The following is a 55,388-nucleotide window of genomic DNA, read 5'->3' as shown; positions in this document are numbered from 1 at the left end:
TTTGGGTTGGCAAACCAGGCCGCAAGTCACCATCAAAGCCATTGGTCACACCAATCAGGCCCACCACGTTATGGGGCAGCTTACTACCGGCCCCCAGTTTCTGGGTATCGACCCGCGAAAAGAAATATTCCAGGTTAATACCGCCACACACCGGCGTAGCCGCCTGCACGACACGGGCTAATAGTTGCCCTGTTGGGTCAAGCCGATAATCGTAGGAATTGAGAAAGGATCGGCGGTCTAAAAATAAATTCCGGGACAGGCTGCGCTGCCCAATCAGACAGACGGCGTTGGTGGCATGATTGAGTTCGGGACGAGGCTCGAATAACGATACGGATCGTCGGCGAATTTTGGCATGAATCGCGGTGGCACTCAGGTGGCTATCGATGGACTCGAAACGCCGGGATCGTTCTTTCGCATTCTGATCCAGTACCTGCCTGAATAAAGCTATATGTTGCTGATGGCGTTGCTGATTAGCGGGCGATAACAACACTTCGTCGTAAAAGCAGATATCATCGCGGGTGGTGTCATGAAGACCACTCAAAAACTGCGTTTCAGCAGGGATGACGATGCCTTTGCGCCGTAGTCGGTCGCGCACGCCCGGATGATTCGCCATCTGGCAGATGACCCGCGCATTAACCGATCCGGGTCGCCCCGAACAGGCTCCACAATCATAGGCAGCATAATACGGATTATTCACGCTGCTGGCTCCGTGGCCAATCACGTACACAATCGGGGCAAACTCGCCGACCAGGCCAATGCTGGTTAGTAAACCTTCTACCCGTTCGGCCATTTCGTCGAGGTTAAAGCCAACCTGCAAGCCATTCTCCTGGCACAGGTAGGTTTGCTCCACCGTCAGACAGGACCCCGGTTGCATATGCTGATAGGAGGAGGCCATTCCTGGGCCCATTGCCGGCCGAACTACCGTCAATAAAAGTCGGAGGGCCGACCAAAATCCTACGGTCTGGCTGATGACAATCCCTCGTAGTAAGGTTAGGGACGATTTGTTGAAATGAATGCTTTTTAGCCAGCTCCCGGCCTCTTCCAGTTCTTTAATCAAGTGACGGGGCGTAACCGAAGCGGGGCAAAGTTTCGTGTAGGCCTTGGCTCCCTGGGGTTGAAAGAAAAAGTCAACGTTGAAGAACCCCGGCGTGCCAAAGGTTTCACAGGCGGAGTCCATCGTTTCCAGGTAGCGTCGCAGCGAACATTCCCGATCATCCAGGCAGAAAATCCCCTGGAAGCTTTTGGTCGGTAAAACCGGTTCGGCAGCCCCCACCTGAAGCCCGGCCAATACCTGATCGTAATAACTCCACTCATAGGCCTGCTGCCAAAGACAAAGCACTTCCCACTGCTCTGTCGGAACAGTGGGGGCAAACAGGTCAATGGATGGGCTTACGTTATAATGGCCTAATGGTTGCCAATGTTCGCCGAATCGGGTATCTAACGCATCTATTTCGAGCAACAGCTCCAGCGTAATAACTTCCTGTAGGGAAATACGTCTGGGGTCCAGCAACGACTGAGGCTGATCCTCAATCACCGCTACCATACCCGACCAGCCGGGGTGGGCCAGCTGCTGATCAAAGAGGTATTGTTTATAGAGCGATTCCTGACCAACCAGTAGGGTAAGCAAATCAGGGATGGCGTACGCCTTCGAGTGGAAAAGACGGCGAACTCGTTTTGACCGAAATAGACTGACCAGACTACTCTGCTCCATAGCCCGGACAGCCGACAGAAACTCCAGATGCCGATACGGGAAAGCCGACACCGCAATTCCCTGATCCAGAAAGCTGCCCAGTAATCGAAACAGAATTGGGTGAACCAACGCATCAAGATCCAGTTGGTAGTGCAATTCCCACCCCTCCCGTAACCGCCCAATTCGAGGGGAAGCCAGGACAGGATACGTTTTTCGGAGCAGGTTAAACTTCCAGACGGCCTGGTGATGAACCCCTTTTCGTTCAATTAATACGGCATCCAGTAAAGTTTCCGACACTCGCCCAGCGGCATATAGGGCGCGAAACTCTTCCAGGGAAAATAAAACGCGGTAGCCCACTAATTCAGCCGCCTGCTGAATAGCCCGTTCAAAGGGCTGGTGTTGAAAACCATGTAAGGGATTATGGTGAATAAAGTCTTTCAGAGGAGCCTGCGCAGGCAGGTAGTACTTTAACTCGTGCAGGACGGTCTGTTCGGAAAACACTGGATGAGATGTTCCTCCCGGAATAGGGGATTGATTTTTTGGGGAAACAGCTTGTCCATTCATGGGTTCAATGCGTTAAAAATTCTTTTGAATGGGTATGCACCGGAGAGTTAAGCCTGATTCAACTCGGTCAAAATGTCTTCTGAACGCTTTAATTGACGACCATAAATCTGGCGGGCCAGATCCAGAAATTGATAGATATCCTGATCATGCACCTGATAGAAGATGGTTGTTCCCTCCCGGCGGGCGGTAACAAAATTCATCGTTCGAAGCCGGGCTAAATGCTGGGAGAGCATGGATTGATCCGCACCAGTGACCGTTTGTAGTTCGGTAACCGATAAGGCCCCCGCGCGTAGGGCGTCCAATATGGCTAAACGGAGGGGGTGTCCGAGGGTCTTAAAAAACTCGGCTTTATAGCGATGCAGTGGACTATCCATAATTGAATTTATTATATTATAATATTCAAATATAGTAGAAAAAGTTAGATATACGTCATCATATGAGAGCGAATAAATGAGCAGGGCTTTCGGGCGATAAAAATGAGCAGGAGAAATTACCGGTACAATTGGTATAAATCTATCAATTGTAGGTCATCTTCAAGGGTATTTACCAGCAGCAGCTAACGTATCCCGACATATTTTCAGCCCCCCGTTCACCCTTTTCCAGACTAATAAATACCGCCCTTTAACGACCGCCTGGCCGCTGGTAAGTGAAAAAACCAATGTGCCCTCTTCAACCACCAGGCTGCCATAAACACCGGTAGTTTTATACGTAAAGCCAGTAGTACCGGCCTGGGTCTCTCACCTAAAAAATGGATAATTTATGCAGATTACCATTCTGTTGCCACCGGCAACGTAGGGAATTGCTTCACAGGTAAACCCGTTAGTTGACAAGCCAGATACATGAAGGCTTTATCGTCGTCGGCGCGGACCGCCCGCCGTTGCGGGCCCGATCAGAAATCAACGTCTAGTTTTCTGCGGTGTGTGTGAGTTTACGAGATTGATTTTTCTCTCAAATGACGGCAGCGGTCGACCGTGAATTTAGTGGTTGGCACAGGCCCCCTGCGTCACTGCGGTCCGTTTTTTTAGATTTACCCCTAATTGCCTCTTTTCACCGAATTACTAGTTGTTCGGATACTTTTCAGGCTATGGTTCCTATCGACTCAGCCGCTGGCAGTTCAACTTTATAACTCCTGTTTGACCCATTTTCGCTTGTTCCAAACCCGGGAAAAAGCGCCTTCAGAAGTAAATCGCCAAAACCGGGGCTCCCGTACCTTCGCTTCGGGAATCATTACCGTCCAGCACTCGCCAGCCGGCAAATGGATCAGTTCATGGATGCAATCCGCTTCGACAACGTGCGTGGTGCCAGGCGCGCGAAACACGTCGGTATAGTGCCAGTTTCCATTTTCCGTCAGCTGATAAACACGCTCCGTATAGCCCCCTGTCAGGATATGGGTTCGGAACCGGAAGGGATGACAGTGAGGTCCCCCCTTGTCTGTATCGGTAAAATGATGCACCACCATGTGAAAGGGGGTGTGCTTACCCTTAAAATCAAATAAGTGTTTGGTAAACTCCTTACTCATTTTTTCTTTTCTGTACTTCATGGGCAAAATCCCCGGAGAGAGCAGGTTGATCGAGTCCAGCGGGCTGGGATGAATAGAAGAATTTGACGAGTAAGGAGCACTGCTTAGTGCGGACTGGATGCCCCTGGTTACTGGCCGGTCTACTCCCTTGCCTGACGCGTCATGATGAATTTTCGATTGAGAAACTTAAAGCCCTTGTAAACCGTCACCGTGATCGCATTGGGCTGATCCATCTCGACCTCGACACGCAGCGCAATCCCCGTTTTAGGATGAGTTAAGCGGCCATCGGACCACAGCTGGCCATCGTAGCGAAGGTTACGGATGAGGAGACTATCTTTTACCAGCCCGAAGTTCTGCTTTCCTGCCTGGTCTACCTCGGCTACCCGGGCGAAGTAGAGGCCGGCCTGCCGGTAGATAACCACGCTGGAGCCCCCGGAGGGAAACTGCCAGTGGCCAATGAGCTGGTCAGCTGGCTGGTCAGCTCTGGCGCCTGCCAAAACCAGTATGATCAATAAAAATAAGGTTCGAAAACGATACATCACGGGGAATTTAGCTTGGAAAATTCCACTCAAAAACGAATGGGCTATAGATGATTTAAACCGGATTGAGTTGGGTACACGCAGAAATTTCAGCCTGGCCTGCCGCCTGGTCATTCAGGCTTTCTACACCCGGAACCTGCGCGCTATAGAGTTGCCCAACTTTAAGCGAACCAGGGAAGGTACTAGAAAGACTACTTATTTTTAGCCTTTAGTGTTTATACTGGAGCGAGTTTTATCTTTTTTGAGCAGGCCGGAAGGATCTTTCCCGGGCCAGCTTGATCGGCCTGCTGGCAGTTCATCCCGTTCGTTAAATTTGCCACTCCATGGCATAAAGTAAGAACATGCGTTCAGAAAAGATTGAAGCAAGTGTATAATGAACGTTATGATCCTCCTGTATCGTACTAATTCAAATGGGCGGCCGTATGCTCATTTTTTTGAACCCTGCTCGCTCAGCGCCAGCTTGACGGCTTCATACAGATTGACAATCGCCCCCGTTTTAGACAAACTGGCAAAATCCACTTTCTGCTTCGTACCGGGCATATAAACGGGTTTCTTCTTTCTGGTCATGAACGTAGTTATGTCCGTCGGGACTACCCATGAAGTTCCAGCCGTATACATCATCGGGATAGCCATTGCCATCGTCGTCTTTCCGGTTACCGGCAATTTCCCTGGGATTATGCCACAAGACGGCTTTCAGGTCTTCATGGGTGGTGTCGATACCGCCATCGATTACGGCCACAATAACGGGCTGCGTGGGCGGTTTGGGCAGGCTACTGAGGAGTTGATAAGCCTGCCAGGTGCAGATGCCGATCACGGTATCGGTGGTCGGATCGAGGTGATGCCATTGAGCAGGCCGACTTTGGGCATAGACCGTACTGGCGATTAAGACTGGATAACTTAAAGCAAAAGCAATGGAGCCGAATTTCATATGGATACGACAGCCAGAACCCTGGATGCGTCCTTATGAAAATAGCAGTTTGACCAGTCTACCAGTCAGATTACTTACTAAGCGGTGTGTCTGAACCGATATACCGGAAACCTTATGGCGACGTCTGTTATGAACCTGTTCACGACCGGGCAGCTATAGAACTGGCTCGTCGAGCAGTTGCAGATCTGGCTATTGAACGTGGCCGGCCATTCCGACGAATTAGGAAACCGATGTCTTGGCACTCTGCATTCGCGTCGATGTCTGCAATTCAAACCAAAAGCATGTCCCCTGCCCGAGTACACTGTGGACATGAATGACGGTCTGGTGTAATTCCAGAATTTTTCTGACAATGGCCAGGCCAATGCCCATGCCTTTTTTGGGGGATTGCTGCCCGTGAAACTGCTTGTACCGCTCGAAGATATAAGGCTGGTCGGCCGGCGCAATCCCAAAGCCCGTATCGGCTACTTTCACCAGTACGCCGGTCTTTACCTGTTCCAGCTCTACGGTGATCTGCCCCCCATCCGGCGTAAATTTAAACGCGTTATCCAGCAGATTTTGCAGTACGCGCTCGGTTAAGGCAATGTCGGCAAAGACGGGAGAAAGGGTTTCTTTCGTTTTCATGGCCAGATCGATCGAGCGTTCGGCGGCCTTGAGGTGATAGGCCATGAGAATGTCGGATGTTAGCTCGGTAATCAAAAACTGTTCTTTTTCCGGAACGATCTGGTTAGCCTCCAGCTTGGCGTACTGAAAAAACTGATCGACCAGTCCCGAAAGCCGTTTGGTGCTATCCAAAACAATACCCATGTAATTATCTTTTTCCAGTTCGGTCAGTTGCTGCTTTTTAAGGAGCAGGGTTTCGACGTATCCCTGCATGATGGACAAAGGCGTGCGTAGATCATGGGATACGTTGGCGATAAGTTCTTGCCTGAACTTATCGGTTGCCGTAATCTTATCGAAGTTAGCTACAATGACATCCGCCATATCGTTGAAGGTCAAGGTCAGTAAACCCAGGTTCCCCGTCACAGGGCCGGCAATGCGGGCGGTGTAATCGCCTTCTTTGAACCGCTTGACGACGGCCACAATCTGACTGATGGTATCGGTCAGCAGAAAGAACGTGACTACCCCGACGATGAAGGCAATCAGGAGCGTACCCAGGAAAACGTAAAGCCCAATGCGGTACGTAAGGTTACTGGTTAAGGCACTCAGAATTTGCCGTTGCCGCTCGCTCGAGAGAACGGCATACACATAGCCCGTCAGCTGATGCCGTTCGTAGACGGGTGCTGCGGAAAAAATACTGAGCTCTTCAGGCTGTTTCGGATTCGTACCCAGCGGCCGTTCGTCCTGTCCTGCTTTTAACCATTTTTTGACAACGGCGATGTCGACCTGCCGCTGATGTACCGATTTATCGGGAACAACAAAATCCGTAATCCTACCCGTCGTATCCAGCAGATAAACCTCAACGCTGGGGTTGGCAACCATGATCGAATGGATAATGTCGTGGGTGACGGTCGTATCGGGCTGGCCGTTCTTCAGCGGCTGGGTAAACGTAGCCAGGTGATTCGCGATATTTCCGTAAAGCTCCTGGTGAGCCGCCATATAATACGCGTTGGATAAACGGGAACCGATCAGCATAAACACCGTTCCGACTACGAGTAGAACGCCGGAAAATACAGCCGTAATTTTCCAGAATAACTTATTGCCGCGGAGGGTTTGTATAAACATTGGATGCGTGTGTTAAAGCTCTTCGTTGAATCGATAGCCGACTCCCCAGGAAGTCAGGATAAACTTTGGCGCCGACAGGTCTTCTTCGATCTTTCCCCGTAGCCGGTTGATGTGTGAATTCACCGTGTGCTCATACCCCTCAAAGTCATATCCCCACACCAGGCTTAGCAGTCGTTTGCGGCTGTAACTTTTCCCCGGATTGGACGCCAGCAGGGCAATCAAATCAAACTCTTTGGCTGTCAGGTCAATGCGTATATCATGCAAACTGACTTTTCGTTTGTCGATGTTTATTTCCAGACCACCCGCCCGGATGGGCACCGTAGCCAGGGTATGCTGACCGGCCTGGCTTACTTCATTTCTTCTAAATATGACCTTCACGCGGGCAATGAACTCCCTGACACTGAAAGGCTTGGTCAGGTAATCGTCGGCGCCCGTCTCCAGGCCAATAACCTTATCGATCTCTTCAGATTTGGCCGACAGCATCAGGATCGGCGTGTGCCGGTCGGTCTGGCGTAATCGACGGCACACCTCCATACCCGTCAGACCAGGCAGCATCAGGTCCAGAATAATCAGGTCGAATCCCTGACCCTGTGCCAGGGCCAACCCGGCCTGTCCGTTGCCCACCGCCGTAACATCACAAGCCAGATCACTGAGGTGTATTTTTAATAATTCGACGATGTTGCGGTCATCTTCGATAATCAGCGTTTTATACATAACCCATGCTCGGTTAACGGTGTAGTCTGTGATTGGTCAAAATTCTAAAAAAATAGGACCCAAATCGCGTTGTGATACTTTTGTTATACTTCTGCGATTTTTCAGCGACATCGTCGCCGTTGGTTTGCACGGTTATCACCCAGTCAAACCAAATCGCTATGCAGTATTTGTCATCAACCGGTCAATTGGCCGTCGTAATCAGTGGGTTCCTCGCAGGGCTTACCGGATGTACCGTGCAAGACCATACCCTCCCGACTCCAGTAACGACGAGCATCTCGATTGAAAATGTATTACAGTCTCAACCCCTGGTTGAGTCAGGAACGTTTCAGGGAACGGGTACCCCGCCGGTTATCCTGCCCGGCCAGTCGGTAAGTATTCATTTTTCGGCGGCTAAAGGCGAAGCGCTCACCTTCGCCACCATGTATGGCTGGTCGAACGATCTGTTTTTTGCTCCCGAAAATCCCGGTATTGCGGTGTATGACGGGAATGGGAAGCCCATCGAGGGCGATGTTTCATCCCAGATCAAATTATGGGATAATGGTACCCGGCTCAATCAGGCGCCGGGTGCGTCGGTCGTCCACCCAGGAACGGCTGACAATCAACCCATTGCCGAAGTAAAAGATATGGACGCCCAGGGGAATACGTACCTCCCTGCCTCCAGGCTCATCAAAGCCACCCTGGTGTACGGCGGCAATTCTTATTTCACCCTTACGTTGCAGAATATTTCGGGCGGAACGGCCAATGAAACTCCCCTGAGTCCGGGTGTCTGGGCCGTATCCTACATTGTCGGTGGTAATTTACTGAATCCGTCACCGCTTTACACGAAAGGAAAGCCCACGGCCAACGGGCTGACTTCTATTGCCGAGAAAGGCGATAACGGTCCTCTGAGTACGTATATCAACGGGATAACCGGCATCTTCACGCCCTTATCGCCTATCCTGGTGGTTGTCTATAACGGCATTCCCAATCCAATTTTCACCGTTGGTCAAAAGGACCGGGGCGAAGGGTTAAAGCCACTAGCGCAACGGGGAAACGCTGACACGCTGGCTGCTACTCTGCAGGCTACCCCTGGGGTGAAGGCCGTATACGTCTTACATGCGTCTGGTACAAACGTATTACTGCCCGTGATCAGCGGCCAGCCGGGTGGTAAAGTATCACAGGCCTTATCCGTTACGAAAGGGGATCGGGTAGCCATCGCGACGATGTACGGGTTTTCTAATGACTGGTTTTTTGCCTCCACAGACGGCGTAGATGCCACGCAGAAAGGCGATGTTTCGTCGACAATTGCGTTATATGACAACGGGACAGCCCTTGATCAGTTTCCCGGAGCGGGCATTACGCAGTTTAACCTGGCGGGGATGCCACTTGCCGAAAGCAAGCCGATTGCCCTGGTGCCAAACCCGAATCCGTTTGTCACCTTACCGGCAATCAATAAACTGATCAACGTCACGATCAACTAACTATATAGATGATTGCGGACTATAACGTACTAATAAGATTTGCCTTAACTTATTGACTACAAATTTTGAAGCCTTGCAAATCAGAGAATTGCAAGGCTTCAAAATTTTAGTTTCTGTGCACTCGTAGGGATTCGAACCCCAAACCTCCTGATCCGTAGTCAGGTGATTACTTTAAGTGCGCTTTCGTATCTTTTCGAAATACCTTGTCAGTTGCGTTTAATCGCACACAAAGGTATAAATCTTTTCGTCTTATTTCTGGATATTACGGTAATCTGTATGCAAATTTGTATGCAACAGATTCAAGCCCCTGACTATTTGTAAACCCTGTCAGGCCTCTGCCATGAGCGCTACCGTAAACTTTTATTTCGATACCCGTAAACAGAAAAAAGACGGCTCATTCCCCGTCAAGCTGCGCGTTACCTATCAGCGTCAGCAGCGCTACTACCCAACCGAAATAAGCCTGACGGAGGCCCAGTGGGAAAAGGTGGGCAAGCCCAAGCCCAGGGAGGATTTTATCCGCGATATCAAAGCGCTTCTGGATTCTTTTAACAACCGGGCCGAACGGGTGATCCGCAACCTGCCGGTCTTTAGCTTCGAAGAGTTCGAGAGTCGTTACGTGGGTGAGTCGACGGCTAAGTCAGATCACGTTATGGCTCTGTTCGATGCGCACATTAAGCAGTTGAAAGCAGAGGGCAGAGCCAGTACGGCCGACAGTTACCAGTGTGCTGTCAACGCCTTGAAAGCTTATCATGACCGAAGGTCTCCCCTCACCTACTTGGATATTACTCCGCAGTGGCTGAAAGGCTTCGAGCAGTGGATGCTTGCTAAGGGCCGATCCATCACCTCTGTAGGCATTTACCTACGTAGCCTGAGAACGATTTTTAACCAGGCCATTGAAGATGGCGTTGCCGATCGGGAAAATTATCCGTTCACCAAACGGCGCTACCAGATCCCGACCGGCAGAAATGTCAAGAAAGCGCTTTCCCTTTCGGACATTGAAAAGATATACCATTATCCTGCCGAGCCCATGAGCGCAGAGGACAAGGCCCGTGATCTATGGCTGTTTTCATATCTGTGTAATGGTATGAATCCAAAAGACATTGCCCGGCTTACCTATCAGCAGATCAGCCCCACACACATTCGCTTTGTCAGGGCCAAAACCGAACGGACCAAACGGGAAGTAAAACCGATTGCCGTAGCCGTAACCGACGATGTGCAGCGCATTATTGATAAATGGGGTCAGAAACCTGCCCTACCCGCCCGGCATGTGTTTGGCATTTTATCGCCCGGTCTAAGTGCAGAGCGTGAAATGGCGCTGATTAAGCAGTTTGTCAAAACCTTAAATAAGTATATCCGTCAAATAGCTGAAGCAGTGAACATCGACAAAGACGTAACGACTTACACCGCCCGTCATTCGTATAGCACAGTTCTCAAGCGATCTGGAGCGCCTATTGAGTTTATCAGTGAAAGCTTGGGACATCAGGACATCCGCACGACGGAGAGCTATTTAGATAGTTTTGAGGACGATGTGAAGCGGCAATACGCCAGTGCATTGACAGGATTTAAGAAAGCCAACTCGAATTAATGTTAAGCTTATGTTTGATATAAAGTCTGTAATGGCCGAGTGCCGAGCTTATATTGATACCATCGCTGACTATCAAATTGAAGTAACAGGTAAAAGGATAGCAACAGCGGATGCAATTACTGAGTACATATCAAAGGCATCTATCAAGGTTCTATTGATTGAATTCCTATTTGCTTGCAAAGATGAGATCTCGAAGGGGGAGCTTCATCTGCTGAGACACTTACGGTCAAGAAGGGAATATTTTCAAGCCATTCAGGGGCATAACATATCGCAGCTCAATGAAATGATTAGTCATAATAGTGGTGAGGAAAAAGCTCGGTTCGAAGATCAAAAACAACGTCTCTTCAATTTTTATCATCATAACTACACTCTTATAGATTTGATAACCGCTCGATTAACTGATATTCCACTAAATGAATATTTACAATTTAGATTGCGAAATGCGGGCCTTGAATGGATAATAAATGCTTATAATACTGCAGTCACGCCTAATCCCACTAACGGCTTGATAAGCAATGACTCTGAAATTGAAAAAATGCATAAAGTGGTTCGCGATGTATTAGCTCCGTTAAAAGAGAAGAATCAACAACGCAACAAAATCATGTCCGATTCTGACTTTGACCGGTTAATTATATATACCCAAAAATTAGTTATTGAGGATACGCTGCCACATGACATCAATCCTATTAATCAAGTAAATATATCTGCTGGTCATTTACGATACACTTTCTATATACTTCATAGAGAGCTTTTTGGCACCCGTTCTATTCGTAAGAGTTTCATAGACTTTCTCCACGCTGTATTTAGTAACAAATTTAAGGAAGGTGAAAAGTCTTCTACTAAAAGCCACTTCAGTGATAAACCAAAATCTTACGAAGCAGACTTGCCTGTGATTTCTGTGACGTGACATCACAACTATTTCACAATTGTTTCACTTCGTCTCTTTGCCATCGGCTTTCATAAACCAGCCGATGTATGACAGTAGACTTTCAAAAACTCCAAAGCGAGGTAAGCGAAACGCGCCAGTTAGTACAGGCGCTTCTTAACAGACTCGATCAGCCTTTTCCTTCTAATCCGCCAGCCGATGAGTTATTGACCGTTGGGCAAGCGGCTGAACTCCTGAATCTGACCACTGCCACGGTTTACGGCATGGTTTACGAAAAGCGGATTCCTTTCAGTAAGCCTGCGGGCAGTGGCCGCCTGTACTTTGTGCGCTCTGAGCTGATTGAATGGGTTAAAAACGGCCGTAAAGCAACGAGCCAAGAACTCGACAATCAGGTTCGTCAGCAGGTCGCGACTCGCGTCGATCGACGTAAACAATCAAAAGCGCGCAAGGGAGGGCCAATAGCATGACCCTCCACCAAATTACCTCCGCGGTTCGAGCTGCCCACGGCGAAATCCTCTCGATGGGCCCCTCTCCAATCGGCTACGTCATCTGGGCCAGCATCCATGGCCAGTCCTGCCGAATCGTTTCCCCGCTGGTCAACAAATCGGCAAAGCCTGTTCCGCCAGTACTGGGCTGTCAGACCCATGTCGTCACCGACGGGCCGGGTTTGCAGGCCTGGCTGACTTCACTTCACCCCGTCCCTACTCCGGCTCTAGCGCCTACTGTGTAACCTTTCGACTAAACTGCTATGGCCCGCCCCTCGCGCAACAACGCGGATTATTTTACCCATACGGCCGATCTGCGCAATGATCGGCGCATTAAAGCGATTCGCGCCCGCTTTGGAGCGGCTGGCTATGGGCTCACGCTGATGATCATGGAAGTGTTGACCAACGCAGACTTCATTCAGCTCAGTACCGAAGAGCTGGAGATGGAACTGCTGGCGGGTGATTTCGGGGTTTCTTTGACAGAAATCCACAGCTTGCTACAGCTTGCCGAAAAAATAGGGTTTTTCGCCCGCAATGAGCAGGGATTTCTGATTTGTCCCGATCTGAATAAGGCCCTGGAGCAGGTCTTCGAGAAGCGGAATCGCTCCCGGTTGGTGGCGCAACAGGCCCGCGAAGGCCAATCTGCCACAGAAATACCGGTATCTGTCACAGAAACACCCCAAAGTAAAGTAAAGAAAAGTAAAGTAAAAGATACTATCGTATCTATAAAGCCGGAGGCTGGTGAGTTCGATCGATTTTGGGACCACTATGGTAAAAAAACAGGTAGTAAACCGGTAGCTTTGAAAGAGTGGGGAAAGCTCACAAAGGACGAACGACAGGCAGCTCATGAAGGTATCGACCGCTACAAACTTTATCAGCCTGACCCGCAGTTTCGTAAGGATCCCGAGCGCTATCTGAAACACCGGCTCTGGGAAAGCGAATTTGGCGTTGAGCCCGCAGCCGCTAGCCACGCTGGTCCCTCCCTTCGCCCCGTCGCTGCTTTTGTTCCCCGTCCCACCCAACCCGCTGACATCCGATGAAAGCTGAACTGATTCCCAACCACCTGGTCAACGTCGACGAGGATCTGGAAGCGGCCGTGCTGGGAGCCGTGCTGGCCGAACCCCACCTGATTCACGACTTTCTGCGCATCCTGCCCAAAGCCAACGCGTTTTATCTGCCCAAGCACCAGCACCTGCACGCGGCTCTGCAAAGCATTTACGCGTCGCATCAGACGGTGGATATCTTCGCGGTGACCAACTACCTGCGTACCCACAAGCTGCTCGACACGCTGTCGATCTACGAGATGACCGACATCACCGGCCGGGGCGTGCCGGGCAATTTCGAGTACAAGTGCCGCATCCTCTTCGAGCTGGCCCTGCGGAGGTATCTGCACACCTACGGCGGCAAGCTGGCCCGCACTTGTCTGGACCCCTCGATCGATCCGCTGTTGATGCTGAGCCGGGTGCAGGAGGATCTCAGCCAGATCGTGGCTCAACTGGCCAACCAGCACGAGCCTGGTCCGGAACAGTTTCTGGTCGAGGTGCTTTCCGATCTGGAGGCCCGCCAGCAAGGCCGCGCGCCTGGGCTGACAACGGGCATACCGCTACTAGACGCGAGAACCGGCGGTTTTGAGAAAGGCAACTTTGTCATCTTGGCCGCCCGCCCGGCCACTGGTAAAAGCGCGTTTCTGCTGCACTGGCTACTGCATCATACCCTGGCACTGGGTCAATCGGCGGGCGTTTTCTCGCTGGAGATGAAGGGCGCCGAGATTATGCGCCGGGCGCTGGCTCATCAGACGGGTTATTCCAACTTCCAACTGCAACAGGGCAAAGGCCTGGACTTGGACCGAGTGCACGAACAAGCGGGCTGGCTCGCATCGATTCCGCTACACATTCGCGATTCATCGATTCAACTACCGGACCTGCTGGCCACGGCCCGCGAGTGGCACCGCCGGTTTGGCATTAGCCTGCTGGCGGTGGATTATATCCAGTTGGTGCAGGATAGTCGCTACCCCAAAGCCTACGACCGGGTGAGTGCCGTCTCGACGTCGCTAAAAGCGCTCGCTCAGGATACGGGCATGGTCGTGGCGGGGCTGTCGCAACTGAGCCGGGAGTGCGAGAAGCGGGTGGGCTGGGATCGTCGGCCGGTACTAGGAGACCTGCGGGAAAGCGGCAATCTGGAGCAGGATGCCAACAACGTGCTGATGCTGTTTAGCCCCCATCGTAACAACCTCAACTACGACGACGGTTCGGCGACCGAGAACACGCTGGAGATTCACGCTTTGAAGCTGCGCAATGGCAAACCCACCCAGGCAGGCGCGAATCCGGGGGATAATGGCCCGCTGATTGTCCACTACGATGCCCCTACCAATCGATTCTTTAAGCCGGAAGATCGTTTTTAGACATTCTGACCATGACCCATCCATCAATGACCCGTTCACCCATTCTTTCCCAAACGTTTCACCAGACCACCATCAACCCAGCCAGTGTACAGGCCTACTTGCTGAGCTATCCCCGCTATTACTCGGCGGGCTATGTCAAAGGAGCCAATGTCTATGCGCTGCAGCTGTTAAATAACACGGACTATTTTGAATGGCAACTGCGTCGGTATTTGGCTAGTCCGACCAAAACGCTGCGTGGCGTGTTTCGCGAAATCCGCGCCTTTCAGGGGTTCCACTACGAACACGCCTGCGAGATGATCACTTTTTCGCTGGCCGCCGTGGGCGAGACGATCCTGGTCAATGAGTGGTATGAGCTCATGCCGCGCTATCAACTGGCCCGCCAGCGCATTGAGAAGCGCTTTGGCATTGATCGATACTTGCGGTCTGTTAACTCGGACGTGATCACTTGCCTGCAACAACTTTAACGCTAAGAATCAATCAATTTATTTTTAACCCTATTGTCCAAATGGCTTACATCAATCTCCAGCAAATCGGCGAACTAGCCTCCGAAACCCTGTCGCTCCAGCTCATGGCCGAAAGCTACTGCTTTGGCACGGATTCGGAAAAGAAGGAAATCGACGATTCGACCTTTGTCGCCCTGATCAAAACGCACAAGCAAGCCGAGAATCTGTTTAACAAGCTTCGCCAGTTGCATCAGGTGTGCACCGACTTTGTCAATGGAAACCTGCAGCCCTACATCGATAAGCACGAGCAGTGGAAAGAGGATGATGACGATGTCTTCGAACCCTGGGATGAGCTGGACCGCTGTTTCAACACCTACTCCATTCATGATCTGCCCGAGCGCATTGAGCAGTATGCGGAGCTAATGACGTTTGTTCAAAGTTTCGCCGAACTCCAGAAACGGCAGCGCGAAGGCTTTGCCAAGTTCCTCGGCAAGATGCCGCGCTATTTTACGGCCACCGACGAAGCCGGGCAAACCGTTATGATTCCCGAAAGCGAAATGCCCGCTGACTTTCTCCACCAGCGGGCCGTGTCCGAAGAAATCGCCGAGGTCGAAATGGAGTACTGCTTAGACCGCTACAATGATTTCTACTTCACCGCGTCGGCTATCTATGGCTCGCGGGCCGGGGCCAGCGACGACGTGGCCAGCTGCGCGGAACTGATCCTGGGACTATTCGCTCCTTACCAAACTAAACGCTAACACCATGTTTTATTCCAAACTACGCAACGCGATCGCTGAGCTCTTTCCCGATCGCTACCAGCGTCACCGTTGGCGAAATCTCTTACCTGACTTTGTCGACGTGCACCTGAAAGGACTCACCATCCAGTGGGCCCGCCATCAGCACTCGTCCCAGGCACCACAACCAACCATGCCGCCCGAACTGCCCGCGGCCATCAGCCAGCTGGCTCGTCAGCAAAAGCTCAGCTACGATTTTTTGGCCCTGAGTCATTTTGTGCAGCTGCATCAAACCGGCTACCTGACGGCCCAGCACCAGCGCCTGTCGGAGCTAACCCAAACCTCGCTCACCGAGTTGTTTGCCAGCCAGACGCCCCGCCCCGATGCCGATCCGGTGTATAACCAGCTGCTGCGCACGATCCTGCTGCAGCTAGCGGGCCCCGACGGTCAGCAGATGGATAACCAGACGCTGTTGACCAGCTTCATTCAGCAGCAGTTCGAGAGTTATCAACAACAATTAAATGACTACGAAGAGGGCTGGGCCGATCATCAGAATCCGCAACGACCGCATGATCCACCCAAACCTGCTCAGGAACTGGTCGCGGCCGTCATTCTGCAGGCACTGGACAATCAGCAGACCTATAGCCAGCTGGCCTTCGAGCTGTTTGAGGCCCGCCAGATGATACGGCTCATGGAGCAGAGCAGCGAGTTTCAGTCCGAACTGACGGGCAAGATGCGAACAGCCGCTCAACTCAACTACCAGGCCGCCCGCATGTACGAACAGGGCATCGATCTGGATAACCGCCACAACTGATCGCTGGTTAACATCCAGTGCGGGTCAAAAGGTTAACTTTTGTTAGCCAGTCGCAAACCGCTTTTAAGGATCCGCGGACAACCCGCATACGAACAAATCGACCCGCAGAGTTTCTGTATCTACCATTTTCGTATCTTTAGCTTACCAACGGCCTCTCTTCGCCGTTGCTCTTGGCCCGTCCCGCCATAGCGGACACCCCGATTCTCTTGGCCCGGCTCTGCCATATGTAGCTTTTTGGTCCCTTCGGATAAATCAGTTCCCAATTCAGTACATCATTCTGCGCGCTGGTTGCCGCATCCGCGCGCTTTCTTTTCGCCCATGGACGATACGCAAGACAATACCACTCCGCCGGATGATTCGGCCAAGCCCGATCCGCTCAGCAGCCTAACCGAGAAACAGCGGCTGTTCGTGCTTTCCTATGTCGAGCACGGTAACGGTGCCCGGGCGGCACGTGAAGCGGGTTACGCCGAAAAGCATGCGCGTATCGAAGCGGCCAAACTGCTCAAAAAACCCGCCATTAAAGCCGCCATTGGCTCGTTCATGGAAGAGCACGGTATGTCGGCCGGCGAGTGCATCGGTCGGTTGACCCACTGGGCCCGGGGCAGCCTGGAGCCCTTTATCGCCTACGTCGAGGAGGTGCAGTACAACCCCCTGACGGGTACGCCGTTTCTGGACACGCACAGCCAGCCCGTCACCAAACTGACCGCCCGGCTGGATCTGACCAGTGAGGAGGCCCGGGCCAATTTGCACCTGCTGAAAAAGATCAAGCAGGGGCCGCATGGGTTGGAAATCGAACTGACCGATCCCAAGGATGCGGTGGATAAGCTCTTGCAGGTACACGGCCGCTACAAGACCAAGCTGGACCTGTCGCTCCTCTCCGAACAGCAGATCGATGAACTACTGGAAAAAGCCCTGGCTAAACTCGGATGAACATGATCTTACCACGGAAACAAAAGATGGCGGCCCTTCAGCAGGCCCTGACGGGGAATGCCGAGCCGCTCCAGCAATTGAAAGCCCAGCGGGGTCGGCTATATACCGAGGCCGAGCTGGCTGAGATTCATCGCCAGTGGCAAACGATCAACCCCTCGGCGAGCCCCGACGAATCGCTGCGGCTGTTTGGCCGCTACGCTCCGATTCCCGGTAAGGCCTACGCGATGATTGACTTTGGCGACGGACTGTTTCTGTACGCCGGTAAACCCTGATCCAATATGAAACCCATCGACCAAAAGGCACAGAAGCTGCTGGCCCTGCAGGCGGCCCTAAACGGCAATCCCGAATTGTTGCAGGCCTACAAGGCCCAGTGGGGTAAGCCCTACACCGAAGCCGAGCTGGAGGAGCGTCGGCAGTATCTGACCAGTGTGTACGGCTACGAGGCCAGCCTGGAAGAGGTCTTCACCTTGTTTGGCCGCTCGGTGCCGACCGGGCCGGGCGCCAGCTACCGGCTACCCAATGGGATGCCAATTTATTTCTAACGCTTAATCCGTTTTTATCATGGCGCAGACCATCGAAACCAAATACAGCCTTGATTTGAATGACTTCTTTGCCCAGATGGACAAGATGTCGGCCACACTCGGTCAGGTCGAAGACCGGCTCAAGGCCCAGTCCCGCCTTAACCCTCTGGGTGAAGCGGCCAGCAAACTGGTCGACTTCAATAAACACCTCAGCCAGCAGGTGCAGACCTACCAGCGGGTGCAGGCGGCCGTCGTATCGCTGGAGAAAGAGCAGGCCCGGCTGAAACAAACCACCGCCCAGATCAAAAAGAGTCAGGACGAGCTGGCCGCGGCCGATCAGTACGGCGAGCTCAAAAAGCAGATCAGCCTGATCGAAAGGGCGCTGGAGCGGCTCAGTGCGCCCCTGAAAGAAGTTGACTCGTGGTGGGATAAACTAAAGGCCAAATTCGCCAAGGGGCTGTCCGTTCCTACCATCAAACTCCCCTCGCTGGGCGGTAAGTCGTCGGGTGATCAGAAAGACGGTTTTCTGGGGCAGGCGGGTGAAGCGGCCCTGGATCAGCTGGGTGAAGCTGCAGGCCTGAACCTGAGCGGAGGCACGCTGGCTGCAGGAACCGCCGTGGCCGCGACGGCCGGTACGGTCATCAAGGGCACCAAGGAATGGGCCGCGTACGGAGCCGCCCTGTCTGAGGTCAGCGCGCTTACCGGCGCCACAGGCAAAAGTCTGGAGTATCTGGATACGCAGGCTCAGAAGATCGAGCGCGAAACAGGTCTGGCTGGCAAGGAAGTGCTCGAAGCGTTTAAGTCCATTGCCGGTATCAAGCCCGAACTGCTGGAAAACAACGAAGCACTCGCGCAGACGACGAAGGAGGTCATTACGCTCTCGCAGGCGTCGAAACTGAGTTTAGAGGAATCCGCGAAAGCCCTATTGGGTAGTCTGTCGCAGTTTGGCGAAGGGGCCGAAGAGGCTGCTCGGTTTTCCAACGTACTCGCAGCGGGTGCGAAACTGGGCAATAGTGAAATCAACGACACCGCTGAAGCGCTGAAGAATTCTGGAACGGCGATGAAAGCCGCGGGCCTCAGCTTCGAGCAGGGCAACGCCCTGCTTCAGATCCTGGCCGGTAAAATGATCAAAGGATCGGAGGCCGGAACCGCCCTTCGCAACGTGCTCTTGAAGCTGGAAACGGATACGGATAAAAACCTGCGGCCGTCGATTGTCGGGCTGAATGCCGCCCTTGATAATGCCGCCAAGAAGTACGACACGACGTCTGAGCAAGCCAAGATTTTTGGCACCGAGAATATCGTAGCCGCTAAGCAGGTGCTCGATGCGCGTAACGAAGTCGCCAAAATGACCGAGACGCTGACCGGTACTAACGTTGCCTACGAACAGGCCCGCACGAACACCGACAACCTGGCCAGTGACCTGAAGAAAGCGGGTACGTCGATTGATGCGTTCTTTCGAAACCTGGGCCAAAGCAACGACGGGTTCCTGCGGGGGATGGTGCAGCGCTTCACCAGCTTTGTCAATGAGATCGGCAGTAAGACGTCGGTGTTCAAAACATTTATCAGCAGTTACGTCAATAATGAACAGGATGGACTCATCGGCGCGCTGTTTACCGCCGGGCGGGCGGCTAATAAACAGCGTCAGGCTAACCTGGACGCTTCCCGTAATGAGGCTAAACAATCGGGCATTGTGACGGCTACCAAACAGTCGGTCGACGATGATCTGCGCATTATCACCGAGCTCAACAAAAAGCGCGGGGAGGTGCAGGCCAAAGCCGAACGCGACGCGGCCGATACGGTCAAGAAGCAGCGTGATGCGGTGTACGCCGAAGCCGTCGCCGATCACCAGCGGCTACGTAAGGAACTGGAGGCTGAGATTAAGCAGACGGGTAAAGATAGCGGTAAGCTAGCCGAATCGTTCAACAAGTCGCGCGAAGCACTGCTGTCGGCCAGTACGGGTAAGAAGCTGGCTGACAACCAGGTCGCGCGCTTGAAGAAACAGGCCGACGAGCAGGCCGCGAACCTGGCGAAGCTACTGAACGAAGGCCCCTCGAAAGAAGGCGAAAAAGCCCGCAAGAAAGCGCTGGACGATGAGAACGAAAGCAACCGGTTACTGCTGGCCGCCAAACAGGACTATCTGAAAGAAGTCCAGAAGCTGGAGTCGGACTACGGCAAGGAGCGGCTGGAGCAGTTGCAGAAGGATTCCGCGGGGTATATCGATGCGCGCGCGGATCTGGATCAGAAGGAGCTAAAGCTGCAGCGGGATCAGATTGAGAAAAAATTACAACTCGCTAAATCCGACAAAACGCTGGTCATCAATGGCAAACGGCAGGTCGTCGCGGATACTAATATCACGCTCGCCAATTCGGCTCCGCAGATCGCGGCTATTTTCGCGGATCGGGAAAAGCAAATCGAAGAAAAGCGCGCGCGGGATCTGCAACTCTCGCGGATTCGCCAGGAGTACCAACTGCTGGAGCTCGCCAAACGATCCAACGAAACCGAACTGCAACTTTTCGATAAGTTCTGGGAGGAGAAGCTGCTACTCGAAAAGAAGAATACCGAAACGTATGACTCGCTACTCAAACAACGCGATGATGCCCGCGCAATACTAGCGAAAACGGGGACCGTGCAGGAGATCGCCGAGTTTGAAAAAGCCTGGGAATTGATTCTGGCCAACGAGAAAACCAACACGGCCGTCTACGAGGCCATGGTAGCTAAACGCAACCGGGACCGCAACACGCTGGCCGTCGATCTGATCTTAAAGCAAACCAAAGATCAGGAAGGTATCGAACTGGCCTTTACCAGCACCGATCAGTTTTCCAAGAATCTGCGCGCAAACGATCCGTCGCTCAACGCGGATGACATTCTCGAAAAACGCCAGCAGGCGCAGCTAGCCATCCGGATCAAGTATGGCCAGGAAACCATCCGGTTGCTGCGCGAGCAGGGGGAGGCTCAGAACGCGCTATTGATCTCCCAGACTCAGGCGGCCGTCGACGAGCTCAAACAGCAGCAGGACGAGCTGAAGGCCAACACGCCCGCTTTCCGCGACATCTACGATCTGCTGGGCCTGACCGACGGTATGGATCAGACCCACCTGGATTATTTCCGCAAGGGCATGCAGCAGATCGGCGATGCCATCACGGAGGTGACGAGTCTGATCGTGCAGCAGAGCGAAGAGCGCATTCAGGCCATCGATCGGGAGATCGACGCCAAGCAACAGCAGGTCGACATCGAAACCGAGCGCAACCAGCAAGGCTACGCCAACAACCTGGCCCTTCGCCAGAAAGAGCTGGATGATCTGAAAGCCCAGAAAGCCCAGGAGGAACAGGTGCGCCGGAATGCGCTAAAGGTGCAGCAGGCGCTGGATACGGCCTCGACGATATCGAATGCGGCCATGACCGTCAGTAACGGCATTACGTTTCTGACCCGGCTGGCGGCTGAGGAAATCAAGCTGGGGCCGATTGCAGGGCCGATCGCTTTCTTTGGGACACTGGCGGCCATGACGGCGGCCATCTTCGCCAGTGTCGCCAAGATCAGGGCCCTGAGCTCGGCCAGTACCCAACTGCGCAAAGGAGGGCGGCTGCGGGGGCCTTCGCATGAGGCTGGCGGCATCCGCGGCACGGGGGCTTTTTCGGACATCGAAGTAGAAGGCAATGAGCACATCACCAACGCCCGTTCGTCGATCAAATACGATCGGACGCTGGAAGCGCTGAATGTAGATGATCCTCATAAAGCGATTGCGGCCATGATGCGCGAGGGAGGTCTCGGCCTGCCACCGGTAATCATTCAGCACATGCAGAGTCCGAGCTGGGGCGTTCAGAAACAGTCGATTGACCTAACTAGCTTAACGTCTGAACTGCGCGAGCATAAAGAGTTGACCCGGGCTATGTTCAGGCACATGCAGAACCAAGGCAAGAAAAAGCAAATCACCTCCATTGCACCCGGCTTTGTCGTTGAGCAGGAAGATGGCAAAACAACCTACAAGGACATGCGTAGCGAGATGAAACGATTGGGCTACAAAGTAGATTGATAGGCTCCTAAATGTGTACCAGAACCACATTTAACCAACTCGCCTTGAGTGTAACTTCCCCTAATAAGTTTCAAGCCTTATTAGGGGAAGCGCCGTGGAAGGGCACCGTCTCACAAACTCACATGTATCCCGAAAAATAGACATTGATTCCTGAGATGGCAATTTGAGACTAAGCGTAATTAGAACTGACGCGATTAATAGAAGATCAGCAACTATCGCATTTAACGGGCGTTTAAATCTATTGAAAACAGAGAATCAGGCCCTGCCTACAGGTGTATCCGCGGTGACAATCGATTCCAGCCAGCGACCCACTCCCTCAATTAAGAAAGAAATTGTCAACCAGACCCCATTCTCAGCGGTATAGAACTATACTTGAGCGATCTGCTAATGGCCTACCACCCCCCAAAGCAAGGCTACTCTGGTGAGAACAAGCTTAACGCCAGGGCCATGATTACTCGCAACAACTCCCCACTAAACCACCACTCAGAGACCAGCTTACACCACCATAACCTCCAGCGAGCCACCCTACTGGTCATCGAAGATCAGGATGACCTGTGGACAATTCTACGCTTTAGCCTGACTAAACAGTTTCCAGATGTGAGTCTGCATCGATGCGCCCGACCCGAAGAGGCCATGAGCTATCTGACCCAGGGAATCGATGGCCCACTGGTTTTGCCCAAACTTATTCTCCAGGATCTTTATCTGCCACAAAGGGAGACCGGCATTCGGCTGATCACCGACATCCGCAGCTTGCTGGAGGGTCACCAACAGATTCCGATCCTGGTGATGAGTTCATCGGTGGAGCAAGCCGATGTGCGCCAGGCCTATCAGCAGGGCGCCAGTTTTTACATTGTCAAACCCCAGACCCTCCCCGGTTGGCTCACTCTGGCTCAGCGCCTGCGCCATTTCTGGTGGGATCAGGGCGTGCTACCCCTCCACCCAGACACAGACGCCTAGTTCAGCCCGGGGGCATCAAGACTGCCCGTGGATGGCCAGCCGGATGCGAAACAGGGTGCCTTCGCCGGGCTTACTTTCGATCTCCAGACTGGCTCGCAGCAGCTCACACAATCCCTTCACAATCGATAGCCCAATGCCTTCCCCTGGATGGCTGAACACCGAGCGGGAGGCTTTTGTGCTGGCCGCTTCCTTTGCATCGGCAGTTGAATTGGCCAGGCCAAAGGCGGCCGAAGATTCGGGGGAGGGGTCTAAGACCTGAGCCAGAGAACCGGCCTGTATGGCGGAGGGTAAGCCCGGCCCTGAATCCTGAACACTCACCAGCCAGCGGGACTCACCCTCCTGACTCCAGCTTACTGACACCCAGCCTGTAGGCGTATGCTTAAGGGCGTTGAGTACCAGATTCTGCAGGATGCGTTGCAGCAGCAGGGGATCACAGTCCACCACCAGGTTGGCTGGGCCATCGGCCTTTAGCACTAAGCCTCGTTCAGCGGCCAGGGGCTGATAGCCCGCCACCAGGTCGGTTAACAGCTGAGCAGCATCCATCGACTGGATGGCCAGTGTCTCCTGGCCGGCTTCCAGGCGGGCTAAGTCCATCAGCTGGGTGATCAGCGATTGACTGTTGGTCAGGTTGCGTAGTAGCATTTCTAGGAACTGCTGACGCTCCTGCTCCGAGTCCATCACCTGGTTTAAGATCTGGGCCGCTCCCTGAATAGCCCCGAAACTGCCCCGTAAATCATGGGAGGATTGGCGCAGGAGCTCACTGCGCTGGTGGCCCAGTTGGTTTAACTCGGCCAGGGTTTTCTCCAGGGCTTCCACCCGGCTGCTGGCTGCCCGGCGTTGTAAGTGGGCAAACTGGCTCACACTGCCACTGGTGATCTGGCTATTGAAAAGAGCGATCTGCTCATAAGCGCTGCTCATGGTGGCTCCATCAATGGCGGGAGTGTCTTGCCAGTAAGCACGCAGCTCTGTCAGCAGGATCTGGCCTAAGTAGTGCATCTCGGTCAGGAGTTCGGTCAGGGTATAGCCCTTCTGCCAGCGGTGCAGGCCATGTTCGGCGGCTAACAGGTCTACCTGGCCTTCTTCGGGCTGCTGGCGCAGTCGTTGCTGGAGCACATTGAGCAGGAAGGGGACTTTGTTAGTAAACTCTTCCCGGCTTAAGCTTTTGACGCCTTTTAGGAATCCATCGGTTTCACAAGCGGTACGCCAGCTATTGAGCAGGGCTTCACGTCGGGCAGTTAGATAGCCAGCTACGGGGCCAAGGGAAGCGGAGTCAGCAGCAGAGGCAGGGTTCATGGTTGAACAGGGTTAGGCCTTCACAGTCTAGAGAAGCGGCCCCTTCAGCCGTGGTATGCCAAAGTAGGCAACCCAGGAAAGCTGAAGGGGCCACCCGGTCCAGTAAAGGTAGCCACAGTTTGAGTGGGTTGTTGCTGGCGAAACGATTTAAAGTGGGTGCCGGCTCCCTACTAGACGGTTGGTGCTTTAGGGGGCAGTCTCCCAGGCTGTATTTGTCCGTAGGTGGCCAGCAAACCAATCAGCACCACTTAGCTCCCGCATAGTCATTCTCACGAAATGCTCCCAAATGAGACGAGAGGGCCTATAGGCGTCCTTGATGGGGCGATTCTTGGCCCATCCAGACGGGATGTATCCTAATCAGCAATGGCGTCGTGTTTCTCTCAGGAGCCAGATTCAGAAAGAGAAGATTCTGCCGGAAAATCAGCCAGCTGTTTCGCAAAACTAACCGACTCCTCTCCCCCCCCGTTGTGACGGCCCATTCGGCCATCGCATACAGCACTGATCGCAAGGCTTTCCCCGAGGCCGACAACTCATAGGTAACATGAGGGCGAACAACGTGTTTGGACCGCCGGATGACGAGACCAGCGGTTTCCAATTGTTTGAGTTGTTGGATGAGCACCTTTTCAGTCAAGCCAGGAATCGCTTTTCGAATCTCGCTATATCGTTTCGCCCCCGTTAGCAGGCTAAACAGAATAAGGGGCTTCCAGTAGCCGCCAATCTTTTCCATCACATAGGTGACGGTGCAGTTCAGGAAAGCATACTGCTTATTTTCCTGCACGACTGATGCTAGTTTTATGGGCGTCATGGTATACCTACTTTGGGACCAGTTCTTGTACAAAAGTACGTTCTGCGGTTGGTTTGCACAAAAACTCTCCGACCAATGAACATTACAGTAACGGGATCGATTGGCAACGTTAGCCGTCCCTTAATTAAGACATTAGTGGCCAGTGGTCACCAGGTCTGGGTTATTAGTTCAAGCCCTGATCGGGCCCTCCAGATAAGCGCCCTGGGAGCAACCCCTTTCCTTGGGGCACTCCAGGATGGAGCCTTTGTGTTGAAGGCGTTTCAAGGCAGTGATGCCGTCTACTTGATGATCCCCCCTCCTTTCAACACCCCTGACTATAACCAGTTTGTTCAAACCGTAGGTAAAAATTATGCCCATGCTGTCCGTCAGGCCCATATTCAGTATGTAGTAAATCTGAGCAGTGTGGGCTCGGTTTTGGCGGGTCGTCCGCCTTTACTGGGCTATCAAAGTTTAGAAGCATATCTAAGTTCACTGACAGACGTTCATGTCCTGCATCTGAGACCAGCCGGCTTCTATTCCAATTTCTATGGGAGCATACCTATGATCCACCATCAGGGCATTATCGGTAATAATTTCGATGGGGATGTGAGTTTAGTCATGTCTCACCCGGACGATATCGCGGAGGCCGCAGCCCAGGCCTTCAATACGCTATCATTTCAGGGAAGCACCGCCGTCAACATCATCAGCGACCAAAAGACGGGCCATGAACTGGCGGCCATTCTGGGCACCTCCATTGGTCGCCCGGATTTAACATGGGTTACTTTCACCGATCAACAACTTTTGAGCGCTCTAGTTCAGAACGGAATTAAAGCGGATGTAGCTCAGCACTACATGGTCGATATGGGTAGGGCTATTGGTCAAGGGTTACTGGATGACTATTACCAAAACAGCACCGGTAAGGTGTTTGGGCGACGGTCTTTTGCTGGATTTGCCCAGGAATTTGCCCAAGTCTACCAAGCCCGTGTTGGCTGATCTAGCCAGTGAAAAAGCAACGATCTAGTAGCTTGAGTAGTAAGCGTCATTCAACCTTAGCTCCCTCGATCGTTGAGGCTAAGGTTTTGTGTTAGCCGATCTCAGAGCTCGTTTTCAGTAAGAACGGACGAGCACTGATAATGCCGCTAAAGCCGTTTATAGCTTTCCAATTTAAGTCTCTATTGAAGAGCTATACATTCAACCGAAATTAAAATACCTGCCGGAAAGGGCATCACCTGAGGGGTGCTACGGGCCGGGGGATTAACAGGAAAAAACTCAGTATACACTTTATTAATAACACTAAAATCATTATCAGCCACCATAAAGATGGTCGTCTTCACCACTTTACTTAAGTCGCTTCCTGCTTCTTCCAAAATGATTTTGATATTGTGAAAACATTGTCTGGTTTGCTGCTCAAAATCATGACTAATGACTTGGCCGGAGCTGATATCTAAACCTGGAGTTCCAGATAAAAAAATAAAGTTGTCGGCAAGCACTGCTTGAGGAAACACTTGGCTCATCTGTGGAGCCTTAGCCGTGTTAAAATTTTGCCTTTCTGCCATGTTTTTTGTGATTTGACCATCGAGTTTATCCCTAACTCTATGATTGATAGAGTTTAAACATAAAAATAGGCGACGCTTACTTTCTACTATCGGTGCTGAGGGCAAATCATGAAAGTCATTTTCGTGTGTTGGGAAGTAAAGTACGAAAAGGAAATTAGTCTATTAACAAGCAGACACTCTTTATCTAGATCTCAAAATACCCTCCTAACTGAGATGAGGAAGTATCTATTATTCGGGCATTTGAAGAGACACATTCTACCGGTAGGCTGATAACCCTTTCTTCGTTTCAAGGTTTACTGTAAACTACTCTCACTCAATACCATGCCTAATCCACCTGATGGCAAAGACCAGGCATTTCTGCTCAAGTTGAGCGATACCTTGCGCGCCGAAACCGGCGTTAAGGGCGTCGGCAATCGAGCGACTCAACTGATTGCCAAGCGATTAGGAGCAGATCGGGTTTATCTGGTCACCATAAACCCAAACGACGATACCCTCGTGATCACCCATGAGACTCGGCGTCCCGACATGCCCCCACTGCTGGGTACCTATCGGGGTTCGGAATTTCCATCGGCAATCAAGGAAATTTCCGAACGCACCATCGTCTATACCGATGTGCGTACCGATGACCGCTTGACGGAGCGGGAACGTCTCTCGTTTGCGGGGCTAGGTGCTGTAGGGTTCATGGCCGCATCGGTCCGCCGGGGCAGCCAGATCATGATCTGGGCCGCCGGGGTTGTATCGAGCGGGCCGCGAGCCTGGACAGCGAGCGAAGTAGTGCTGTTTGAGGATGCCATTGAACGCACCTGGGCTGCCGTCGAACGGGCCAGAGCCGAACAAGCCTTGCGTGACAGCGAAGCCAGGCTTCAGTTGGCGCTCAATGCTGCCGAGTTGGGTACGTTCATCTGGCACGTGGCCGAAGACCGCACCGAAGAGGACGCTTTGGCGCGCGTCCACTTCGGCTTGCCGCCGGTCGGCACCGTCTCGCTGGCAGAGGCACTAGTGACCACCTTCCACCCCGACGACGCCCCGCGTTACGCTGCCGCTGTCGTACGCGCCATCGACCCGGCTGGCTCCGGCACGCTACATGAGGAGTTCCGGGTGAGGCACCCTGACGGGCGGGAGAGGTGGCTAGCCGTCAACGCGACGACCGCCTTCGAAGGCACCCCACCGGTGGCCGTCCGGTTGACGGGCGTGCTGGCGGATGTTACCGAGCGCAAGCAGGCAGACGAATCATTGCGAAGGGTCGCCCAAACCGATGCGTTCCGGGTGAGATTAAGCGATGCGCTAAGTCCGCTGTCGAACTCGGTCCAAATTCAACAAGCCGTGACTCAAATTGCCCTGGATCATTTCGGGGCTGACCGTTTCTATTATTGCGAGATTCGGGACGGGCAGGCCATTATTCGCCGGGATGCCGCCCGCCAGGACTTGCCATCGGTAACCGGCGTCTACGACCTGACGAGCATGCCCATGTTGACCGCGGTAATTGAGACGGGCCGACCCTTCATCGTCAACGACGTCCATACCACCAATTTGGTCGATGAATCGCTACGCCGCTTGTGTATCCAGTTGGCGGTGATTTCCTTTATTGACATACCGGTGATCAAAGAAGGTAGGCCGGTTGGCGTTCTGTGCGTAGTGCAGGACAAACCCCGACAGTGGACAGAGTTGGACGTGGCCTTAGCTCAGGAAGTGGCCGAACGAACCTGGGTGGCTGTCGAGCGGGCGCGTGCCGAAGAAGCACTTCGACAAGCGGATCGACGCAAAGATGAATTTCTGGCCATGCTGGCCCACGAACTGCGCAACCCCTTGGCTCCTGTGCGTAATGGACTCCAGTTACTGGCTCAGACCCAAGGACAGGAGCAGTTTCTAAGTACGATGTTGCCCATCATGAATCGGCAGATGGATCATTTAATGCGGATGCTGGATGATCTGCTGGATGTGAGTCGCATCAGTCAGGGCAAGATACAGCTGCATAAACAACGGATTGATTTAACCCTACTGGTCAATCAAACCGTTCAGGCCATGCAACCGGTGTACACCGCTTCGAGTCGTCGGTTGAGCGCTCAGCTACCCGACTATCCCCTTTATCTGGATGGCGATGGAACTCGATTAAATCAAGTGGTGGCTAACCTGCTGTCTAATGGCCTACGGTACACCCACGAGGGTGGGCACGTATGGCTCAGTTTAGAGAGGCTCAATGAACGGGCAGTGCTGCGGGTGAGCGATAACGGGATCGGCTTAGCCGCCGATCAGTTGGGGACCATTTTTGAGTTGTTCGTCCAGGTAGACACCTCGTTGGCTCGTTCCCATGGTGGTTTGGGGGTAGGCTTGGCGTTAGTACAACAACTGGTTCAGCTGCATGGTGGGCGGGTAGAAGCTCATAGTCCAGGCTTAGAACAAGGTAGTGAGTTTGTGGTATATTTACCCATCCTGCTCACTTAATCCTTGGCAATCGATGAAGACTGAATTCAACCCAACTAGCCCGCGCATCCTGGTGGTGGATGACAATGTGGATGCCTCCCTGATTGTGAGTCTGTCGTTGAAACTGAGCGGGTATAGCGTACAGCGTGGCGATAGTGGTCCTCAGGCCCTGTCAATTGCTCAATCCTGGCAGCCTCAGGCCATTTTATTAGACATCAGTATGCCTGACATGGATGGGTATGAAACTTGTCGGATCTTGCGTGAGCAGTCTTGGGGTCAGGGTGTGGTGATCATCGCCTTGACGGGCTATGGGCAGGCGGAAGACCGAAGGCAGGCGCAGGCAGCGGGTTTTGACTGGCATTTGATTAAGCCGGTAGATTTGGCCATTCTGCCCGCCTTGCTGACGGAATTGATCGGTAAGAAACAGGCAGACGCAGCCTTGGAGTAGTCAGTAGCCACTAATGATTGAATCTCACATATCGCTCCTTCATGAGATCCGTTGTCGTTAGTGACAGCTAGATTAGGGATATACTTCCAAAGGGGTATGATTTCCATCGTATTAGGCAGAGTGGCCTACTAAGCCTGTTTTTCATACTGATTCACAGCTGTTGGGCTAGGAACGACAACCCACATAGAGAAAATTCGCAATTGCCAAACCTGTAAAAGTCTGTTAGGCCAGGCTTATGCGCCGATAAATAATAATACCTCCGCTCAGCCGGTTCTTTACGGTACTATTGCAGCTTAGCCGCCTAATCGGTTTAGACATGAAAATCCATATACTTACCGCTACACTGCTTCTGCTTACCTTACCTGCCCGTGCGCAGGTAGGTATTGGCACGGCCACCCCCGCTCCATCGGCGCAGCTTGATGTGGTCTCTACCAATAAAGGGTTGCTGACGCCCAGGGTAGCCAGCACCACCGCCGTAACAGCCCCCGTTGAGGGTTTACTGGTCTATCAGACCGGTGGAACCGCTGGCTTCTATTACTACACCGGAGCGGCCTGGGTACAACTAGCGCCTAAACCAACCAATGCCCTGGGTCAGTCCATCGCCTTTATTCATACGGCCAAGGCTTCGAATACGACTAGCCATATTACCACCCTATCGTACGCTTCGCCTTCTCAAAACGATATCATACTGGTGACCCACAACTATAATCCTCCTGGTGCTCCTAGTGCGTATCTCAACAGAGCCGTGGGCGTGTATTGGACTGGCTCTGCCTGGGCTATTTACACTGAAGATTTATCTGCGATTGTCAATACGTCGTTTAATGTACTGGTTATAAAAAATTGATTCACTGACCTGGGTAGCCGCTTCCATCCAGTAATCGCCCGATTTTGGCTAGAAGCCAGGCCCGATGGTGGATCGACCACCTTAACTTTAATCAAACACTCAACCTATACGATCCTAAGGGATGATGGGTTAGCACGCTTAGGCGATTTTTAAAAATTGGTCCTGTTGGCCAGCTTAATTAGCATGGCTCTCGCCTGGATGCGATGAGGCAATGGTTGGTTGGCAGACTTGGCACACCGAATCCCTATGGAGTGGTGGCTGTTTGACTGGTCGATTACGGTTCGCTTAATTGCTTTGTGGAGAGTCAGCACACAAACTAGTAACGCTGCTTTGGTCAACGGCGCTTAAATCACTCGTAATGAATAAAGGAGAAACCGTATGCAACTTCCTGAGTTTGACAGATGGTAAAAAATGAAGTCTCGCAAAATCGCTCCCTTTTGTGGCGAAATAACATGGATTCATGTATCAGCAATCAAGGTTTCTCTTATATAAAATTGGCTTAAGAAGTTATTTATTAAGATGCTGATATTGGGGCCTAAAAACTGCCTTACAATAAAAAGGACTTCATATTGCCATTAAAGTTATCTGTAGTGTGATACATTACGGATATTTATTTCAAGTTCACACCTTGATTATCATATCCCACTAATGGCAAAGCAAGATTGTACAAAGTTCATTAACCTGCTCTATTTGTGTTGTCTGGTTTCAACTCTATCCTGGTCTCAAAACCTTAAACCAGGGGACGTAGAACCTAACGCCAAAGTAATTGAGGCTGATCGTATCTTCCCCTTCAGTAATGGTGTTGCTGTTATTGACAAAGGCGATGCAAGCGCTTTAATCAGTGCTACAGGCGAACTGATTATTCCTTTTCTCCGCTATCAATTTGAAGCGGACAATATGTTTGCACAAGTGCCAGATTATAAGGGCAATAGCTATGTTTATCCACTCAAAGGATATGTTAATGGACTTGCTAGAGTTCGCCCTCACGGTGTAGCACCTGACATCAGCAAAGCTTCACTTCTCTATATCGACACGAAAGGTATTGCCGCCTTTCCGACCCGCTTTACCGTTGCCTATCCTTTCCTGAATGGGAAAGCCTTAGTGTATACGCAAACCGGGAAAGGCTATTTTTTGTATAGGAATGGTAGCCAGATTCTCCAGAATGGAATGATAAAGCCACCTGTCACATCTATCAATTATGATAGCTGGAAGCAGGCTGATTTATGCATTTGTCAAAGCGCACCAGATAAATTTGGCTTCTGCGATTTAACGGGAAGATTGGTCATTGCTTGCCAGTATGATGCAGTAAGACCCTTTAGTGAAGGTATAGCGAAAGTGATGAAGCGCGACAAGTTTGGGGAGAAGAAGTGGGCCTTTATTAATACCAAAGGCCAAAACATTACAGATTTTATCTTTTCTATCGAACCTCACGACTTCCACTGTGGACTTGCTGCAGTCAGACCTAAGGATAACTCTGAGTTTGACTATGCTTACATTGATCGAACTGGAAAAGTTAAGATAAGTGTGAAAGCACAAAAGATGGAAGATTTCGGCGCTGGACCTGACGTATACAACTGGGTAGATTTTAAGAATGGGTATGCAAGATGGCGCGGAACAGATCTTTGGAAAGGAGAGGCAGTCGACAGAATATTTGTTGATACAACTGGTAAACGGTATGATCTACGTAGACTTAATGGCACTTTTACGCATTTTGGGAAACAATATTCGAACGTTAAAGACTACCTCATTAGCGCTGACGAACATTTTCAGCACAATAAGTTAATTTTTAGCCTGAACTCTGCAAAGGGTATGGTTGACATTGATGGTAACATAGTTATTCCCCCAATCTTTTCGAGTTTAAGTCCTTTCGATCCTGTCTCAAAGTTAGCCTATGCCGTATACAGGAATAACCCAAAGCCTGAGGTGGAAGGTTATATAAATGAGCAGGGTGTGTTTGTTCTTATAAAAGGCAAAGGATCAAAATGGTAAAGAGGGCTGATATTCTTATTGTTCTTATTACTCACCGGGCTGATTGAACGCATGATCCCACTGCTACGAGTCTTGCAAAATCAGCTTAAACAGCGAAGGCTTTTCCAGGGTCGTTGTCTGACTGATGATCCGTCTAAATGGATTGGGCTTGTCGCTATCCTGGGCAGGCGGACCGGCATTGATCACTTTCATGTTCTCCACCCTGATCGCGCTTATAACGACGTTGAACAGCAAAATGCAGCCTGGATTGCCCGGCGTACAGCGTATTTCGACCTCGCCCGCCTGCTGCAGATCGACCCCAATCGTGAGCGTAAACGTTCCCCAGTTGCCTCCGTGGGTTGAGTCCGAGTAGAGGTTCAGCAAGCAGCTATCCTCAACGCCCTGGCATATCAGTTTGCTTTCAAAGGGTTGATTAAAGTCAATGGTACCATTAAGTTTCAAGGCAGCCGCTTGCGCCTTGCCAATGATAACGTAAGAGCCCGCTGGCAGACTCAGGCGGGCCATTAGCTGAGCGGCATTATTAAGCGTCTGCTTATCGGGAATGTTAATTACGAATGCATCTGACATGGTTGTACGGTTTTGTGTGGTACACCTTTGTCGAGAAACTGCGCTTCTTGGGAAACAAGTGTGCAAACAACGCAGGATGGTAAGTAGACGCTTGACCTATTAGATACAAACAACAATCCCGTCCACTGATAATGGACGGGATTGTTGTTGATAAACTGATGAGTAGGCTATCGAATAGGTACTCTGAATTTTCCCTGTACGGGTTGCTTGCTGATATAATCCGTGTATTCAAACGTTCCCTCTACGACACTACCATCATTTTGGGTTATTACCAATTGACCCGGCGTGGCATTATCGTCGGGCTGGCTGGCATCACACCCGTAGATAGCTCCTCTAGAATAAGTCGTTTCAATGGCTCTTTGGGTGTTAAAGTCATACAAGTGGGCGCCTAAAACGTATTTATCCGGTTGATCAGGAGTTGTTGTACAGTGATAGAGGAATTTGTTAATACTAGGTCCTCGAACTGCCAACGAGGCTGGATAAAAGAAAATAGCTGTTTGTAATTTATCAGCATCTCCTACAATGTCGAATCGGCCGCCTATATACTGAGCATATACACTAGGAAATGTGTATGTATTACCATTGAACTGAACTGTGTAATAGTAATCAGCAGTCTGGCTATCAACAGATAATTGATTACCACTTGCTATCTGTTCAACTTTCGTGTCTCCATATTGATAGCTAACTTTATAGTCGAACGTCTGATTACTTTTCGCATTAGTCGAAAATGTCAAGTCAAATAACCCTTGATTGAAACCACTAATTTTGGCTGTTACATTCGGATTATTCAATACGGTTACTGATAGCTTTAAGGCAGACTCCGGCAGTATGTATCCTTGTTTTAAAGGCAAAAAATCAAACTTAACGCCTATAAAATCGCCCAGCCTACCATTGAAGATTGACCTTAACTTCTGGATTGAAGCTACAAAATTACGTATCGTTTGATTAGGTGAATTTTTGTCTTGCTCCTCCTGGACGTTTCTAAGAGGTATTCGATAAGTTATAGTTCGCGCGATTCCATTCTTAAATTCAGCGCCAGCTGCTTTTCTTGCTGGTTTTGGTATTGTAACACTAGACTTTGGTTCTAAGACAATAGAAGTTAAGTCAGCATAAATTAGAAATAGAGCTAAGTTATAAAGTAAAAGGTCGTAAAGCTGTCTGGCAGCTATTACTAACGTAGCGGACCCTAACAAAACTAGTGGAAGGTCTAATGTCTCAAGCCCTACAGCTATTGCGGCCCAACTTGATGCTGTAAAATAAGCCAGGAAAGCGAGCCTCACCATAGCACACTGTGCATACTCGTCCCTTATTCCCAATGGACAGTTGACAGCTTGTCGCCCATTGGCCAGCGGTGCAAGCTGACCGAACTCAGCCAATAGTTGATTTAGTGAATCAAGTGTAGAGCGATTGGCAGCTATAAACTGAACGTACGCTTTTTGATCTTTAGCTGAAAGCGCATTAAACTGAGCACCAGCAGTATTTAGTTTTTCCTGAATGGATTGACGATCTTGAGCATTCGCTGTGGCTGATATTAGATTATGCTTTATAAGACTATCTTCTAATGCTTTTGACTCTTCAAACTGATCCATTGCCTGCTTAACATAATCTTGTACATAAGCAGTCGGATTCACAATTACAGGTTTCTCCTTAACAAGTAATGAAACTGTTTTGGAACTATTGGAAATGGATAAAGCATAGGTACCTGGCGTAACATCATCAGGAATTAAAAAGCTATATGTTTTACTATCAATTTGACGCAGTGATACAGCCATCGTTCCCAGTTTAGCATCAAGCATGTTGTTATCTGAAGGCTCATCTAAGGTTACTGTCAGTACTTCTAAGGGAGCAGCAGCAGATTTTGAAAGTTGAAAGCCTACACCAGTTATTGGCGGTGGTGTTGTATGATCTGTTAAAATCGTACAACTATCTGAGAAAAGGATAAAAATGAAGAACACGGCCCAAGATGCAATCAGGCGCTTTGATGTAAAAATATGCATAGGATAATCTGGTTAGTAGGTCAATACTCTTTAAAGCACATCTTGGGATACCCATGATAAAGTTTATCACCATGTTCTTATTGGCGTCCTTCAGTACTCGGCAAGTAGCTATATTACTTACTTATTCCCCACGGGAAAAACACCCTATTTTGTAGTTAGAAATCTCGTTTTAATGCGCCTACAATATTCTATTTGTTCTGATAATCAGTTTCATATGAAACTGCAAGGGTATAGGATGGGAAGCGGTCATTTGCACAGTGAGTCTTCTCCGCATTCACAACGCCAGGGCATATTGTCTTTTGACTGAGCAATGAGTTTTAACCGTTGGGTCAAAAAGCAAGGTGACCTTTGATATATCACAAGGTCTAATCATTATATTTAGAAGTAAAAAAGGATTAAGCTAAATGTCAGGTGCTAAAGAGAGAGTTGGGCAATTAATTCGGGAATCGAGAAAGGCAAAAGGATTGACCCAAAAAGAACTTGCAGAGAAGTTGGGAGTTGGCGAGCCTACTGTCACGAACTACGAATCTGGCAAGCAAAATCTGACAGTCGACACGCTTCAGAAAATTGCCGTCGCTCTCGGGGTCAATATGAAAGATCTTGTGTGAAAAATTTTGCGTCAAAACTTTTTATATATAAAAGGTTTTGCTAGTATTGTGTTGAAATAGCGATTGAAAATCACCGTTAAAACACAGGAAGCCCCAACGTCAGAGCCTAGGAAACTTGAACGTTGGGGCTATGTGCCACCTCAAACAGTCACATTTAAAATGAACACGGAGCAAAACTACGTGGGTAGGGGGTCTATTGCAAGTCCCATTGAGCAAACGGCCAAAAACAAGGCCCAATCCCCCATTTCGCCGGATGACCGGCAACTCGTCGACAAAGCGGTCTACGACGCCCAGACGGCCCTGATCGACGCGGTCGACGCTTACCTGGACTGGCAGAGTCCCATTCAAGCCATCAACGAACTGCTGGAGTTTTGGCTTACCTCCTCACCGGCTAATCTTTCGCTGGAAGCTAATAAGAACCGGCTCCACCTGATTCTGCGGCTGGTCAACTTCCTGATCGAGCTGAAGGACTGCAACCACTCGCTACGTGCTGCCGGGCAGCAGGAGGTGGGTCGTGAATAATGCTCAGAAACTAAACGCCTTGCAGGCGCGCCAGGAGGACCTATTCAAACTGCTTAAGGATTTTTCAATCGATAGTTCGATTGGCGACAAAATGGAGTTGATTGCCGGCGCGTTCTACTCCCGCTTTCTATTTCTGGTCGATGCCGACCCATATCGCACGGTTGATCCCGCGAAGGAATTCCTGCTCAAAGAATCGCACATCACTGATCTGTTTTCTACTCTGCAGTTAATGGTGCAGGTGGCCAAAATTCAGGAGACCTGGAAAAACATCGAACAGATACAAGATAAGGAGGTAGATCATGACTAGCCAGATCCACACCCCGCGCGAGCCAATGGTCATCAGGGATTTCTTTCAGTGCGCTGAACTTAACCGACTTTTCGATGAGAAGCGTTTAAATGAAAACGAACGCAATAGCTACTCGATCATCTCGGTTCAGGATGACAGCATGGCCAGACAAATAATGGTTGGCGGGGCTATTGTCCTCCACCAACAACCGATTTCGCATCTGCTGGGATCGTGCGTTGGTAAACCAGTGGCCCTTCGCTCGGTTCACCATCCAGACACCTACATATTAGGGCGGCTGCAAAGCGTGAGCAATCGATATGTACGACTGAGTCGCGACAACCCGGCGTTCCAACCGGTGACCCTGAGCCGGGCGTCAATTTTGCAGGCCTATCAGATCGTTTACTTACTGTACATGCCCCTGGATGAGCTATGATCAACCACACCTCAAGGCAAGGGGCAATTACGAATGTACGTTCACAAACGGACAGCCAGATAGGCCCCGCACAGACCGACGGAAACGCGCCGACTTATCTCTCGATCCAGATGCGGTATACCACCCAGCCCTATAGCGCCGGCGGAACGTCCGATATCGTTCTACTGCATGCTTCGCTGACCTACTACCGGACTTATCTGGAGAACAGACTCAAAGAGCGGACCAGCCGCGAGCAGGCCGAAGCCGACGAGGATCGGGCTCAGATAGCAATGATCAACGACATGCTGTTTGACATGCAGCAGGAGCTGATTTACGCCGATCAGCAGCGCGCGCGAGAGATAACCCAGTAACATATATTCCCTAATCCAGTACGCCTGGCTGCACAGACTGCGGTCAGGCGTATTCACACTATGATGAACACCATTCTGAAAACGGATCCGCGGCCGATCGAATTCCGCGTCTGGCACCAGCCGACGGGCCGACTGTATCCCGTGGCCTCCTTTACCGCGGATTATGTCTACAGGCCCTGGGACGTGGCCCAAACCGATGCCGAAAACTATGCCGTTGTCGATCATCCTTTCCGGCGTGAAGACTGCGTGCTGATGCAGTTCACGGGCGTGTATGATGCCAATGGGGTAAAGATCTTTGAAGGCGATATTCTGTACTGGCGCCATTATGACGAGCATGACAACTCGGTGCATGAGGCCTGGCACCAGGTGACGTTTGAAAACGGCGCGTTTGGTACGGCTACAGCAGTAGCCAATGATTTCGAGCCGTTTACCCATCCGGCATTAGCCGATGTGGTCATTGGGAATGTGTTCGAAAATTATCGTATGTTGCCCCCTATCATGGCTGAATCAGGCTAGCGATAATTGATCTACAAATTCTAACGCACTGACATAATGACCCAGGTACCCACGGCCGAGGATTTTTTTGCACTTCAGAAACGAGTCGATGAACTCGAGCGGAAGCTGGATATTCTGCTTCACCATAAACCGGATTGGTTTGATGTCAAACAAACTATGGAAGCGCTTCGGGTATCACGAGGAACTGTGCATCGTTTGACTAAGATTGGTAAACTCAACCCACGCTATGAAGGTAAAAAACCGTTGTACGAGGTGTCGCAGATTCTGGCCTACATTCAGTCGACTCGGGTAAGCCTTGAAGCTGCGGATAGTCGTATCCTTGCCGCCAGACGAAAAAGCAAATCCTGATGGCTTGATCGGAATGGCACAGCATTTAGTGCTTTATTTCCTGACGCCCCGAAGCGAGAGTTCGGTCGTGTAATAGGTGTTTCCGTACTTCGTCGTTTGCGTTCGGGTAAGACTGATTTCCTTGTCGTTGATTAGGTAAATGCGCCCGGTCATATCCGCATAGAATTCAGACTTGTCAGCCACGTAAATCGGAACCATTTGCTGGGTAGCGGGCGAGGCCTGATAGTGCTTGTTTACTTCTGACTCGAGCGAGCTTTCCAGAATCTGAATGGCTGTACCGGTACCGAAAGGTTTGATTTGCAACTGGCCCGACACATTACCCGATTGGCTGCTGGGTGACTGAAGATAGCCTTCTGTGGCTTGGCTGTAGGTCAGCGAACCGGTGAACTGATAGGTGCCCACAAAATCAGCCGGTCTGATGCCGGGCTCAGGCTCTTGCTTGGCTTGACAGGCCAGAAGTCCAGCCACAAGACCAACGGTAAGAATTGATTTCATCAACGAAGCGGTAAGGGGTAGTAAATGAATCAGTCAATAAAAGACGTTGATTGGTTATGCAATACTGGTCAGGTCAGTGATTAATCAAAAAGAAGGGTATTGGGAAATGATAGCAGCAGGGGGTACGTTGGCTAACGTGACTACTAAAAGCCAAACCTATGTTGAAAGTCCCCAGCTATGAAGAGTTTGAAGCCTTACTGAAACGCATCGATGCCTTGGAACGGGAAGTCCGCTATTTGATGGGCATCGGCGGGCAGTGGCTGGATCGAAAGCAAGCTATGAAAGCGCTGAACTGTTCCTCCGCCACTCTGCACCGCTTAATGCGGAGCGGTAAACTTGCGCATCGATATGAAGGAAGCAAACCCCTATTCGAAGCCGACGGCATTCGCGCGTACATCCAATCAACACGGGTCAGTACGGATTCGACAGATAACCGCGTACTTTCAGCGATTCATTCTAAAACATGATTCTCTGAAATCTGACGCACATGATACAGGTACCGACTTACGAAGAGTTTGTAGCTCTTCAGAAATTAGTTTTCGAGTTAGAACGGGAAGTACGCTACCTGCGACAAAATGAAGTCGCTTGTATGACGCTGGAGCAGACGGCGAATGCTCTACAAGTGTCTAAGATGACCGTTACCCGCTTGACAAAACTCGGAAAACTGAACGCTCATTACGAGGGCCGGAAACCCCTCTATAAAGTTTCTCACGTGCGCGCCTACATCCAATCTAAACGCGTAAGTGCCGATGCCGCCGATAGCCGCGTTATGTCAGCGTTAAAGTGAGAAACTGCTAAACGAACGAATATCTTTTGCTTGGCACAAAAGTCAAGCAAAAACGGAGTGCGCTAAAGAGAGAAACTTCCAAACGATCCCATTGATATGATGCTACAAGTACCCAGTTACGAAGACTTTGAAGCGCTAAGAAAGGAAGTCGCTGAGTTGCGCCGTGAGCTCGAGTTTATGAAGCAGACTGAATTAACCTGGCTTACTCTGGATCAGGTAGCCGCTGCCCTTAAGGTTTCAAAAATGACGGTTTACAGATTGACCAAACGCGGCAAGCTACAACCACGCTATGAAGGGTGTAAGCCGTTTTACGATATTCAGCAGGTTCGCGTTTATATCCAGTCGACCCGCGTGAGTGCTGAAGCTGCTGACGGCCGCATTCAGTCAGCTCTTCGCAGGTAATTATTAAAAACCCTGCGGATGAGCGGTCTCCGCTTACTACGGGTGTAGTTAGTGTGGGTAGCGTTCTTCCGACTGGGCATGATGATCGGGAAACGTTTTATGAGCTATGCCTGATAGCGATCCAGCAGGGTGATACGAATTCACATTTATTATTTAAATAAACATTACCACTATGTATGCACGTATTGTTCGCGCTTCGCTGACGGCCCAGACAGCCGAGGAAGCGGTTAAGTATTTTCAGGACACCGTACTGCCTGCCCTCAAGCAACATGCCGGGTTTGCGTTCGGCCATTGCTTCTACGCGCCAGCGGATCATCATGTGCTGATGGTATCAGTTTGGGAGTCGGAGGAGGCCCGCCTTAGTGCGGAAACCAGTGGTTTACTTCGCCAGGCGGTCAGTCACCTGAACGATTACTTCGAGGGCAAACCCACCGTGGACTATTATCAGGTAGCGGTTTAGATCGGCTCGTCCGACCACTTCGCTTTTAGTCCAAGAGGCTCGCCGATAGAGCATGCATGGCTCTAAACAGGCTTAGTTTACTATGGGATAGAGAAAGTCGATCACCTCCAGGAAGTAGTTCAGATTGCTTACCTGGCTGATGGGCACCTTAAAATACTGGCTATGCAGTTGGCCAGTAGCTAGCTCCAGGCGAGCTAGTTCGTACTTGTACCTCTAGTAGTTCAGCCGGTAGAACTGCGGAGCGAATCCCGGGCTGACAAGCGTGTCATGGGTAATAGCCTTACCTAAAGATAGCGAATGGTTACGATTACACCATACGATTAGGAAGGAAGGTTGAAGCCATCAGCAGTGATCAACCTGAGCAAGTTAAGGGAGCCCTGGCCTATGTGCCGGGGCTTTTCTTTTGACCGTTTCCTCAAAACTTCCGCTTAACTGAGCAAAACAGCGACAACTTACCTCCTGGTAGGCTGCCGCTGGGCAGATCATGAACGACTAAGCGTATAGACTACGGAAAGTTCACAGACTTAAGTAGTTCAATCAACCCCTTTTAGTATGAAACAAGTTGTATTCGCTACTCTCTTACTGGGTAGCTCAGCAAAGCTGTTTGCCCAGGTCGGCATTGGCACGACCACCCCTAAAGCCTTCTTCAATGTAGCCGATGGCAAAGACGTCCTGTTTGGCCCCGATGTGTCGGGCTCTGGCAAAAAACTCATCTGGTACGCCAGCAAGGGAGCCTTTCGGGCTGGACAAGTGCTGGCTTCCCAATGGGACAACGCCCAGGTCGGCCTTTACTCAGTCGCTACGGGCTATAATACCGTCGCCAGTGGCCAGGCCTCCACGGCAATGGGGTTTGGGTCTACGGCGAGCGGTTATATGGCCACAGCCTTAGGCAGCAGCAGCGCCAGCGGCACTTCCTCCGTCGCCATTGGCTCCAATAACTCGGCGACCGGCGGCTATTCGACCGCCATGGGCTATACCGTCAACGCCAGTGGAGACAACTCGATGGCGTTTGGTACCTACGTATCGACCGGTGGGTATACGGGCTCGTTTATTCTGGGTGATTACGTGCCCAATGCCAGCACCCTCTACACCAATTCGGCTTTTGCCCAACTGATGATGCGCTTCTCAGGTGGGTACATGCTCTATACAACGGCCCCTTCTAATCAGAACAGTGCCATAGGAGTCAAGCTGGCGGCTGGGGGTAATGCCTGGACGACGATTTCTGACTCCACCCGTAAAGAGCATTTTCGCAAAGCCAATGGCGCATTGTTTTTGCGAAAGATCGCTGGCATGCGCCTGGGCAGTTGGAACTACAAAGGCCAGGATGCCCGTCTATATCGTCACTATGGTCCGATGGCCCAAGACTTCTTTGCTGCCTTTGGGCACGATCAACTCGGTACGATCGGCGAAGACAAGAGCATCAATCAGGCGGATTTCGATGGGGTTAATCTGATCGCCATTCAGGCCCTGATCAAGGAAGTAGAAAAGCTGGAAGCAGAGAACAATATTCTACGTGGAGAAAACACGGCCTTAAAACAGGATACCGCTTCGCTAAAATCAGACATGGAGCAGGTCAAGAAGCAACTGACCATCCTGTTGAAGCAGTAATTCAATCAAACAGCTTCGCTGTGATTGGCGAGGCTTTAGTTTGGGGATGAGGTCATTTATGGACGAAAACTAAAAAGCACCGCCACTAACCGCACCAGAATTCTGATCAGCCTTGATTAACTCCAAGGGTAACGACACGGTTGCGCTGTGAATGGCAGGCTACCATATGGTAGTTGAATAGCTCTGGACGAAGAGTAATTAACCAGGTGAGTAGTAAAGCTCCGGCGTTCGTCGGAGCTTTTTTCATTGTTAATCCTGCATGAAGGATAAAGAAATAGGTTACTCTTTATTGCTATAAAGTGTAAAATGAATCATCCAAGTTGCTTAATTTTTCGTAAGTGTCTCTGTTATAGTTAACATGAGTTAATATTGAGTCTGTAACGTTACTTCACTTTTCTAACCTCCCTTTTATGCCTACAACACTACCGTCTACCGGCCAGGACTCGCCTGGCTCTCTTCAAATTTCTTTATCTCTTTTTCGCCAGGCTAAGGAGCCATTAACCTTCGTTCGCTGGCTGACAGGTAAGTGGATGCTGAGTCTACTCTACCTACTGGTTTGTACCACCAGTAGGAGCCAAAACTTTGGGGCCCAAACTCAATTTCCTTTGGAGCCTAATCCCACCGTAGTAGCCATAGCGGACGACAATACGAATGGTAAGCCCGATTTCATGGCGGGGAGTACAGTTGGCAGTAATGTATCCGTGGTGCTTAATCAGCAGGTAGTCTCCTTCGGCAACTGTTTTAGCCAGACTACGCTTCCGGTGACCAGTTTAACCTTCTCCATAACCGCGCAGGATGTCAACGGCGATGGCAAACCAGACCTGATCATCGCTAATTACAATAGCAATAGTGTCTCGGTGCGTCTGGGTGATGGTAGGGGTAGTTTTGGGACGGCAATCGATTACGCGGTGGAGACTAGCCCCGGCTCAGTGGCGGTGGCCGACGTCAATAGCGATGGTCAACCCGATCTTCTCGTCACGAATGTAGCTAGCAACAATGTCTCCGTGCTGCTGGGCACGGGTTCCGGTAGTTTTGCGGCCCCCACTAACTTCGCCGTGGGTTCTAACCCCTTCTCGGTGGCGGTGGGTGACGTTAACGGAGATGGTCAATCGGATATCATCACGGCCAACTACTTTGGCCGAAATGTATCTGTCCTGTTAGGTACGGGCACGGGCAGTTTTTCGGCGGCTGCCAATTACGCCGTGGGGGGTATCACTCAATATGTAACGGTAGGCGACGTGAATGGGGATGGCAAACTCGACATTGTAGCGGGCAATTTTGATAAAAGTACGGTGTCGGTGCTGTTAGGTGCGGGCACGGGCAGTTTTTCGGCGGCTGTTAACTACGCCGTAGGCAATAATCCTACTTGGGTAGCTTTGGGGGATGTGAACAGGGACGGTCTGGTTGATATGGTCACGGCTAATTTGGGTAACAACTATGTATCTCTACTAGTGGGGACGGGAGCCGGTAGCTTTGCTAGCGCTACCAACATTCCCATCGGTGGTACTGCCTACTCAGTGGCTTTGGACGACATGAATGGCGATGGCCAACTCGATATCATCACCGCTAATTCCAATACGGATAATGCGTCGGTGGTGTTAGGCGATGGGGCGGGTAATTTTGGGATGGCTACTAATTTTTCAGTGGGTGCTGTCCCCAACTCAATGGTGGTCAGGGATGTTGACAGCGACGGGCAGCCTGATATTTTGACCGCCAATCAGGCTAGCAGTACGGTATCGATACTCTTACAAAAACAAGCTATTGGTTTTATTAGCCAGCCCGTAGCGACTACCAGCGTGGCCGTCGGAGCCACCGTGACCGCCAGCGTGTCGGTCAGTGGTACAGCCCCTTTTAGTTACCAATGGTTCAAGAATAGTCTGGCTTCTCCCGTAGCGGGGCAGACCAGCGCTACCCTAACGCTGACGAGTGTAAACTTAGCTGATGCAGGCAGTTATTCAGTGGTGGTCACCGGTGGCTGTGGCCCTGTCACTTCCATGGCCTTCAACCTGGTCATCACCCAGCCCATTCGCTACGTCAAAGCCGGTAGTAGTGGTGATGGCAGTAGCTGGGCAACGGCTTCGGGGGATTTGCAGGCCATGATCAACGCCGAAGGCGTCCAGCAGGTCTGGGTAGCGGCCGGTACCTACAAGCCTACCTCTACTGTCGATCGAAGCATTAGCTTTGTGATGGTCAATAATGTACAGGTGCTGGGTGGCTTTCCGGCTAGTGGTAACCCCGATCTAACCCAACGCAGCCCGGAGAGTTTTACTACCATCCTCTCGGGCGACATTGGTACCGAGGGAGATATGGGGGATAATGCCTTTCATGTAGTTCAGTTTAAGAATGCCAGCAGCCAGACCCGCCTGGATGGGTTGGTCATCACTGGAGGCAACGCCAGCGGGTTTACCTCCCCCACCGGCTACGGTGGGGCCATCTACAACGATGGGAGTGAGGGAGGCAACAGCAGCCCTACACTGACCAATCTGAGCCTCATCGCCAATGTGGCTAATCTGGGCGGGGGAGGTTTGTATACCAATGGCCTTGGGGGTAATAGCAGTCCCGTGCTGACTAACGTCAGTTTCATCGGTAACTCGACCCCTTATGAAGGCGGAGCCATGCATACGGTGGGTAGCTGTAGTCCGGTACTGACGAATGTTCAGTTCATCGCCAATTCCGCCGAGAGTGGGGGCGCTATGTTCAACAAGGCTTACCTAACAAGTTCTCGTTTTGTGCTGACCAACGTCAGTTTCCTCAATAACTTTGCTTACGTGCAGGGAGGGGCCATGTATAATACAGCCAACCAGGCCGACTGTCAGTTTCAGCTGACCAACGTAAGTCTTTTGGGCAATTCAGCACCCTACGATGGTGGATCGATCGTCAGCATAGACGTGAGTCTTACCCTGACCAATGCGGTGATTTTTGGTAACCAGGGAAGTGCTACCCTAGTGAATTATAACAGCCCCGTGACGGCTTATTCCTCCCTATTCGATGTGGGGGTAACGGACTACATCGATGGGGGTAATAACCAAACGACAACGATCCTGCCTTTTGTCTCGGCCACGGACCTACGCCTGGCTCCCGGCTCACCAGCCTTCAACGCGGGGGACAATGCCGCTTATACCACCGCCGATGGACCCGCTACGGATCTGGCAGGTAATGTCCGGATTCAGAACGGCACCATCGATATGGGGGCTTATGAGCTGGGCCTGCCCACCGATTTAACCCCGGTGGTCTACGCCCGCACCCTACAAGTTGATAGAACAACTACCCTGAGTCTGGTTGTCGATGTCTTCGAGATCAACATCGCTCCCACTACGGCGCCCCTGACCGTGCGTATCACCAAAGACGCCAAAGTGACGCTCACTTTCGATAACAGCCTGAGTAGCGTGGGCGGTCGGTCGGTGCAGAACAGCGCCTGGAGCTTCGATGCCACGCAACCAGGATATTACCAGTTGAGCACCACGGCGCCCCTGGTGGCGGGTGCTATCCGCTCGCTTGGCCTGACGGGGGTGCTGACTCCAACTGGCACGGCTGGGATGATCAGTTTAAGCGCCACAGTGGCAGGGGGTGGGGAGGACAATCTGGCGAACAACACCGATGCGGATAAGATCGAGTATTTTCAACAGTAGTGACTTCTAGCTCTCAATAAATAAGCTCCCACCGGCGGCCAACTGTAAGAACAAGTAATTTACAACCGTTGGTTAATCCTATATAACCTGGTTCTAAAACGGTCAATATGAAACTCCTATTACCTCTACTTCTTTGGGGAGTAAGTATATTGAACTGTTTTGCTATTTATTGCTACGCGCTTATCGATTGGGTGCAGGATTGTCGAACAGGGCTATATACCACTCACCACGGGGAGGCTTTTTTGGAAACGTCCGTACTGGTTGTTTACTCCGTCCTGGGGCTCCAGTACATACTGCGTAAGCTGGACTTGCTTAGGTAGTACTCATAGATGAATCGGTCGTTGTCTGGCTCTTATTTTGTGCATAACGATTGAAGGATTAATGGAGACATAACTGCTATAGGGCAGATAGGCTCTGGCTATATTCAGTGGAACTAGATAAAAAGCCTGGCCTCAGTGAAGCCAGGCTTTTTGCATTCTATCTTAACTTAAAACCACCTAGCCCTCCAGTGCGGACTAAACAGGAAGCGAATAGAATCAGGATTGAGAACAGTGTTACCTCCATTTTGACAGAAGGCAATCTCCGGGGATAGTTGGCCTGTTTAGTGTGCCATGACGATCACCTTACACGAGCCCAAGGCTGGCAACGCTGCCTAAAAGGCGGGTCAATCATAATCGAAGATTAAATGGCAAGATAAGTATCCAGGTCCTGGCGAGTGTCAGGACATTTTTGTGCCGTTTAGTAAAAATCACATAAATAATTGTCTTTAATTGATAAAGTTAACCAGTTTTATAGCCTCTGCCATTGCGTCGCTGGATTTGTAGCTCTGCTTTAGGAGTACATCCTGAAAAGTGTATCTGGCTTTTCTGCTCTCCTGTCTTCCTCCCCTTCATTCATGAAAACTCTACTGACCCTACGGTGGCTGGTTTTATGCTACTTGATCCTGCTATTCATACCCTGGTCCTGCATGTTAGTCGTTGATCATCCTAATTGTCAAATGCAAAAAGAGGCCGCCGAGCAGGCTGAGAAAGCCATCCCGCCTAAGGAAACAATCGAAAGCAATCAGTTATCTCTCTTAAATCAGGCAGCAAGCGATTTAAGTAGTAAGAGCTCAGCCTTAGGGGTCGCTATTCAAGATTACCTGGCTAACCCCAGCCCAGCTATGTCGACTTCTTTGACGAATGCTTCGAATGCCTTTTCAACGGCTCTAACTGCTTTAAACTTAGCATATGGTAATTATGGCGCTGCGCTAGAAGCGCTTTTTAGCGCTAAAAGTAATTCTGACGATGCAGCCGTAGCTTATGACGAATGTGAGTTGAACTTAGCGCCAAAACCTTGTTGTGTGCCACAGATAATTGAGGTAGAAAAAGCCGCGAAAGCCTTTAATCTGGCTCAATTCAAGATTACCAAAACACAGGCATTAACAGCGACCCTATCAACGCTGGAGGCCAACATAAATAGCCAGGCGGTTGCAGCAACAAATAAGTTTAATGCGGCTTGCTCCACCACGCCCAGCTCATCGGTCTGTGCGCCTGCTTTGACAGCAGTACAGAAGTTGACTTCTACTGAGCAAACTGTCAAAATGTATTTCCAGACTCAACAGGGTCGTCTCAATGGCTACATTAAGGAACACGATGATCTTGAAGTTAAGAATGTAACTTTAGCTAATGAGCGGGATGTGTGTGTGAAGAACTGTCCTAAGTGATGAACCTGCCTGGAGAATACTATTATGGCTTCGTGTAGGAAGCGTAGGCTATGCAGGAAGGAAAACAACTTTTTTATTTTCCGATGGTTGGTCAGGACGCTACAGGATTAGATGCCTCAAGGGCCTGTTTGACCTGGCTGTACCGACGCCTAGCCACTTCCAGCGTATAAGCACCTCGTAAGTGAAGCGTGGCTGATTTTCGCCCTGTCGGGCTTGCCATATGCTCAATATGAGCCGGATTGACCAGGAATGATTTATGGATGCGCAGAAAGCCCGTCCGTTGCTGCATCACCTGCAGGGTGCGGGCAATGACAAAGGTTTTGCCATTGACGAAGCGAATGGTAGTGTAATTCCAGAAGCCCTCCATATAGAGCACATCATCCAGGGACAAACGGGGTAAGCCGGGTAATTTCAGGAGGTTACTCAGGGGCATGGTTGGGGCTGCTCTTTGCCCTACAAGTTCGATATTTTTATTGATATCGAAAACTGGTAACATCACTTGTGTCCCCTGTCAACTAAAATTTAATGCAACTGTACAGGCAAACTATCATACGCATTTGTTATGATCTGCTGTAGCTGTTCAATGACCTGCCGACTGGGCTTTGCTTTTAGCTTCTCGACCAGCGGCCGGGCTGTGGCATCAGCAAAGGCCCAGGCTAGCTTATACGGGGCCGGATCTTCCTCGACCATGATCTGAAAGAGTATACCCCGAAACACGTAATAATGCACCAGCACCTGCGTCGCCGTCCCGGCCCGTATGGCTGATTCGTAGGCTTCCTCCAACAGATAATAGTCATCAATAGCGGGCGGATCAAATCGAAAGCAGGGCATGGTCAGGGAGGAAGTTTAGAGCAATATACACAATCCTTCTTTTTAGCTGGTTTTGGTGGAATAAATGGTAACAACCATATGGCGGAAAGCACCTTTTTGGCTATTTTATCCACAGGGCTTGCGGATGGTCTGTGGATATGCTGAAAAAGGGGTATGGGGGGCTTTTCTGGAGCTGGCCAAAAAATTCCCTTTTATAGCACGTTTTGAGTGAATTTAATGAGTTTATTCATGCTGTACTCTACTCATTTTCTAGGTTTATCAATGCCCAATTGTCTATACCTTTTGCCGGTTTTGCCGGGTAGTCGTATAGCCGTTTTTGAATAAATTTCTGGCCTAGATTACCGCAGTAAGCCAGTACTATAGAGTCAAGACTTTGTAACAACTTTCAACTAAGGGAGTCCAGTTGGTAAAACCTGAAAACTCCCATCTGGCATGATCCTGAGAACATAACCAACACGAGCTGCGGGGTCTACACCTAAGCCTGTATGGGTTAACTTCACCAGATAATGAGCATGGGTTAACATAAAGTAGATTAGGCAATAAATCGGGTACACCTTTCTTCACCTAGAATAAGAATTGTAACCAGTTCAATAATACTATAGAACATTTACCTATCTTGCTCACCAGTAGACCTATCCATCTGTAACCAGTAACATGAACAGCTAAAAAATAGCCATCCATAAAGTGCGGGAGTATGGCAAAAGCGCGGGGGAAAATCTCAAAAAAGCAGAAGCCCGAAACCGATCTACAGGAAGCCTTTCATCAGTGGTTACTCGCGATGTATGAATTTGATCAGTGGCGGCATCAATTAAGAGTAGTGCTGGATAGTTGTACCTGGGCCGTTCCTAAAGGACCCTTTATAGGAGACCATGTCGTCATTGCTAGCTTACGCCTGCTGGATGAAGAATTGATGGAAGTCGTACGAAAATTAATCAGCGAGGTCAATCATATGGAAGAACACAATGAGCTTGATGTAACACAATTAGTGGCACATACCAATACCATCCATCAATGGAGTCAAAAGATTCGCGCTATCCTCTCAGCGGAGGCCCGAGGAATCGCTTAAAGCCTTTAGTGGTCTTAAATTCAACGCCTGTATGAAGCCCGATCAGCCATTCGGTTCACTTTGGGAGAATTATATCTTCAAAATAGCCACTCTGGTTATTGACTCGGTGTCAGCTGATGACCAAAGGAAACTGATTCACTTGATTCACCAGGCTAATCCGTCTTCTCCAGCGGAGACGGTCTTGGGTGGAGACGAACAACAGAAGCTCGGAAACTTGCCGGGCTCACCGCTCGCCCAACTAGCCCGTCAATGGGGGGCGGCTCTTAGACAGCCCCTGACCCCGCGTCGTATTCGACTAGAAGGTGACCAGGTCCTGTTACGCCGTGCCTTGCTCCTGACTCAGCAACAAATCGAGTCGACCCAGCTTTGCATTACTCAGCTCAATGAGTTGATTGAGCAAGCCAAGAACACGACGTCTTCTAGGTCCCGACAAAACCAGTTACTTCTTCATTACCAAGGCATACAGGGGAAGCATACCGCTTATTTAGTGAAATTAAAACTAGCTCAGGACAAACAGATAGGCAAGCTTAAACGGTAGTGCTTTATGATCAGTAACATAAAGCCAGTGGCTGTTGCAAAAGGCCTGACCGGGTGAAACTAACATCCGTTACGAGCTGGATAGGCCTTGTTAAGTGAATGAAAACGACTGAATCAATCGAGCTTTCCATAACCATTTCGACTTTTGCAACAGCTACAATCCTTATCTAACAACCCTTAGAAAAGCACAATCTACAGCAGAATACAAAAAAGGTGGTGACATCGTATATCACCACCCCGTACAGGTTATTTTTCTTTAGCCAATCAGGGCCTGCTATGCTAGTTTGTCCTGATAGTCTAACAGTCCCTCTTTGGTAGCAAACAACTTCTCTTGAAGCGGTAAAAGTTGGATATTGACATTAACCCTAGGCGATCCAATATGCTCACCTATCGGCTTTAGACCGTAGATTGCACTGTTCACCGCTAACTCGTGCGTATCTGTATGCTGCCGAATGAGGAGAGTATTCGCTAGGCTACCATCCAAAATGATTTGCATAATAGTGCCTTGGAAGAAGGGAAACTCATTTGTGGCTCCGAAAGGTTGGTCCACCCATACTGTATCCCCGACGGCAAATGGGATTTCAGTAGGTCTTAAGGTAAGTTTCATGCTGTAGCAAATAAGGAAAGTGACTTGACCGACAGCTTAGAAAACAGATAAGGGCGGAAAAGGAGTCAGTAATTACTGATTGACCTAGTGATAACCTAACGACAGTTCATTTTGTGCATAAATCATTGAAAATAAAATGTTTATAATCAAGCTATGGCCTGTGATAGCTGACTCTGAAATCTTTTACTAACTTGAACTAGTTACCGCTAGACGGGCAAGATCACCGGCTTAACAAACTAGTTTGCAGTTCAGATTCTTTTTAGTAAACATTAGTGGTATACAATAGCTTAGGTATTTTTCATCTACTCCGCTTTCACTCCAGCGCTAGCCGCTCCTTTGGTGGTTGAGTTTACTGACCATCACCGGTGAAGTTAAAGAGACCCTTGTGTTTTGCGCGTAGTCCGCCCCTAAGGCTAGAGCCATTCCAGCCTGCAGTTCCTTTGAGTCGTCTTACAGTAGCCGCTGTCTCGGCGGGTGAGCACGTATCCTCGCTCGAATTTACCCGGCAACTCGCCCGCTACAAACGAGCCACTTACGAATGGGTCCAACTATGGAGCCAAAATCTGTCTACCGCTCCCGGGCATATCTCTCATCCTAAAACACCTATACCCATGCTGATTCATTCGATTATTGAGCCCTTTACAGCCGAAGAGTGGATTATTGAAGAGTGGACGATTAAGTTCATGCTGTCAGAAAGACTACTGACCCTTGCCCGAAAACAGGCTAAGGGTAGCAACTGGTACGAAGATCCGCTGATCGCTGCTAGCTGGGGTGAGACCATTTCCCGGTGTTTTCGAAGCGTTCAAACGTATCACAAGGCCTTCCATACTGTACCAATGGTAGGAGACCGGTTATTTAATGAAGATACCGGCTTGCGGGTCCAGGACCGTTCGATTGATGGGGATCTGATGACAATTACTTTTACGCTGGATACCTAGAGCGCGCAGAGATACCAAGTTCATTGGTGCCCCGTCCCCGTATTTAGCGGGGACGGGTATTTGTACCAATAACTGGGGCACCTAGATCCAAATCTCGACTCCATTTTTGGTGTTGCTGTATAGTCAGTCCTCGCAGTTGGCTCAGCTCTCGCTTTAGAACCTGTTTCAACTCCATTCGTAGCGCTTGCACCCACCGCTGAGCGGTCGCTGATCTGTTTATAAATAGCCTTCTACGTTGTTTTAAGTACCGTCTCCGACTTGGAAGAGCTGCTACAGCGGCAAAGCCCTTTTGTGCACATTTATAAAGCCTGTTGACCTCATGACGATCCCCCGGAGTAAGCCCGCGAATGGTGTCGATAGCTGAGGGTCGGTGTGGGTAAAGCGGGAGACGGGTCGTGGCCTTTTATAGCTGCTTAAACGATTAAAATGTCTATTAAAACGAACGCGTTTTGGTCAGAATGTGCAGGACTCTGTGTAGCTTGCCTGCTTGATTCACCCTCCCTCTCCCTTTTGTGGATAATAAACTTGATCAGGCAGCTGAGTTGCTTAAGCTCTTAGCTCACCCCATCCGCATACGCATTGTGCTGTTACTGCAACAAGAACCAAGCCTGAATGTAACGCAACTGACGACCCAGCTGGAGGTTGAACAAAGCCTGATGTCCCACAACCTACTTTGGATGACGAATCGAGGAATGCTAAGCGTCACCCGACGAGGCCGACAGCGTTACTACGCGCTGACCGATTCGGTCTTTGTCGAATCAATTCAGTTGCTGCTGGAGAGCCCTTTACTTCAACGGGATTAGAAGTGGCTCAGGTAAACTGAGCCGGACGTTTGTTGTGGCTCAGTTTTTTTGTGGCTACCAATGCCGTAACTTCTCCCAGCCCGTTTTAACTTAACGTTAAACCGCCTGTCTAAACTCAACCGACCGGTCCGCCGGTGCGGTCAGAAACGGCAAAGCCTAATGAGGCTGTACTGTGTTGTCGTCCGCAAGCTCCTCTTCCTCTACTGCCTGTATGTATGTGCTGGATACGTGTTCACGCGCGAAATTTCAGATCCCGCTCTCGAATTAAGTTATTGGTCTCCGCAAACTCGAGTAACAGGCCGTATACTTCTTTCGAGTCAATGTCGCCCCCCCCTTCTTCAGCCGGATTGATGAAGATACACCGACACCGGCGCTGGCCAAACTCATTCCTGCCAAAATCGAAATGAGCTATTTTGGCAGGATCATACGCTACTTTCCCTACAACTAATGTCTGTCCTTTTCTCATGGTGTTGGCGTTTGACTGCATCAACGGCTGGTGGCTGTCAGTAGGTTCCCCCGTCCAGCGCTCACCACCGGCCTAGTAAGTTGAACCTCTCTTCGCTTTTTTACTCAGTGTTGCCTGCTTGAGCGCCCAGGCTTTGGCCTTCAGGCCCTGGTGCAACTCTTTATCCCTGGGCACAAAGGTGGTGCTGCGGTTGAGCGAGTTGTGAATGGCCAGCCAGTAGCTTGAATCGGACGTGTCGGGTATTTCCGTGTAGACAGATGGATTCATGAAGGATTGAGTTTAACGAATGGTTAAAAACAGACTAGCTGTAGTGAAGTATCCAGAAACCGCCAAGCCACTGGAAACGGCTGATCGATTCCAAGGATACCCCACTTTAGCTCAACTTGATCAGCCGTTTCCAGTGGCCTGTTTAGATTTTCTTCGTTTTAGGGAGCAGACCAAAGACCGTTGAGCTGGCTGGTGTCTGCTCGTACTTGGGAATTTTCGCTACGCCATGTACCTTGGGCGCTTTGGTAGCGGCTTTCTTCTGATTTCTGTTTTTTTTATCTTGATTAGCCATACAATAGAAGTTAACGAAGTGAGCTATGCTTGTTCTAAGGGCCGTCAGGACGGTCCCAGCCTATGGCTGGACTCTTGGGTTACTCAATGGCTAAGCCGCGAATATAATATTCCTGGCCTTGGGGACCCTGGCGAAGATCGGCCAGCACATCTTTGCCCTGCCAACTCACGGGATCAACCCCGTTGATCAGTAAGCTGCCGCGTAATAAGTGTAATTCGGGTCCGCCCTTGATGACACTCATGATATTGATGAGCACTTTGGGGATGACAACGGCATCGGTTACCGTGAAGAGTTCATTGAAATTGATGCGCATACGCTTGTTTGTTTATAATAAATGAGTAGACTAATCCTTGAAGGGCGGTGAGTAGGCTGAAAATAGAACGAAGGCGAAAACTCGTCTGTTGAGCAGGGCTAGCTCAGCGAACGTAAACGTTTAGTCAGTTAGAGTCGAATCAGGAAGCGAAATCAGGTAACACCCGGCTTCCAGATAAGCGCGCATCAAGTGCCGAAAAAAATAGATGCGATCCTGACCAATGAAAAAAGCTAGTTCATGGGGATGCGGACAGCAATACCACAAACCATTCGTAAAGCGGCCGCTACATTGGCCACTCACATAGTTTAGATGGGGTGCCAAGATTAGCAAGTCCCGTTGCTGAAATGGCGATGTGGTCGTTATCAGGAAGCTTTCCTGGCGCATCCGGTCTAACAGGGCGGAGATGTCCTCCCCCGAGGCACTGACCTCTTGGGTAAAGTTGATTCGTAGGCCAGCTTGGGCCGATTGGCGCAACAGATCGCTGACCGACCGGATAAGCCTAAACCAGTGTAGCTGACTTTGGCGACTAAAGGGGGCAGATGGCTTAAATACCTTAGAGACAAACAGGTGAGCTATCGTCTCCAGCTGCTCGATGAGCTGCGGCTTAGTCCAAGCAGCGTGTGGGTAGTCGATCATCGATGGCGACATTTGACTGCCGATTAGCACGCACGCAGCAAGGCTGTTATAGCATGAACACGGTTGGCAGACGAATGATTACTGATTGGCTGAATAAATTCAAATTAGTTTCTGGAGCCTCCGAATGTTCCGTGGGGCTACCTCGGGTTTGGTAGGTGAAACACTTAACTCGACCGAATCCGTTACCCATGGTTAGGGATTGGGCTGATCCGAAGAAGTTAACTTCCTCCGAGTGGCGATACATTTTCGCAAACAAGGCTCCCCCTGAAACGATACAGAGAGGTTAGCGTACCAATAATTCGGGCATTTGCTTGGACGGCTAGTTCTAATACCAGTCAACTAATTCACTAGCCCTGGAGCTTATTGGCGCTACTAACCAAACATAACCGGCTTGAATAAGCTTATACTCCCATCAGTATTCACTGAGTCCCTTCTCTGACCTAACGATACCTGGTCGGTCTAGCTGCTCGATAACAGCTCTGCTCCCATGAGACAGCATCCCAACACCTTCATTGAAGAATTTACTGTTTGCTACAAAGCCTTATTGGACACCGAATGGATCGATGATCCCTCGAATCCAACCAATCATAGCAAAGGCTTTATTGCTCTGGGCGAGACGATTTGGTTGCACCCCGACCATTCTGGGATCGGCCCGGTTTGGCAACAGGCCCGTCTGGTCGATAACACTCTGCGGTTCGTGCATTACCATGATTTTGAGAAAGTAAGTTAGTGCCAGTCTCTCCTGGCTAGACACGCAGTCCTAATAGCTGAGAAGGGTTGGGCTTCATTAAAGCCGAATCTATCCCCGCATGAACGGTGGTGGGCAACGCTCGCTCCTGCTGGACTGACGGGCCACTCTTATACAATCGCCCAGTCATCTCAGCGAAAGTAGGGCGACGAAAACAGCAGCATCGAAAACAGGACTTTTTATCAAATCACGCCTGAATCAGAAGATGATGGCTTTTTCGATTGGTATGGTGATGTCAGGCCTTACAATCAGTTTTTCAAAACGATTGAAAATACGCTGATACATTTTGCCTTTTACAGAAACTTGTGGGAAAAACTGGAGAACGAATAAAAAGGCTCATATCAATTGACCTGAGCCTTTCCCTGATACAAAACTGGGGTTTGTGGTAGCTTATTTAGAGCAGAGTTCTATCTGCCCCCGCTTCAATCCCCCCTTGCACACTCTCTGGCACATTTGATAGCAAGTCATACCCCGTCCGTTTCTCCACCTCATCGACACTGACCCGGTAACTACCCCAGGTACCCTCACCCGCTGTATTCGCGTTCGGCATCCAGACCGCAATAACTCGCGTCTGCGCGTTTATTCGGCTTATATCATCTGAAACTACCGGCAGCACCACAATCACCTTCCATAGCGCAGCCGGAATGCTCAGTTTGCCGCTGGCTATACTGGTCGCTTTACCATTATCACCCTCACCGCCCTTACCCGCAGTTCCGGCTATGATGTACAGCTTGTTGCCTTGGCTTACCAGCTTGCGGCAGTAGTCTTCCAGACGTAGCCAGGCCTGCCGGTTCAACTGAGGAGCCTGCGGAACAATATTGGTCAGAATAAAGGTAGTCTTATTTTCGTCTGCCGTACTGGCCCGGTCATCCGAAGGGCAGAGCCGGGCCGCCGGAGCGGTGGCCCCGGTCAAA

The 55,388-nt window shown here is 50.5% G+C and carries 62 protein-coding genes and 1 tRNA gene (2 of these 63 cut by a window edge); 39 read left to right on the top strand and 24 right to left on the bottom strand.

Features of this window, described 5'->3' with window-relative positions; all coding sequences use genetic code 11:
* From ACYVC2_RS06320 to ACYVC2_RS06290, 7 genes are all read right to left on the bottom strand, one after another.
* Positions 1–2,254: the 5' portion of a YbcC family protein gene (locus tag ACYVC2_RS06320; protein WP_461101458.1), read on the bottom strand. It extends 290 nt beyond the left edge of the window; the window shows 2,254 of its 2,544 coding nt (coding positions 1–2,254); its start codon is at positions 2,252–2,254; the stop codon falls past the left edge of the window.
* A gap of 47 nt (positions 2,255–2,301) precedes the next feature.
* A complete protein-coding gene (locus ACYVC2_RS06315) occupies positions 2,302–2,628 on the bottom strand; it encodes an ArsR/SmtB family transcription factor (protein WP_461101457.1) in 327 nt (108 codons plus the stop codon).
* Positions 2,629–3,374: 746 nt separating this feature from the next.
* Entirely contained in the window at positions 3,375–3,794 is a 420-nt protein-coding gene (locus tag ACYVC2_RS06310; protein ID WP_461101456.1) for a hypothetical protein, read from the bottom strand.
* 119 nt (positions 3,795–3,913) lie between these two features.
* Entirely contained in the window at positions 3,914–4,312 is a 399-nt protein-coding gene (locus ACYVC2_RS06305) for a DUF2147 domain-containing protein (protein ID WP_461101455.1), read from the bottom strand.
* 496 nt (positions 4,313–4,808) lie between these two features.
* On the bottom strand, positions 4,809–5,240 hold the full coding sequence (locus tag ACYVC2_RS06300; RefSeq protein WP_461101454.1) for a hypothetical protein: 432 nt from the start codon (positions 5,238–5,240) through the stop codon (positions 4,809–4,811).
* A 219-nt stretch (positions 5,241–5,459) separates the two neighbouring features.
* Positions 5,460–6,962, bottom strand: coding sequence for a sensor histidine kinase (locus ACYVC2_RS06295; protein WP_461101453.1), 1,503 nt, complete (start codon positions 6,960–6,962; stop codon positions 5,460–5,462).
* A gap of 12 nt (positions 6,963–6,974) precedes the next feature.
* Positions 6,975–7,676, bottom strand: coding sequence for a response regulator transcription factor (locus tag ACYVC2_RS06290; protein WP_461101452.1), 702 nt, complete (start codon positions 7,674–7,676; stop codon positions 6,975–6,977).
* Between the two features lie 233 nt (positions 7,677–7,909).
* Here ACYVC2_RS06290 and ACYVC2_RS06285 point away from each other — a divergent pair, with 233 nt between their 5' ends.
* Positions 7,910–9,136: a spondin domain-containing protein gene (locus ACYVC2_RS06285; RefSeq protein ID WP_461101451.1), complete on the top strand. Its 1,227-nt coding sequence runs from the start codon at positions 7,910–7,912 to the stop codon at positions 9,134–9,136.
* 116 nt (positions 9,137–9,252) lie between these two features.
* Here ACYVC2_RS06285 and ACYVC2_RS06280 read toward each other — a convergent pair.
* Positions 9,253–9,315, bottom strand: a tRNA-Ser gene (locus ACYVC2_RS06280).
* Positions 9,316–9,476: 161 nt separating this feature from the next.
* On the opposite strand from ACYVC2_RS06280, the gene ACYVC2_RS06275 reads away from it, so the two are divergent.
* From ACYVC2_RS06275 to ACYVC2_RS06210, 14 genes are all read left to right on the top strand, one after another.
* Positions 9,477–10,721: a phage integrase SAM-like domain-containing protein gene (locus ACYVC2_RS06275; RefSeq protein WP_461101450.1), complete on the top strand. Its 1,245-nt coding sequence runs from the start codon at positions 9,477–9,479 to the stop codon at positions 10,719–10,721.
* A 10-nt stretch (positions 10,722–10,731) separates the two neighbouring features.
* Positions 10,732–11,628 carry a hypothetical protein gene (locus ACYVC2_RS06270; protein WP_461101449.1) on the top strand — a complete coding sequence of 299 codons (897 nt, stop codon included), beginning with the start codon at positions 10,732–10,734 and terminating at the stop codon, positions 11,626–11,628.
* Between the two features lie 68 nt (positions 11,629–11,696).
* Complete coding sequence (locus tag ACYVC2_RS06265; protein WP_461101448.1) at positions 11,697–12,074, top strand: helix-turn-helix transcriptional regulator; 378 nt, start codon at positions 11,697–11,699, stop codon at positions 12,072–12,074.
* A complete protein-coding gene (locus tag ACYVC2_RS06260; RefSeq protein WP_461101447.1) occupies positions 12,071–12,337 on the top strand; it encodes a hypothetical protein in 267 nt (88 codons plus the stop codon). The genes ACYVC2_RS06265 and ACYVC2_RS06260 overlap by 4 nt, the downstream gene beginning before the upstream one ends.
* An 18-nt stretch (positions 12,338–12,355) precedes the next feature.
* Positions 12,356–13,132 (top strand): Lin1244/Lin1753 domain-containing protein, encoded by a 777-nt coding sequence (locus ACYVC2_RS06255; RefSeq protein ID WP_461101446.1) that lies wholly within the window; start codon positions 12,356–12,358, stop codon positions 13,130–13,132.
* Positions 13,129–14,493: a replicative DNA helicase gene (locus ACYVC2_RS06250; protein ID WP_461101445.1), complete on the top strand. Its 1,365-nt coding sequence runs from the start codon at positions 13,129–13,131 to the stop codon at positions 14,491–14,493. Before ACYVC2_RS06255 ends, ACYVC2_RS06250 begins: the two co-directional genes overlap by 4 nt.
* Positions 14,494–14,504: 11 nt before the next feature.
* On the top strand, positions 14,505–14,957 hold the full coding sequence (locus ACYVC2_RS06245; RefSeq protein WP_461101444.1) for a hypothetical protein: 453 nt from the start codon (positions 14,505–14,507) through the stop codon (positions 14,955–14,957).
* A gap of 41 nt (positions 14,958–14,998) precedes the next feature.
* Complete coding sequence (locus ACYVC2_RS06240) at positions 14,999–15,694, top strand: hypothetical protein (RefSeq protein WP_461101443.1); 696 nt, start codon at positions 14,999–15,001, stop codon at positions 15,692–15,694.
* Positions 15,695–15,698: 4 nt separating this feature from the next.
* The gene (locus ACYVC2_RS06235) at positions 15,699–16,484 is read left to right on the top strand and encodes a hypothetical protein (RefSeq protein WP_461101442.1); all 786 of its coding nucleotides are present in this window, start codon (positions 15,699–15,701) and stop codon (positions 16,482–16,484) included.
* A 318-nt stretch (positions 16,485–16,802) separates the two neighbouring features.
* Positions 16,803–17,414 (top strand): terminase small subunit, encoded by a 612-nt coding sequence (locus tag ACYVC2_RS06230; RefSeq protein WP_461101441.1) that lies wholly within the window; start codon positions 16,803–16,805, stop codon positions 17,412–17,414.
* A gap of 2 nt (positions 17,415–17,416) precedes the next feature.
* Positions 17,417–17,686, top strand: a complete 270-nt coding sequence (locus tag ACYVC2_RS06225) for a hypothetical protein (RefSeq protein WP_461101440.1) — start codon at positions 17,417–17,419, stop codon at positions 17,684–17,686.
* Between the two features lie 6 nt (positions 17,687–17,692).
* Positions 17,693–17,956 carry a hypothetical protein gene (locus tag ACYVC2_RS06220; protein ID WP_461101439.1) on the top strand — a complete coding sequence of 88 codons (264 nt, stop codon included), beginning with the start codon at positions 17,693–17,695 and terminating at the stop codon, positions 17,954–17,956.
* A 19-nt stretch (positions 17,957–17,975) separates the two neighbouring features.
* Positions 17,976–21,965, top strand: coding sequence for a phage tail tape measure protein (locus ACYVC2_RS06215; RefSeq protein WP_461101438.1), 3,990 nt, complete (start codon positions 17,976–17,978; stop codon positions 21,963–21,965).
* A gap of 447 nt (positions 21,966–22,412) precedes the next feature.
* A complete protein-coding gene (locus ACYVC2_RS06210) occupies positions 22,413–22,922 on the top strand; it encodes a response regulator (protein WP_461101437.1) in 510 nt (169 codons plus the stop codon).
* A 15-nt stretch (positions 22,923–22,937) separates the two neighbouring features.
* Here the strand turns inward: ACYVC2_RS06210 and ACYVC2_RS06205 are convergent, their stop codons facing one another.
* Both ACYVC2_RS06205 and ACYVC2_RS06200 read right to left on the bottom strand, forming a co-directional pair.
* Positions 22,938–24,215, bottom strand: a complete 1,278-nt coding sequence (locus ACYVC2_RS06205) for a sensor histidine kinase (protein WP_461101436.1) — start codon at positions 24,213–24,215, stop codon at positions 22,938–22,940.
* 301 nt (positions 24,216–24,516) lie between these two features.
* Positions 24,517–25,020, bottom strand: coding sequence for a winged helix-turn-helix transcriptional regulator (locus ACYVC2_RS06200; protein WP_461101435.1), 504 nt, complete (start codon positions 25,018–25,020; stop codon positions 24,517–24,519).
* A gap of 75 nt (positions 25,021–25,095) precedes the next feature.
* Between ACYVC2_RS06200 and ACYVC2_RS06195 the strand changes: the two genes are divergently transcribed.
* The gene (locus ACYVC2_RS06195) at positions 25,096–25,992 is read left to right on the top strand and encodes an NmrA family NAD(P)-binding protein (protein ID WP_461101434.1); all 897 of its coding nucleotides are present in this window, start codon (positions 25,096–25,098) and stop codon (positions 25,990–25,992) included.
* A gap of 179 nt (positions 25,993–26,171) precedes the next feature.
* Here ACYVC2_RS06195 and ACYVC2_RS06190 read toward each other — a convergent pair whose 3' ends face one another.
* Positions 26,172–26,555, bottom strand: a complete 384-nt coding sequence (locus tag ACYVC2_RS06190; protein ID WP_461101433.1) for a RidA family protein — start codon at positions 26,553–26,555, stop codon at positions 26,172–26,174.
* A 321-nt stretch (positions 26,556–26,876) separates the two neighbouring features.
* On the opposite strand from ACYVC2_RS06190, the gene ACYVC2_RS06185 reads away from it, so the two are divergent.
* The 4 genes from ACYVC2_RS06185 (at position 26,877) to ACYVC2_RS06170 (ending at position 32,257) form a co-directional block, all read left to right on the top strand.
* Positions 26,877–28,997, top strand: a complete 2,121-nt coding sequence (locus ACYVC2_RS06185; protein ID WP_461101432.1) for a sensor histidine kinase — start codon at positions 26,877–26,879, stop codon at positions 28,995–28,997.
* 13 nt (positions 28,998–29,010) lie between these two features.
* The gene (locus ACYVC2_RS06180; RefSeq protein WP_461101431.1) at positions 29,011–29,424 is read left to right on the top strand and encodes a response regulator; all 414 of its coding nucleotides are present in this window, start codon (positions 29,011–29,013) and stop codon (positions 29,422–29,424) included.
* Between the two features lie 316 nt (positions 29,425–29,740).
* Positions 29,741–30,268, top strand: a complete 528-nt coding sequence (locus ACYVC2_RS06175) for a DUF7452 domain-containing protein (protein ID WP_461101430.1) — start codon at positions 29,741–29,743, stop codon at positions 30,266–30,268.
* A 648-nt stretch (positions 30,269–30,916) separates the two neighbouring features.
* Positions 30,917–32,257, top strand: coding sequence for a WG repeat-containing protein (locus ACYVC2_RS06170; protein WP_461101429.1), 1,341 nt, complete (start codon positions 30,917–30,919; stop codon positions 32,255–32,257).
* Positions 32,258–32,320: 63 nt separating this feature from the next.
* Here ACYVC2_RS06170 and ACYVC2_RS06165 read toward each other — a convergent pair whose 3' ends face one another.
* Together ACYVC2_RS06165 and ACYVC2_RS06160 are read right to left on the bottom strand one after the other, a co-directional pair.
* The gene (locus tag ACYVC2_RS06165) at positions 32,321–32,824 is read right to left on the bottom strand and encodes a hypothetical protein (RefSeq protein ID WP_461101428.1); all 504 of its coding nucleotides are present in this window, start codon (positions 32,822–32,824) and stop codon (positions 32,321–32,323) included.
* Between the two features lie 167 nt (positions 32,825–32,991).
* Positions 32,992–34,821: a hypothetical protein gene (locus ACYVC2_RS06160; RefSeq protein ID WP_461101427.1), complete on the bottom strand. Its 1,830-nt coding sequence runs from the start codon at positions 34,819–34,821 to the stop codon at positions 32,992–32,994.
* A 404-nt stretch (positions 34,822–35,225) separates the two neighbouring features.
* On the opposite strand from ACYVC2_RS06160, the gene ACYVC2_RS06155 reads away from it, so the two are divergent.
* From ACYVC2_RS06155 to ACYVC2_RS06125, 7 genes are all read left to right on the top strand, one after another.
* Complete coding sequence (locus tag ACYVC2_RS06155; RefSeq protein ID WP_461101426.1) at positions 35,226–35,429, top strand: helix-turn-helix domain-containing protein; 204 nt, start codon at positions 35,226–35,228, stop codon at positions 35,427–35,429.
* Between the two features lie 159 nt (positions 35,430–35,588).
* Complete coding sequence (locus ACYVC2_RS06150; protein ID WP_461101425.1) at positions 35,589–35,951, top strand: hypothetical protein; 363 nt, start codon at positions 35,589–35,591, stop codon at positions 35,949–35,951.
* Positions 35,944–36,258 carry a hypothetical protein gene (locus ACYVC2_RS06145; protein ID WP_461101424.1) on the top strand — a complete coding sequence of 105 codons (315 nt, stop codon included), beginning with the start codon at positions 35,944–35,946 and terminating at the stop codon, positions 36,256–36,258. The genes ACYVC2_RS06150 and ACYVC2_RS06145 overlap by 8 nt, the downstream gene beginning before the upstream one ends.
* Complete coding sequence (locus tag ACYVC2_RS06140) at positions 36,251–36,670, top strand: hypothetical protein (protein ID WP_461101423.1); 420 nt, start codon at positions 36,251–36,253, stop codon at positions 36,668–36,670. The genes ACYVC2_RS06145 and ACYVC2_RS06140 overlap by 8 nt, the downstream gene beginning before the upstream one ends.
* Positions 36,667–37,020, top strand: coding sequence for a hypothetical protein (locus ACYVC2_RS06135; RefSeq protein ID WP_461101422.1), 354 nt, complete (start codon positions 36,667–36,669; stop codon positions 37,018–37,020). The genes ACYVC2_RS06140 and ACYVC2_RS06135 overlap by 4 nt, the downstream gene beginning before the upstream one ends.
* Positions 37,021–37,080: 60 nt before the next feature.
* Positions 37,081–37,536 (top strand): YopX family protein, encoded by a 456-nt coding sequence (locus tag ACYVC2_RS06130; protein WP_461101421.1) that lies wholly within the window; start codon positions 37,081–37,083, stop codon positions 37,534–37,536.
* A gap of 36 nt (positions 37,537–37,572) precedes the next feature.
* A complete protein-coding gene (locus ACYVC2_RS06125; RefSeq protein ID WP_461101420.1) occupies positions 37,573–37,884 on the top strand; it encodes a helix-turn-helix domain-containing protein in 312 nt (103 codons plus the stop codon).
* 33 nt (positions 37,885–37,917) lie between these two features.
* Here the strand turns inward: ACYVC2_RS06125 and ACYVC2_RS06120 are convergent, their stop codons facing one another.
* Positions 37,918–38,379 carry a hypothetical protein gene (locus ACYVC2_RS06120; RefSeq protein WP_461101419.1) on the bottom strand — a complete coding sequence of 154 codons (462 nt, stop codon included), beginning with the start codon at positions 38,377–38,379 and terminating at the stop codon, positions 37,918–37,920.
* A 158-nt stretch (positions 38,380–38,537) separates the two neighbouring features.
* Here ACYVC2_RS06120 and ACYVC2_RS06115 point away from each other — a divergent pair, with 158 nt between their 5' ends.
* From ACYVC2_RS06115 to ACYVC2_RS06085, 7 genes are all read left to right on the top strand, one after another.
* A complete protein-coding gene (locus ACYVC2_RS06115) occupies positions 38,538–38,846 on the top strand; it encodes a helix-turn-helix domain-containing protein (protein WP_461101418.1) in 309 nt (102 codons plus the stop codon).
* Positions 38,847–38,866: 20 nt separating this feature from the next.
* Complete coding sequence (locus ACYVC2_RS06110; protein WP_461101417.1) at positions 38,867–39,166, top strand: helix-turn-helix domain-containing protein; 300 nt, start codon at positions 38,867–38,869, stop codon at positions 39,164–39,166.
* 96 nt (positions 39,167–39,262) lie between these two features.
* The gene (locus tag ACYVC2_RS06105) at positions 39,263–39,568 is read left to right on the top strand and encodes a helix-turn-helix transcriptional regulator (protein WP_461101416.1); all 306 of its coding nucleotides are present in this window, start codon (positions 39,263–39,265) and stop codon (positions 39,566–39,568) included.
* 172 nt (positions 39,569–39,740) lie between these two features.
* Complete coding sequence (locus tag ACYVC2_RS06100) at positions 39,741–40,028, top strand: antibiotic biosynthesis monooxygenase family protein (RefSeq protein WP_461101415.1); 288 nt, start codon at positions 39,741–39,743, stop codon at positions 40,026–40,028.
* Between the two features lie 552 nt (positions 40,029–40,580).
* A complete protein-coding gene (locus ACYVC2_RS06095) occupies positions 40,581–41,636 on the top strand; it encodes a tail fiber domain-containing protein (protein ID WP_461101414.1) in 1,056 nt (351 codons plus the stop codon).
* 605 nt (positions 41,637–42,241) lie between these two features.
* Positions 42,242–45,265 (top strand): FG-GAP-like repeat-containing protein, encoded by a 3,024-nt coding sequence (locus tag ACYVC2_RS06090; RefSeq protein ID WP_461101413.1) that lies wholly within the window; start codon positions 42,242–42,244, stop codon positions 45,263–45,265.
* 997 nt (positions 45,266–46,262) lie between these two features.
* Complete coding sequence (locus ACYVC2_RS06085) at positions 46,263–46,970, top strand: hypothetical protein (RefSeq protein ID WP_461101412.1); 708 nt, start codon at positions 46,263–46,265, stop codon at positions 46,968–46,970.
* Positions 46,971–47,061: 91 nt separating this feature from the next.
* Here ACYVC2_RS06085 and ACYVC2_RS06080 read toward each other — a convergent pair whose 3' ends face one another.
* Together ACYVC2_RS06080 and ACYVC2_RS06075 are read right to left on the bottom strand one after the other, a co-directional pair.
* On the bottom strand, positions 47,062–47,403 hold the full coding sequence (locus tag ACYVC2_RS06080; protein ID WP_461101411.1) for a LytTR family DNA-binding domain-containing protein: 342 nt from the start codon (positions 47,401–47,403) through the stop codon (positions 47,062–47,064).
* 89 nt (positions 47,404–47,492) lie between these two features.
* Positions 47,493–47,801, bottom strand: a complete 309-nt coding sequence (locus tag ACYVC2_RS06075; RefSeq protein WP_461101410.1) for a hypothetical protein — start codon at positions 47,799–47,801, stop codon at positions 47,493–47,495.
* Positions 47,802–48,495: 694 nt separating this feature from the next.
* Here ACYVC2_RS06075 and ACYVC2_RS06070 point away from each other — a divergent pair.
* Both ACYVC2_RS06070 and ACYVC2_RS06065 read left to right on the top strand, forming a co-directional pair.
* Positions 48,496–48,867, top strand: a complete 372-nt coding sequence (locus ACYVC2_RS06070; RefSeq protein ID WP_461101409.1) for a hypothetical protein — start codon at positions 48,496–48,498, stop codon at positions 48,865–48,867.
* A 31-nt stretch (positions 48,868–48,898) separates the two neighbouring features.
* Positions 48,899–49,405, top strand: a complete 507-nt coding sequence (locus ACYVC2_RS06065; RefSeq protein WP_461101408.1) for a hypothetical protein — start codon at positions 48,899–48,901, stop codon at positions 49,403–49,405.
* Between the two features lie 273 nt (positions 49,406–49,678).
* Here ACYVC2_RS06065 and ACYVC2_RS06060 read toward each other — a convergent pair whose 3' ends face one another.
* Entirely contained in the window at positions 49,679–50,011 is a 333-nt protein-coding gene (locus tag ACYVC2_RS06060) for a hypothetical protein (RefSeq protein ID WP_461101407.1), read from the bottom strand.
* A gap of 440 nt (positions 50,012–50,451) precedes the next feature.
* Between ACYVC2_RS06060 and ACYVC2_RS06055 the strand changes: the two genes are divergently transcribed.
* On the top strand, positions 50,452–50,949 hold the full coding sequence (locus ACYVC2_RS06055; protein WP_461101406.1) for a hypothetical protein: 498 nt from the start codon (positions 50,452–50,454) through the stop codon (positions 50,947–50,949).
* A 512-nt stretch (positions 50,950–51,461) separates the two neighbouring features.
* Positions 51,462–51,752 (top strand): ArsR/SmtB family transcription factor, encoded by a 291-nt coding sequence (locus ACYVC2_RS06050; protein ID WP_461101405.1) that lies wholly within the window; start codon positions 51,462–51,464, stop codon positions 51,750–51,752.
* 232 nt (positions 51,753–51,984) lie between these two features.
* Here ACYVC2_RS06050 and ACYVC2_RS06045 read toward each other — a convergent pair whose 3' ends face one another.
* From ACYVC2_RS06045 to ACYVC2_RS06025, 5 genes are all read right to left on the bottom strand, one after another.
* On the bottom strand, positions 51,985–52,218 hold the full coding sequence (locus ACYVC2_RS06045) for a hypothetical protein (RefSeq protein WP_461101404.1): 234 nt from the start codon (positions 52,216–52,218) through the stop codon (positions 51,985–51,987).
* 72 nt (positions 52,219–52,290) lie between these two features.
* Positions 52,291–52,485, bottom strand: coding sequence for a hypothetical protein (locus ACYVC2_RS06040; protein ID WP_461101403.1), 195 nt, complete (start codon positions 52,483–52,485; stop codon positions 52,291–52,293).
* Positions 52,486–52,627: 142 nt separating this feature from the next.
* Positions 52,628–52,777 carry a hypothetical protein gene (locus ACYVC2_RS06035; RefSeq protein WP_461101402.1) on the bottom strand — a complete coding sequence of 50 codons (150 nt, stop codon included), beginning with the start codon at positions 52,775–52,777 and terminating at the stop codon, positions 52,628–52,630.
* A gap of 79 nt (positions 52,778–52,856) precedes the next feature.
* A complete protein-coding gene (locus ACYVC2_RS06030; RefSeq protein ID WP_461101401.1) occupies positions 52,857–53,090 on the bottom strand; it encodes a hypothetical protein in 234 nt (77 codons plus the stop codon).
* Between the two features lie 120 nt (positions 53,091–53,210).
* Complete coding sequence (locus ACYVC2_RS06025) at positions 53,211–53,738, bottom strand: hypothetical protein (protein WP_461101400.1); 528 nt, start codon at positions 53,736–53,738, stop codon at positions 53,211–53,213.
* A 475-nt stretch (positions 53,739–54,213) separates the two neighbouring features.
* Between ACYVC2_RS06025 and ACYVC2_RS06020 the strand changes: the two genes are divergently transcribed.
* Positions 54,214–54,456, top strand: a complete 243-nt coding sequence (locus tag ACYVC2_RS06020; RefSeq protein ID WP_461101399.1) for a hypothetical protein — start codon at positions 54,214–54,216, stop codon at positions 54,454–54,456.
* Between the two features lie 412 nt (positions 54,457–54,868).
* On the opposite strand, the gene ACYVC2_RS06015 is transcribed toward ACYVC2_RS06020, so the two are convergent.
* Together ACYVC2_RS06015 and ACYVC2_RS06010 are read right to left on the bottom strand one after the other, a co-directional pair.
* On the bottom strand, positions 54,869–55,387 hold the full coding sequence (locus tag ACYVC2_RS06015) for a DNA/RNA non-specific endonuclease (RefSeq protein WP_461101398.1): 519 nt from the start codon (positions 55,385–55,387) through the stop codon (positions 54,869–54,871).
* Positions 55,341–55,388: the end of a DNA/RNA non-specific endonuclease gene (locus ACYVC2_RS06010; RefSeq protein WP_461101397.1), read on the bottom strand. It continues 357 nt past the right edge of the window; only the last 48 of its 405 coding nucleotides appear in the window; the start codon falls outside the window, past its right edge — the gene reads right to left on this strand; its stop codon occupies positions 55,341–55,343. Before ACYVC2_RS06010 ends, ACYVC2_RS06015 begins: the two co-directional genes overlap by 47 nt.

This window comes from Spirosoma koreense, from assembly GCF_054777875.1.
This window is presented reverse-complemented; position numbering and strand designations above follow the sequence as displayed.

Bases quoted from the DNA above. Each gene is read 5' to 3' on its own strand.
- ACYVC2_RS06140 (WP_461101423.1), top strand. From the start codon at position 36,251: ATGACTAGCCAGATCCACACCCCGCGCGAGCCAATGGTCATCAGGGAT.
- ACYVC2_RS06045 (WP_461101404.1), bottom strand. From the start codon at position 52,218: ATGAGAAAAGGACAGACATTAGTTGTAGGGAAAGTAGCGTATGATCCT.
- ACYVC2_RS06255 (WP_461101446.1), top strand. From the start codon at position 12,356: ATGGCCCGCCCCTCGCGCAACAACGCGGATTATTTTACCCATACGGCC.
- ACYVC2_RS06240 (WP_461101443.1), top strand. From the start codon at position 14,999: ATGGCTTACATCAATCTCCAGCAAATCGGCGAACTAGCCTCCGAAACC.
- ACYVC2_RS06075 (WP_461101410.1), bottom strand. From the start codon at position 47,801: ATGCCCTGCTTTCGATTTGATCCGCCCGCTATTGATGACTATTATCTG.
- ACYVC2_RS06250 (WP_461101445.1), top strand. From the start codon at position 13,129: ATGAAAGCTGAACTGATTCCCAACCACCTGGTCAACGTCGACGAGGAT.
- ACYVC2_RS06025 (WP_461101400.1), bottom strand. From the start codon at position 53,738: ATGTCGCCATCGATGATCGACTACCCACACGCTGCTTGGACTAAGCCG.
- ACYVC2_RS06135 (WP_461101422.1), top strand. From the start codon at position 36,667: ATGATCAACCACACCTCAAGGCAAGGGGCAATTACGAATGTACGTTCA.
- ACYVC2_RS06080 (WP_461101411.1), bottom strand. From the start codon at position 47,403: ATGCCCCTGAGTAACCTCCTGAAATTACCCGGCTTACCCCGTTTGTCC.
- ACYVC2_RS06275 (WP_461101450.1), top strand. From the start codon at position 9,477: ATGAGCGCTACCGTAAACTTTTATTTCGATACCCGTAAACAGAAAAAA.
- ACYVC2_RS06175 (WP_461101430.1), top strand. From the start codon at position 29,741: ATGAAAATCCATATACTTACCGCTACACTGCTTCTGCTTACCTTACCT.
- ACYVC2_RS06205 (WP_461101436.1), bottom strand. From the start codon at position 24,215: ATGAACCCTGCCTCTGCTGCTGACTCCGCTTCCCTTGGCCCCGTAGCT.
- ACYVC2_RS06235 (WP_461101442.1), top strand. From the start codon at position 15,699: ATGTTTTATTCCAAACTACGCAACGCGATCGCTGAGCTCTTTCCCGAT.
- ACYVC2_RS06185 (WP_461101432.1), top strand. From the start codon at position 26,877: ATGCCTAATCCACCTGATGGCAAAGACCAGGCATTTCTGCTCAAGTTG.
- ACYVC2_RS06305 (WP_461101455.1), bottom strand. From the start codon at position 4,312: ATGTATCGTTTTCGAACCTTATTTTTATTGATCATACTGGTTTTGGCA.
- ACYVC2_RS06225 (WP_461101440.1), top strand. From the start codon at position 17,417: ATGATCTTACCACGGAAACAAAAGATGGCGGCCCTTCAGCAGGCCCTG.
- ACYVC2_RS06265 (WP_461101448.1), top strand. From the start codon at position 11,697: ATGACAGTAGACTTTCAAAAACTCCAAAGCGAGGTAAGCGAAACGCGC.
- ACYVC2_RS06290 (WP_461101452.1), bottom strand. From the start codon at position 7,676: ATGTATAAAACGCTGATTATCGAAGATGACCGCAACATCGTCGAATTA.
- ACYVC2_RS06230 (WP_461101441.1), top strand. From the start codon at position 16,803: ATGGACGATACGCAAGACAATACCACTCCGCCGGATGATTCGGCCAAG.
- ACYVC2_RS06315 (WP_461101457.1), bottom strand. From the start codon at position 2,628: ATGGATAGTCCACTGCATCGCTATAAAGCCGAGTTTTTTAAGACCCTC.
- ACYVC2_RS06120 (WP_461101419.1), bottom strand. From the start codon at position 38,379: ATGAAATCAATTCTTACCGTTGGTCTTGTGGCTGGACTTCTGGCCTGT.
- ACYVC2_RS06210 (WP_461101437.1), top strand. From the start codon at position 22,413: ATGATTACTCGCAACAACTCCCCACTAAACCACCACTCAGAGACCAGC.
- ACYVC2_RS06165 (WP_461101428.1), bottom strand. From the start codon at position 32,824: ATGTCAGATGCATTCGTAATTAACATTCCCGATAAGCAGACGCTTAAT.
- ACYVC2_RS06215 (WP_461101438.1), top strand. From the start codon at position 17,976: ATGGCGCAGACCATCGAAACCAAATACAGCCTTGATTTGAATGACTTC.
- ACYVC2_RS06130 (WP_461101421.1), top strand. From the start codon at position 37,081: ATGATGAACACCATTCTGAAAACGGATCCGCGGCCGATCGAATTCCGC.
- ACYVC2_RS06115 (WP_461101418.1), top strand. From the start codon at position 38,538: ATGTTGAAAGTCCCCAGCTATGAAGAGTTTGAAGCCTTACTGAAACGC.
- ACYVC2_RS06020 (WP_461101399.1), top strand. From the start codon at position 54,214: ATGAGACAGCATCCCAACACCTTCATTGAAGAATTTACTGTTTGCTAC.
- ACYVC2_RS06100 (WP_461101415.1), top strand. From the start codon at position 39,741: ATGTATGCACGTATTGTTCGCGCTTCGCTGACGGCCCAGACAGCCGAG.
- ACYVC2_RS06190 (WP_461101433.1), bottom strand. From the start codon at position 26,555: ATGGCAGAAAGGCAAAATTTTAACACGGCTAAGGCTCCACAGATGAGC.
- ACYVC2_RS06070 (WP_461101409.1), top strand. From the start codon at position 48,496: ATGGCAAAAGCGCGGGGGAAAATCTCAAAAAAGCAGAAGCCCGAAACC.
- ACYVC2_RS06035 (WP_461101402.1), bottom strand. From the start codon at position 52,777: ATGGCTAATCAAGATAAAAAAAACAGAAATCAGAAGAAAGCCGCTACC.
- ACYVC2_RS06040 (WP_461101403.1), bottom strand. From the start codon at position 52,485: ATGAATCCATCTGTCTACACGGAAATACCCGACACGTCCGATTCAAGC.
- ACYVC2_RS06170 (WP_461101429.1), top strand. From the start codon at position 30,917: ATGGCAAAGCAAGATTGTACAAAGTTCATTAACCTGCTCTATTTGTGT.
- ACYVC2_RS06295 (WP_461101453.1), bottom strand. From the start codon at position 6,962: ATGTTTATACAAACCCTCCGCGGCAATAAGTTATTCTGGAAAATTACG.
- ACYVC2_RS06065 (WP_461101408.1), top strand. From the start codon at position 48,899: ATGAAGCCCGATCAGCCATTCGGTTCACTTTGGGAGAATTATATCTTC.
- ACYVC2_RS06030 (WP_461101401.1), bottom strand. From the start codon at position 53,090: ATGCGCATCAATTTCAATGAACTCTTCACGGTAACCGATGCCGTTGTC.
- ACYVC2_RS06150 (WP_461101425.1), top strand. From the start codon at position 35,589: ATGAACACGGAGCAAAACTACGTGGGTAGGGGGTCTATTGCAAGTCCC.
- ACYVC2_RS06160 (WP_461101427.1), bottom strand. From the start codon at position 34,821: ATGCATATTTTTACATCAAAGCGCCTGATTGCATCTTGGGCCGTGTTC.
- ACYVC2_RS06105 (WP_461101416.1), top strand. From the start codon at position 39,263: ATGATGCTACAAGTACCCAGTTACGAAGACTTTGAAGCGCTAAGAAAG.
- ACYVC2_RS06195 (WP_461101434.1), top strand. From the start codon at position 25,096: ATGAACATTACAGTAACGGGATCGATTGGCAACGTTAGCCGTCCCTTA.
- ACYVC2_RS06200 (WP_461101435.1), bottom strand. From the start codon at position 25,020: ATGACGCCCATAAAACTAGCATCAGTCGTGCAGGAAAATAAGCAGTAT.
- ACYVC2_RS06300 (WP_461101454.1), bottom strand. From the start codon at position 5,240: ATGAAATTCGGCTCCATTGCTTTTGCTTTAAGTTATCCAGTCTTAATC.
- ACYVC2_RS06095 (WP_461101414.1), top strand. From the start codon at position 40,581: ATGAAACAAGTTGTATTCGCTACTCTCTTACTGGGTAGCTCAGCAAAG.
- ACYVC2_RS06270 (WP_461101449.1), top strand. From the start codon at position 10,732: ATGTTTGATATAAAGTCTGTAATGGCCGAGTGCCGAGCTTATATTGAT.
- ACYVC2_RS06060 (WP_461101407.1), bottom strand. From the start codon at position 50,011: ATGAAACTTACCTTAAGACCTACTGAAATCCCATTTGCCGTCGGGGAT.
- ACYVC2_RS06125 (WP_461101420.1), top strand. From the start codon at position 37,573: ATGACCCAGGTACCCACGGCCGAGGATTTTTTTGCACTTCAGAAACGA.
- ACYVC2_RS06180 (WP_461101431.1), top strand. From the start codon at position 29,011: ATGAAGACTGAATTCAACCCAACTAGCCCGCGCATCCTGGTGGTGGAT.
- ACYVC2_RS06245 (WP_461101444.1), top strand. From the start codon at position 14,505: ATGACCCATCCATCAATGACCCGTTCACCCATTCTTTCCCAAACGTTT.
- ACYVC2_RS06260 (WP_461101447.1), top strand. From the start codon at position 12,071: ATGACCCTCCACCAAATTACCTCCGCGGTTCGAGCTGCCCACGGCGAA.
- ACYVC2_RS06155 (WP_461101426.1), top strand. From the start codon at position 35,226: ATGTCAGGTGCTAAAGAGAGAGTTGGGCAATTAATTCGGGAATCGAGA.
- ACYVC2_RS06310 (WP_461101456.1), bottom strand. From the start codon at position 3,794: ATGAAGTACAGAAAAGAAAAAATGAGTAAGGAGTTTACCAAACACTTA.
- ACYVC2_RS06220 (WP_461101439.1), top strand. From the start codon at position 17,693: ATGAAACCCATCGACCAAAAGGCACAGAAGCTGCTGGCCCTGCAGGCG.
- ACYVC2_RS06085 (WP_461101412.1), top strand. From the start codon at position 46,263: ATGCAAAAAGAGGCCGCCGAGCAGGCTGAGAAAGCCATCCCGCCTAAG.
- ACYVC2_RS06110 (WP_461101417.1), top strand. From the start codon at position 38,867: ATGATACAGGTACCGACTTACGAAGAGTTTGTAGCTCTTCAGAAATTA.